This window comes from Geobacter sp. (assembly GCF_027327745.1).
Lineage (GTDB): Bacteria > Desulfobacterota > Desulfuromonadia > Geobacterales > Geobacteraceae > Geobacter.
The window spans coordinates 57,672-108,889 of sequence record NZ_DAHVYG010000079.1 but is presented as its reverse complement, the minus strand read 5'-3'; the positions used below and the strand labels follow the sequence as shown (position 1 = coordinate 108,889).

Sequence of the window (51,218 nt, the reverse complement as noted above, 5' to 3'; positions counted from 1 at the left end):
ATCGTAGCGAGAGAATGGCAGATCGAGGACAGATTTTCGGGAATTTGCAGGCGAATAGTGGTTCTATTCGTCAAGAATTCCCGGAAATATGGACCGATTTGCCGTTCTCGCAGCAGATTCATTCCTAAGTCCGACAGGCTCCTGGGTACCGCTCGCAGGAGCGAGCAAAGGAGAAGAGACCATGTGGAAAAGAGTCACGGCAGTAACATCGGTTTTGACCGTCGGAATCATTGCCGGGTGCGGCGGCGGGGGGGGGACTGCCCCGACCGCCACGGTGAGCGGAGTCGTCGCCGACGGGTACCTGCGGGGCGCGGAGGTCTTCCTCGACAAAAACGGCACCTACCAGTGGGACGGGACGGAGCCGAGAACCTTTACCGGTCCCGGCGGGACCTATTCCCTCACCGTCCCGGCCGGCGACGTGGGGAAATACCCCGTGGTCGTCCGGGCCATGGCAGGGAGCACCGTGGACGAGGACACCAACCAGGCGGTGCAAAACGACTACGTCATGTCGGCCCCGGCGGGGGCCGGGAGCTTCGTGAGCCCCCTGTCGACCATGGTCCGGGAAAAGATGGAGGCCACCCCCGGGATGACCATGGCCCAAGCCATGACCCAGCTGCGAAACCAGCTCAACATGCCCGCCGGCATGGATCTGCTCGGGGACTACGTGGCGGGTAGCCAGGCGGGGCAGTACCAGAGCCAGTATCAGGCCATGCACCAGGCCGCCCGACAGATGGCGGGACTTATGGCAAGCCAGGCGGGTCTCGTCATGAACGGGAGCAGCGTGAACATGGGGCGTTACCGGCTCATGATGGGCGAGATCAACCAGAACCTGCCGCAGATCGCCGATAACGCCTATCAGGGGATGGGGATGGGGAGCAGCTTCATGACCGCCATGCAGACGCAGATGCAGACGAAGCTGGCAGCCATGCCCTCGACAGGCGGTTTCGGCAACTACTCCGGCATGTTCCGCAACATGACCACTCTCCACGCCTTCTGGAACTACTCCGGCAGCCGGTGGCAGCCGACCGGCGGGATGATGGGGGGAAGCGGGATGATGGGGAGCAGATAGTCCCTCATTGAGAAACGATGCGCCCATGGACGGCGGCATTACGATAAAGGGCCGGTCACAAAGACCGGCCCTTTATCGTAATGCGGGGCAAAGCGGAAGGGATATGTTCAATCCGGCGACAGGCTCCGCAAGCCCTCGGCTGTGGGTCTTGAATGTTCTCCGGAGGGAGCGATAATAAACAGGCAGCCACCGATCATCCCTCGTGCAAGAGGAGGATTTATGGGTACCAACCACCCGTTCGAAGGCGCCACCCCGGAGACGGTCGTATCCCACCTGACAGAGATGGCGCGGATCGACCCGCTCTTCCGCGATCTCTACCTGGAACGGGGGCGGGACCTCCTCTCCCCGCTTCTTCCGCATGATGCCTATCTGCACCTGAAAAAGGGCGCGGTCCTTCTGGAAGAATCACTGCGTCAGAGCCGCACAGCCGTCGAACACGGAGATTGGGAGACGCTTCGGCGACTAGCGGCGCAAATCGCCTTCATGAGGCGCGAACTGAACGAAAAGCACAGCCTGCTTGAACTGGGAAACCAGGTATACGATCCACCGCCGGTCGTACCCGATCTCTTTTCCCCGGGGATCTGGGGGATTCTCGGCTCCGGCGGCGAAAGCCGCGCCGACCTGCGCGACAAGGCGCTGGAACTGCTCGCGGCCCTGGCGGCGGAAGGGGACAACGAGAGGGAGTTTTACGGCGCACGGCGTTCCCATTTCCTCAGCCTCGTCGTGGACGGATCGGAGGGGGTGGGGGCGAAGGGGATCGGGCGGGACCCGAAAACGGTGAAGGAGGAGATGATCCGGGCCCTGGAAAACGGCGACGAGGCGCTGGTGGAGTCGCTTCTTCAGGCGATGGCGGAACCGGATGCCGCCACGGCGGAAAGGGCGGAGCGCCCGGCAACGGCGGCCAGAACCCCGGAAGATCGGTGGGGTAGCGAACTCGCCACGCCGTTTCCCGCCGATGCCGTAAAGCGGGCGCAGCGATTCGGCCTGGCGCCGGCGCGGCTCGCCCCCGCTCTGGAGGTATCCGAATGCCTGTACTGGGCGGCCCACTATCCCATGCACTTCGAGCCGTCCTCCCTCCGCGATGGCGGAGCCCGGATCCACGTCCCCCTCCCCCCTCCGGCGGAGTCGTTCTCGCAGGCCCTCCGCGAGAAGATCGAACTGTTCAGCCTCCATCCGTTCGTCACCTCCTCCGGCGGCCGCTATCTCCCTTACATGGTCGAGGAGGAGGTGCTGGTGGAGGAGTTTGCCGAAGGGGGCGAAGAAGACCCTCCGTCGTCACTTGTGGCGACGCTCGGTTTCGACCGGCGGCGTGCCCTCTCCCGTCTGGAGCTGGAGCTCTCCCTACTGGAACGGGGACCGTCGATGCTGCGCGACGAACTGGGACTCGATCCGCGCGAGTTCCGGCTCATCTGCATCCCCCACGATGTTTACTGTCGTCTCGGGCAGAGGTACGGCTGGGGGAAGCAGCAGCTCTGGACCCATTTTGACGGCTATCAGGTCCTCAAGGAGGGGAGGTTCCGCGCCCTGGTGGGAGGGGACGTACGCTTCGGCGGCCTCCAAGACCTCTGCGGCATAGGGATCGACGATGAGCGCGACGGGGTGCTCGCCCGCTTCACCGTCGTACGTCGCAGCCGCCTCGTCGCAGCACAGCGGGCGCCCTTCCTGGCCGCTTCACAGTCATGCCGGCTCGGGGAAACACAGGCCTCTACTTCAGACTGAAGTAAAATGTGGCCCCCTTCCCCACCTCCGCGTCCGCCCAGACCGTCCCACCATGGCGATGGATTATGCGCTGGACGGTTGCCAGGCCGATCCCTGACCCTTCGTACTCGGAGGGGGAGTGCAGACGCTGGAAGGCGCCGAACAGTTTGTCCCCGTAACGCATGTCAAAGCCGGCGCCATTGTCCCGGACAAAGTAGACCGTCTCTCCGTCCCGGCTGCTGCAGCCGACCTCGATGCGGGCGTCTTCCGTATTCCGGGTGTATTTCCAGGCATTGCCCAGCAGATTCTCCATCACGGCCCCCATGAGGGTGGGGTCGCCGTGGACCACCATCCTGTCGGTGACTGTGGTCTGGACATAACGGGAGGGCTCCCCTGCCTTGAGTTCCTCGATAATAAGCCGTGAAAGGGCGCTTAGGTCCACCGTCTCTTTCCGGAGTACCAGACGCGTAACCCTTGCAAGTACCAGGAGATCGTCGATCAGACCTGCCATCCGCTTGCAGCCTGCGACGATCCTCTTCAGGTAATCCTTCCCTTCCGCATCGAGACGCTCTCCGTAATCCTCCATGATAAGGGAGCTGAAACCGGCGATGTTGCGCAGCGGCGCCTGGAGATCGTGGGATACCGAGTAGCTGAAGGATTCCAGCTCCTTATTGACCGTTTCCAGGGCACCTTTCTGCCGGAACAGATCCGCATTGAGGCTGATGATCTCTTTTTGTGCCTGTTCTCTCTGCGCGATCTCCTGCTGAAGGGCCGTGTTGGCCTCCTCCAGTTGGGCGGTTCGTCTCCGGACCCGCTCCTCCAACTCCGCATTGAGCCTGCGTATCTCCTCCTCACTTTGCCTGCGGCGACTGATGGCGTTGCTCAGGGCGATGACGAACGTCGTAAGAACGGCGATGGCCGAGAGCCCTCCCCAGAATATCCCCTTATGCGTCTCGTAAAACGGCACCGGGCGGTTGATGAGCGTGGCTCCGGCTGGGAGGAAGGAGGGAGCGATGTCGAAGCGTTTCAGGAGCCGGTAATCGAACATGGGGCGCGACATGGCGGAGACGGTTACCGGGATCGTCCCGGCCGATTCACCCCGCAGTATCCGCACCGCCAGCCGGGCCGCCGCCTTCCCCTGGGCATCGCCCCCCATCATGAGTCCCCCGACCACGCCATGGCCGAGCTGTTCGGCGTGGACGCCGTAAACCGGCACGGGTGATGCCTCGCTGACCAGTCGGGCAGCCTCGGCCTGGGTGAAGGTCTTCCCCGTCTGGTCGACGGAATAGGACAGCATCACCACGAGCCGATCCGGAGGGAGGTGCCTGAGTTTCTCCAGCAGCGCCTCCATGGGCATTGCCTCGAAAAACCTCAGCGTTGCCGGGGCGAAGCGCTTCGCGTGCGCTGCCACCTCGTGGCGCATGGCAAGACCGGTATCGGTATGGTCATGGATGACGACAACCTCTTTTGTGCCCGGATGGAGCCCGAGGGCCATGGCGATGGTGCCGACCGAGTCGTGGAATTCGGCCACCCCCGTGATGTTTTGCTCTCCGGCGATCATCGCCGGCGTGAAATCGTTGATGCCGCAGAAGACGATGCTGCTTCGGGGGAATACGGCGCGGCGGTAGCGAAGGGCAAACTCCAGCGCGGCGTTGTCCATGGCAATGACCACGTCCAGCGGTATCCGGCGGTACTTTTCCGCAATGAGTTCGGCTTGGCGGGAAAAATGGGCCTTCTCGGGGAATTTCTTGGTGTCGAGGTGCTCTATGAAGAAATCTTCGCCGGAAAAGGATGCTTCAAACGTAGCACGCACGCCGTCGGTCTCCCGATCGGACCAGTCATACCCCACATCGTAGGAATTGAGGACCAGCACGGACGGCAGGCGCCTCACCTCCCCGAAAGAGGGGGCGGCGGAGAGAAGGAGGAGGCCAAGGAGGAATCCGGCGATGGTACACAGTCTTATCGTACTCAGATGCCGCATACGTCCCCTTGAGTGGCAAGATTAAAGTATGCAAACTGTAACGGTTTTCCGGCTCAATTACAAAAGGATTTTCGCCTTCGCGGCGTCGGGTGGAACGGGGAGTGGGGAAGCGGCGATTCGTCAAAAAAAAGGTGATGCAGAACAACATCAGGAGTACCGACCTGGTGGCGCGGCTAGGAGGCGACGAGTTCGTCGTCGCACTGCCTGAAACCGGCGCCGAGGAGGCTCCGGTTGTGGTAGCCAAACTGCGGGAGTCCCTTGGCGAAATCATGGCTGCCGAGGAGTGGCCCGTAACCTTTAGTGTCGGGGTGGTGACCTGTGTCTGGCCAAACTGTTCGTGGCACGAGATCCTTGGCAGGGCCGACGCAATCATGTACAAGGTCAAGGCAGAAACGAAAGACGGCATCCTGTACGAGACGGTGGGAGGAATACCCCAGGAGGGGTAGGTCCCGGCTCATGCAGAGAATCTGCGGCAGGAGAGCCTTCCCTGCAAATATTTCCATCAAGCAAGGGCCTCGATCGCCCGTCTTCCTTCCCAGGGCGTTCCTCAAATCAACTCGTACACAATGAATACGCAAATGATTGCCATAAAGGCAAGGCCGGTGAAGAAGACCTCTTCCGAAATCCTCTCGATCCTGTGCTGCCGCCCCCTTTTTCGGGCACGCAATGCGATGTACGACAGAATGCACGAGGCAAGAAACAGCAGGGCGTCCAAGGCAAGCATTTTCTCTCCGAAGCTTTTCACATGGGAGAGTCGCCGGCTTATAAAGAACAGGCCGATGACCGTAAGGCAGACGCCGACCATGGTCGCCGACACGGAAAAGACGTGGATGGTGATGTCGACCTCGACAAATTCCCTGGACGGTTCCTGTTGAGACATGCTGAACTCAACTCCTGTTGATTCGTGCCGGCTTATCAGACATAGTTTATCACAACTCCGCTACAACCAATCTCGCCTGCTTCATATCTGCAACAAATGAAAAAGGCCGGTCACAAGAACTGTGAACCGGCCCCTCTCATAAATATGGCGGAGAGATAGGGATTCGAACCCTAGGTACCCGGAGGGTACACTTGATTTCGAGTCAAGCGCCTTCGACCACTCGGCCATCTCTCCAATAACGTTTGTTCAGCTGTTCGCTTTCTTCCGTGCCTTGTTCCGCGCCCTCAACCCGGCAAAGAAATCCTTCAGGATCGTCGAGCACTCGCCTTCGCGAACCCGCGAGACAATCTCGACCCGGTGATTGAGCCTTGCATCGTCCGAAAGGTCGTACAGGGAACCGGCGGCGCCCCCTTTCGGGTCGTGGCAGCCGAAAACCACCCGGTCGATCCGCGACAGCAGGATCGCCCCCATGCACATGATGCACGGCTCCAGGGTAACGTACAGCGTGGTCCCGGTGAGCCGCCAGTTGCCGAGTTTTCGGGCCGCCTGCCGGATGGCGATCATCTCGGCGTGGGCCGAGGGGTCCCGCCGCGCCTCCCGGCGGTTGAAGCCGCGACCGACGATTGAGCCGTCACGGACGATCACCGCCCCGATGGGGACCTCGCCCTGCGTGGCGGCCTTCCGCGCTTCCCGGAGCGCAAACCCCATCCAGCGCCGGTCCTCCCGTTCGTCAGGCTCACCATGCCGGCTCAGGGATTCGTTTCCCCGGTTGTGCGTCACTGATACGTTGGTCGCTGAGTTCGACAAGGCACTGATATATATCCTGTTTCAGACATCGTGTCAATAACGGTTTTCCCCGTGAGGCGCCATGGACGATCTCCCTTCGGGGATATCGACCAGCCGCCGTTGACCCAGCCAATAGTGCGGGTATCATTTCACTGTTACCGTGAGGCACACCCCGACCGAAATCCGCTCCTCCCCCTTTACCGGCACGCCAGCGAGAAGGATCCGCCATGCCGACAACGATCACGATACCTCCCGACACTCCCGAGAACCGCACCCTGATTGCCAACGTCCATCCGGACGGCTGGATAAACCCCGAGCCGGCCGGGCGCTACAACCTGGTGGTGATCGGCGCCGGCACCGCCGGCCTCGTGACGGCAGCGGGCGCCGCCGGCCTCGGGGCCAGGGTGGCACTCATCGAGCGCCACCTCATGGGGGGAGATTGCCTGAACGTCGGCTGCGTCCCCTCCAAGGGGATGCTCCGGGCATCGCGGGCGCTCCACGACGTCCGCTCCGCCGGGGAGTTCGGCATTGCCGGGGGCGAAGGGCTCGCCATCGACTTCTCTGCCGCCATGGAGCGGATGCGGCGCATCCGGGCCGGAATCAGCGTCCACGATTCGGCGCTTCGGTTCCGGGACGAACTGGGGGTGGACGTCTTCATCGGCCAGGGGCGCTTCGCCGGTTCCGACTGCATCGAGGTGGACGGGGCGCGGCTCTTCTTCGAACGGGCCGCCATCTGCACCGGAGCCCGGGCCGCCTCCCTCCCGGTTCCCGGCCTCGCCGAGGCGGGGTACCTCACCAACGAGACGGTCTTCTCCCTCACCGAACTCCCGGCCCGCCTCGCCGTCATCGGCGCCGGCCCCATCGGCTGCGAGCTGGCCCAGGCCTTCGCCCGTTTCGGCAGCCGGGTCACCCTCCTGGATGCGGCACCGCAACTTCTCGGACGCGAGGACCGGGACGCCGCCGGGGTCGTGGCGCGGACCTTTATCCGCGAAGGGATCGATCTCCGGCTCGGGGTGAGGATCGCCGACGCCGGCACCAGGGGCGGCGACAAGGTGATCAGCATCGAGGGAAACGGGAGAACGGCCGAGGTGGCCGTCGACGAGATCCTGGTCGGCGTGGGGCGCGCTCCCAACTGGGAAGAGCTCAACCTGGAGGCGGCAGGGATCGGTTACGATCCGAAACAGGGGGTGACGGTGGACGAGCGGCTCCGCACCTCGAACCCCCGCATTTACGCCGCCGGCGACATCTGCTCCCCCTACAGGTTCACCCACACCGCCGACGCCCAGGCCCGGATCCTGATCGCCAACGCACTCTTCCTGGGGCGCCGGAGGAGATCGGCCCTCACCATCCCCTGGTGCACATACACCGATCCGGAGGTGGCCCACGTCGGGATGTACGAGACAGAGGCCCGCGAGAAGGGGATGGAGGTGACTACCCTGACCGTGCCGCTCTCCGATGTGGACCGGGCACTTCTGGACGGCGAGACGGAAGGGTTCGCCCGGGTACACCTGAAGAAAGGGAGCGATCGGATCCTCGGTGCCACCATCGTCGCGCGCCATGCAGGGGAGATGATCGGCGAGCTGTCGCTCGCCATGACCAACGGTCTCGGACTTTCGGCCATCGGCGCAACGATCCATCCCTATCCGACCCAGGCGGAAGCGATACGAAAGCTCGCCGACGCCTACAACCGGACCCGGCTCACGCCGTTCGTGACGAAGATGCTAGGGCTCTGGCTTGCGTGGCGGCGGGGATAGGCCGTCGCACCTACCACTTGACCGGCTCGGGTTCCTTTTTGACGAGAAGGACCGAACATGGCATCTTCCGGACGATCTCCTCGTTGCTGCGGCCGAACAGGAAGTGCTCAAGCCGCCACTCCTCATGGGCGAGCATGACAAGGAGATCGATCTTCAGTTCTTCCACTGCCTTCAGAATCTCCCTGGTCGGCTCTCCCTTCTTGATCAGCTCGGTCACCGCGAGCCCTTCGCTTCGCTCCTTCCTCAGAATCCGGTCCAGATCCTCCTTCGCCTGCCGCATCATCTCCTGGTACTCCTTCTCCAGGGAGACGGTCGGAAGGTTCCACCCCTCGAGCCCGAACGGATTGTGAATAACGTGGATGATGGAGAGCTCCGCACCGTACTTGCGGGCAAGGGAAACACCGCAGTGAACCGCCTCCTGGCAGTTGGTGGTCATTCTGCTCACCACAAGAATTCGCTTGAAATCTTCCATGATCTGCACCCCCCTCAGTAGACTGGTCCAGCCGCACCAGTGGGTATCACAACTCTCTGCTATGAGTGTAGCACTCTTTGATCACGATGGAAGCGGGAGCCCGGCGGAACGAAGGGGGACCGGTCACTGCCAGTTACACAACTCAGGCCCCAACCTTATGGATGACGGCCTTCGTTCGATTTGGCTCCCCAGCGCGGACGAAGCTGGGCACTGGGATGAACGGCTAACTCATGACGCTCTGCAGAACCTGTGAAAGGTTGATACGTTTCTATTACCGCTTCAGTCCCAATCGCTCCCAGAGAAATGTAACGTCAAACGGTTCTCCACCGGTCTGATCGATTCTACGCGCCTCAAGCTGGTCAATGGATTTGAGCAGTTCGATCACTGCCGGGCGCAACCGTTTGTCTGCTGCCGCCTCAAGAGGGGATTTCCCTCCCAGGGCGGGCAGGGGAATTTCCAGCCAGGTTTCGTAGTGCTTGGCAAGGTGCTGGTGGATGATCTGGCGCTGCATATCCTTTGGAATATCGGGCTCCGGCAGGGGTTTCGCGGCGTCCCTCGCTTTTTCTTACCTTCCCCGGCAATGGTGGGCATCCTGGTGGCAAAGCCATGTCACGCTCCATCATCAAGCCCCGCAACACTTCTTGAACTTCTTGCCGCTCGCGCAGGGGCAGGGATCATTTCGCCCTATTTTGACTTTTCCGCCGAAGGGTTGGGATGAAGCGGACTCTACCGATTGTTGCCGACCGTAAGCTTCTGCGTAACGCTGCAAAGCCTCCGTCGTCTCCTTGAGACGGCCAACGCAGTACAGGCTGAACAAATCAATGAGCTCATCATCCCAGGTTTCTCTTTGCATATCCTCAGTCCAGCCGGGAACTCGCTTGAGCAGGCTCCGCTGGAAAGGTACCGGATCAGGCACTATTTCCGGAATCGCATGAGGTTCGGCCAGCGCCCAAAGAAAGGGAATCGCAGCGTGTGCTTCCTCTAGCAGTTTTGCAGGTACGTGACGGGTCTCGTGCTTTTCTGCACCCCATATATCGGGGCGGAGAGTCAGGGCGCCATGAAAACCGATGGCCCATTCAACTATCTGTTCCCGGGCATCAAATGCTTCGGCGGTTTTGTCCACATCAAAGGGGCAGAGGTTTTCGCCATTGACTCCGACCAGATTGGAACGATTGTACAACGGCATCAATGCGCCCATAAACCGGTTTGCGTCGTCAATATCATCAAATACGATACCGTTCAGATCGAGCAGCGGCTGCAGCCAGTCGGACGGCATGATCCGCCCCGGCGTGATCACAACGCCGGCCAGAAAACCGAGTACCCGCTCGTAGGTTGCCCTTTGTCCTTCCTTGACAGTGCTTCGTCGCAGAAAGTCTTCGATGGCAGCCCGCTCCGGTGTCTCAAGGAGGTTATCCGTCATAAGGTGACCTTTCTTTTCAATATGTCAATTCCAACCAAGAAGTCTTACCTGCCGGTCAGTATCGATTGGCAAACCAGACGGCATATTCGCGAACCGGCCAATAGCTGGAATCGTTTTTCTCCACAACCTCTACATCACACAAAGGGACATGCCCTCTTCTCCGTCCCTCGGAAACCTTAACGATAACGCCACACAGATCGTCATCAAACTCAGCCTTCAAGACTTTGAAGATGTGCCCGAGCCGGAACGGTTCCTTGTCGGCAATATCTGTGAAATAAGCATCGTCTTCATCATCTACCCGCCTGACTTCGAAAGGGAATGAGAGATTATCATTGAGCCATGCAACCCAGTCCCGCTGTTTCCATTCTTCGCATTTCTCGTCGAATGCCTCGTTGTCATGCTCCCATGACGGCTCTTGTTTCTTGGGCATATACTCGCTCACCATTATTTGTTCTGAGAGAGTCTGTGATCCTCGATCACAGACTGCTCGCCTGATACCAGTACCAAAAAGCCTCGGGATTGACCGACATGAGCCGGTTGAGGCGTTCCCACTCTCCCTCAATCTTCAACTGTCGAAGCTCTTCCGGCGGGGAAATTGTCCTGAAAGCTTCCAGCGATGCACCTGCGCCCTCGTTCTTGATCAGCCGGGTTATCAGAGCTGCCTTTGCCGCTGCCAACTTGGCCATGTCGAGGTTGAAGCGGTGGTTGACGAGATGTGACGTCAGCTTTCTCGCTCCGTCTTCGAGCATGAGCGCTTCCGGAGAATCTTTCACGCCCTTGAGGCGGTGCAGACTGAGGCTCAGAGATGCTTCCAGCGTGTCTTCCAGGCTGTCTTCCGCTGTTAGTCCACCACCGCGATAGACGTTTTCCAGATCGAAAACCCGCTGGTACACCTGGCGTACCGCCGGCAGGTCCTCAGCCAGATTGAACAGCTCTCCCACGTCGAACAGTTGCTTGACGATCTGCATGGTGTCGGGAGGATTGCCATTTGTCGGCACAAACGGCACGCCGGTCGTTCTGGGGGCAAATGCTGTCAGCTTGTCCGCCAGCAGACTTTCCACAGTGGGAATGGTGACCGGGATCTCCCGTCTGATCTCCAGAATCTCCGGTGTTATCGGTTTTACTATCACCTCATGGGGACATGGGGTTCTTCCACGACATCCAGAAAGACGTAGGGCGCCGGGTTGCCGGCAACGAGGGGAGTATAGAAGAACTTGAAATGGCGCCTCTCCGGCAGGCCACGGGAGCCACGTTCATCTTCTTCATAGCGGATGAATGGCGGCACCTTCGCCACTTCGTCGAGAGTCCGATCCAGTTCCGCAGCCGGGGCCGAGCAGAGGATGTCGATGTCGATGGACAGCCGGCGTATCACCGGAACATGGAGCAGGAGGCTTGTGCCACCCTTGAACACGAACTTCAGGTCACTCTCTGCCAGGTGCCCCAGGAGGGCGAAGGCATGGAGCGCCCGTTCAAGAAGGGATGGATCAACCCCCTTGAGTTCTTTCCTCTTTTTGTCCAGCCAGTCGGCGGTGAAGCAGATTTCAGCGATCATATGCATGATCCACTAATTCCGCAAAACTTTAAAAGTGCGGAGTTAGTAGACAATCTCCTTGCTTTCAATATGGACCCGTTTTGTCTCTGCGTAGCCAAACAGAACCGGAAGTTTCAATAATCCCGAGCCTAGTGCGCTGTCGAGAATCCGCTGCACTTCTGCTTGATCCATCAGTTGGAGTTTGTTCGCCTCGATGGTCAGATCGACCAGCGCCTTTTCAATGGGCGCTACATGAGCATTGCAGGTCGGCTGCTTGGCGATTGACGGTCGCAACACGACGGTCATTGCCCCAGGACGGACAAAACGCTCCGCATCGCTTTTACCGGGATTCACCCATGCGTCCCACCCTGCTTCACGCAGAGCAACACCCACTGACTCAAGGGTGTCTTCTTCAGCGTAAAGAAAGTTCGTAGGTTGGGCGATCAGGTGCAAGGCAAACGGATTGCACTGGGTGGTGGACCAACAGCAGAAATCGAGCAGCGGGAATGCCTTGCTTACTGCCTTGATCAGCTTGGCAACCGGCTCGCGTGCGAGGGTAACCGGCTTGCTATGGCGGCTGTACCACCCCCGCCCGGCATCCGATACAAGGCCGGTGCTCATGGCTTGACTAAGGTACTTGCGGAGGGAGTTGTCGGCCAGCTCGATTCCATCGGCAGAGAGAGAGCGCTTGACGGCATCAATGGAAAAATACGCACTCTGTTCCTTGAGGACAGGAATCGTGCGGGTAAAGAGATGAGCTTTATGCGACAAGGTTGATTTCATTGCGGACAACTCATTTTTCCGACCAAATACTCTATCATCACCCTTGAACATGGAATGCAGGACACGGCGTATTGCCTGTAGTGAAGCTCAATGCCTTATCTTAAAAGAGCTACATTTGGATGATGATGTCCTTGAAAGCGTTAAGCCTGCTGTGGTCCCAATCCCATGCTCCGGCTTTCGAAGCCTCACCAATCTTCAAGCCGACAAAATCATTATTCCCGGAAAGGTATGAGTGAAGTTTGGTTTTATGCAATCGCGTAATTTCCTGCCCCTTGGACTGCAGGCATTGGATATACATATCGACGCATTCAAAAGTTGAGCCGTCTTTGACAATTTCTAGGCAGAGGTCTTCGAGAGTGCCGGGCAACAGATTGTTCTGATTGTCTGATTGGGCCGCAAGACCGGGGAATATCATGAAAGCTACGCGGGGAGTATTGCCGACGAATTCAAAGGAATTGCCGGGAACCGGCAAAGCTGCCTGTTGCAGTGATTTCCTCACATTATTGACAGCTGTAAGCGGGTTGGTTTCCGCATCGCGGGCTATTACTATGGTTGTAACCTTTTCATAGCCGGGGAGCATGTGCAATGCCTTTAGATACGCTGTAAGATCTGTTATCCCGCCAAAATCCATAACTTGGACATCATCAACACCAAAAGCAGCCAAGGCGCTGATAAAGAAATAGAGAGCATCAGCACCTTCAACCAGTAATAGTTTGGGCATTATGATTTGATTACGAGGAGCCATTTCAACGCACCTCCATGTTCGTCTCAATCGCTACCTTTAATAGTTCGTAGTCAAAACATTTAGCCGTTGTCTTATTGTCGGTCCTATCTACACGTACATAACTGAAGTCGTTTCTCAAATCCTCAGGAATCCCTTTATAAGCTGCCTCAAGACATTCATAACTATGAGTTGTGCCTATCACTTGGCAATCGTATTCACGTGCAGCTATTGAGACCGCCTCCCAAATCTTCGACATTGCAGAATAATGGATGCCGTTTTCAAATTCGTCTACGATCACAATACCTTTGTTCGCCGTGGCTATAGCGAGGATGATGGAGAGCAGCCTGGAAACCCCATCCCCCATATAGGACACCGGGATTTTTCTTGATAATCCGATGTCACCGTGGATTAGAGAGCTGTCTCCCATCGCAACAGAGGAAAGAGATTTCAGGTTTGGCTCGATGATTCTCAGAAAATCAACTATCTTGTCTTGCTTGCCCAAGATATCCAATTGTCCGAATTTTTGTGCATCTTCCGAAGGATTTGTTGCCACTCGTGCACCCAAAAAGGCAGCAGGACGTGATTCCATGCTGGCTTTATCAATATGAATCCCGATTCCACCAACTCCCATTAACAAATGGGCTGTTTGGTTTTTCATCTTCTTGCTGTCATAGACAAGATCCAAAGCGAACGAAGGTTCTGGCTTCTGATCGGTTCTAATTTGCGTAGGCTTTACTCCAGGTCTCATAGCTGTTGCCGGAATTGAAGGCAGCACATAATGCGGATTAAATTTAATGGTCATTTTCTCTTCATCGCTATTAACAGCGGCAACAATCGAAATTTTCTTGTTCAGATCATAATTATAGAAGACAGGCGCCCACATTGATTCAGGATCGAATGAAATAGCACCGACGCCTCTCAAGGCAAATTGGCGCAAAATCATCTGGGGGTTCAATCTGTCGTGAAACATGAAGAGTGCTTCAAGGATTGAGGTTTTCCCGACATTATTGCGACCACCCAGAAGGGAAATCCTGGATAATCTTGAAACTTCAAGTTCTTCAAATCCCTTAAACCCTTCAATTTTAAGTTTAGTGATCATTTTAATGCCTCCGCACAACAGTCAGTGTTTTATGAATATAGCCACTTAAGCTGTCATCTTGATTCCGCCGCCTAAAAGCCGGTTTGCTTCAATCGTGGTATATGCTCGAAAACTTCCGTCACTTCGTACCTTGTGTTTATGAAGATTCCAGTATCAGGATTCTGCTCCTGAAAAACCCGCAATGTCACCTTCAGCGCATCGCCAGGGGCGATCATTATTTCATGGGCGAAGAATCGATCATAGAAACGAGAATCAAGAACGGGAGCGGAGATTTTGAATCCACGCCAGTAGAACTCCCACTTGCGGTTTCCCCGTTCGAGGATGGCTCGTGAAATAACGAGGGTTGCCGCTTCTACGATCTCCCGCGAAGTTTCCTCGGTGAATGGATTTTGTTCGATAAGGGCGAATTTTTCTCTCGGCACATAGACCGGCGGGGGTGCGTCTATCATAGTGGGGCTTAAGCCAATACCTTCCACGGAAGGGTCAAAGGCAGCACTCTCAAAGACCTTGCCTATTGAGGAGGTAAATTTCGGAGACTTTTCCGCTGCTTTTTTCGCCTCGTAGACTTCTTTGGGAACGATGATCTTGTCATTGCCGGACTCAACAATGACGACATCCTGCGAGACGATTATTTTGGGCGGCGTCTCCGTCTTGATGACGGTTTCATAAATGTGGGTCGAGATTATTCCGTAAATGATCGCCTTTGCAGCCTCATGGGAAAAGATGTTCTTCGCCGTTTCAAATACGGTTCTGACCGTCGCTTTGAAACTGCCGCCAGAAAGACCCTCCACCACGACTTCGACCCGATAGCCGGGATTAACGGCAGCGTTTGCTGCTTGGATTGCATCCGAAAGATTTACAAGCGTCGAGGCCAAGGCATATGCGTTAATCTCTGGCCGTGGCGTCTTGAAGTAAAGCACGAAACGGTCAACTTCTCTCGCGATCTCTACAACTGACACTTGTTTCTCCTTTGGAAATTTCACGCTCGCAAAACACAATCAGATAGAACACATTCTAAGGTGCTTATCCAGCTTCAGATTTTCATGATAACCATTTGGATATGCCAATTTCAGAGCTTGTCGGTCAAAAATAGGATTTGTTTTGTGGATCACTGTATGGTGATTTGGACAAATTACCATTAGGTTGTCGTAATCATTGTTCATTGACCGAACAAACTGGATTACGTGATGTACCTCAACAATCCTTTGCTCATAGGGCTCCCCAAAATTATCACCACAAATTTGACACCGGTAGTCATAGAGAATTTTTAGATCCTCTCCGATCGAACGATCAAGCTTACGCACCTTTGCCAGCTGTGGACGCGTTAGTATTGAAGCAGAATCATCACGGCGTGCGAAGTCTCCAAATCTTTCAAACTCTTCCTCGGACAAGCCAGCTAACAATGTGTTGGCTTCGTAAAGTTCAGATTTGGTTATCACCTCCACTGTAAAAACATCTGGGCGTTGTGTCGTATAGAGTACAAAATATTCCCTACTGCCCTCTGGAAGGCGAACAAAAGTCTTTTTTCCTTTCAGTAGTTCCCGCTCTTGTTTCAGATATGCATAGCTGGACGGAAAAATCTGCCGAAGTCTTTGTGGTAGTCCACTCTTGGCAGTAAATCGAATCTGAACAACGTCAGAGTGACGGGCGTATTTCTCCCTATCGAAAGCTTGATTGATAAGCATTGCATCAAATGGCTGACCTTCGACAAGCAGGGTAATTCTTCTGCCAACGCCCCTTTCGTAGCCATTGAGCAGGGTTCTAAATGAAACCTGGAGGTGAACTGGAATCGTCAAGCCTTCGTGGAGTAGAGACCAGTCTACTTCTTTGCGATGTATGTATGATTGATCGAATGTCATAAGTCGATTCAGCAATACAGCCCGATAGAATATCAGCCGTTATTGATCCCGCGCCGCGTTCCGCCCAGAGACTCAATCTTTGTCCGAATGTCCCTCATTAATCCTGTAGCACTGATGCGGTTTGTCGGCAGCGGCACGACTTCTGTGTACTTTTGAATTGAAAACGCCACTAGGCCGGAGACAGCCTCAAGGGGCAGATCATATTCACGCGTTACCTGCAGAAGCGCATTGAGAACAAACGACAGCGGCTCCCTTTTTACTTCCTTGCCGGTACCCCGCCGCATCTCCAATGAGCGGCACATCCCCTCGACATCAAACTTCCAGCCTTTATGCCCCGAATGTTTTGCCTGAAGATCAATATCCCTGGCGGAGAAAGTCGCGACGGTGATTTCAGCATGCTCCAGCAGTTCCTCCACGGGAACAATGCTCTTTATCTTCTCCAGGGCTGAGCCAGCGAGATCGGCAACCGCAAGCAGCAGACATGTGTAGTCGTTATTCCGCCCAAGGAAGAATAGCCGGCCTCCATCTCCCAACGGCCGGGAGATTCCGCAGTCAAACCGGTTCTCGGCAATGAAATCCGGCAACAGTCTCAGGATGTCCTCGATCGTTTCCCTCTTCCGTCTGGCATTCACCGGGATAGCAGGCAGCCATGTCTGTGAGGTTACAACCGGTGAGCCGTACCTGAGATATCCCGGTTCGACGCCGAAAATCGCCGCCAGCCGCTCCAGGCTCTTGTCACGGGGAACGTAGGTTCCCTGTTCGTAGTTCCCCAGTGACGGCCTGGGCACTTCCGCCCTGAAAGCCAGCTCTTCCTGGGTCATTCCGCACAGCAATCTCAATAGTTTTATTCGGGTATGAATGTCCATGTTCGGCTTATTTAGCACAAATTATTATGGATTGCAAGAAAAGCCTTGCAAAACGAGTGCTCGTTATGCGAAGCGTATGTTACGCCAAAGGAGGATGATCTATGGACTGGGAAAAGTGGCGAAAGGAAGAGAACGAACGGCAACGAGAACTGGCGCTGGCTACCCCTCGTCGGCACCCTGCAGGAGAGGGTCCACAAGTATCAGGCCAGACAGCAGGAAATCCTGACGGAGGTGGCGGGGCTGCGGAGACAGAGGGAATTCCCCCTTGCCCAGCTCGGGAAAAAGCAGGTCATCACCTTCTGCTCGGCGCTCAAGGAAAAGTTGCAGGATCAGGATTCGAACTTTGGGAAGGAATACTTGAAATTGCTGGTGGAGGAAATCAGGGTGGACAAAAAAGAAGTGCGCCTGTCGGGCAGCTATGCTGCTCTGGCAGGCGCACTTTCTATGTCAACAAAACCGAGGCAACTTCCAAGAGCGCCCAGTTTTGTCCCTGTTTGGCTCCCCAACCCGGACTCGAACCAGGGACAAGGTGGTTAACAGCCACCTGCTCTACCGACTGAGCTATTGGGGAATGAGGAGACATTATTTACCATGCATTCGCCCGGGCGTCAAGGGGGAAAATGCATCCTCACCGTCGCTCCTTCCGAGCCTCGCGTTCACTCCTGTTTTACCCGGGGAATGAAGATCTGGTCCGGGTCGAGCACTTCGTGGATGAGATGGAGCTCTTCCTGCGTCGGCGGCTCGGTTTCTCCCGCGACCCGCGAGATGTCAAGGTCGAACTGGCAGAGCTCCCGAATCTCCCGGGGGGTCTTACCCGGGTGGCAGGTATCGAGGTACATCCGACCGCTTTCCCTGTCGAAGCGAAAGACGCCGGCGGTGCTGATGACCGCCGAGGGGCCGCCCCGGTAGGCGGCGCCGTAGAGCGACCGGCGGGGGACGAAGTCCCCTTCGGGCCACCTCTTCACCCGCCAGCCGGGGCTCGTGATGTAGCTCACGTTCTTCACGAAGCGCCGCTTTTCGTGGACCATGATGAAGACGGTCCGCCGGGCAAAGGAGTTGATGTCGGGGTTGCCGCCGCTGCCGGTGAGGCGCAGCTCGGGGTTCAGGTAGTCGCCGATGCAGGTGGTGTTCACGTTGCCGTACTGGTCCACCTCGGCGCCGCCGAGGAAGCCGAGGTCGACATACCCCCGCTGGGCGATGCTGAAGGCGTCATAGAGCCCCGAGGCCCGGGAGGCCCCCATCTCGCAGCGGGCGTCCCCCACGGAGGTGGGGATCTCGGGGGGGCGACCGTCGAGGGTGCCGGCTTCGAAGATCAGCTTCAGGCTCGGGGCGTGGGTCTTCTGGGCCAGCATGATCGCCACCATGGGGAGGCCGGTGCCGGCGAAGACCACCTCGTTGTCCCCCACCTCGCGGGAGGCGGCGCAGCAGAGCAGGTCGGCGAGTCCGTATTCTCCGGGTGCTGCGTACTCTTTTCCCATGTCACTCCCCCTTCTTTTCCCGGGCGCTGTAGTTGAGCGCCGTGTTCGCCTTGAGCTTGAGCATCCGCGGCCAGCCGAGCTTTTCGAGATAGCCCAGGTGATCGAGGCCGTGGATCCACTCCTTCGCGAAGTCGTCGAACCCCTCCTGGGTGCGGGTACGGCCATAGAAATCCTTGAGGAAGGCGCCGTCCACGTCGTAGCGGCCGAACATTCCGGTGGGGTGGGCACCGAAAGGGCACTCCACGACGTAATCCACCTCGAAGGAAGGGATGGTGTTGCGGTCGGCCTCCCGCCGCAGGTACTCCTCGGGGACGATCTCCTCAGCCATGACGATGGTGATGTCGGCGGTGCGGGCCGCCTCCGGGTCGGAGTAGTACTGGCCCGAAACCCGCACCGTCCCCTCCTCCCCCACCTGCTGGACGCACATGACCGCCACGTCCACCTTGGCCGCCGGCACCAGGACCTGCTGGCCGGCGCCGTAGAACGGGTCGTCCACGAACCGGTACTTGTGGCGGGGGATCCGGGAGTTGTTCCCGTCCCGCAGCCCGGCCCGGCCGAGCATGTCATAGGCGGGATTGTGGATATCGGTTCCGAGCGAGGTCTGGGTGGCGGCAAAGGGAGCGCCGGCGGCGCCGGCGGCGAAGCGGAACATCATCTCGGCGTGGCTGTAGTCTTCGACAATGATCTCCCCGTTCCCCACCCGGCGGGAGAGGTTGGCGCCGTACTTGCCGTAGAGTTCATGCCCCACCCAGCACGACTCCCAGATGTCGACACAGCCGGCGCCGACGAGGAACTCCGTCTGGGGACCGCCGTTCACCTCGATGAGATGGAGCCCCCTGCGACGCTGGCGGATCAGCTCGAAGACGATCGCCATGGGCCGGCGCCAGATGGTGAAGCCGGAGAAGGTGAGGCTCGCGCCGTCCGTGATGATCTCGGCGGCCTGCTGCAGGGTGATGCGCTTGCTGCTCATACCAACCTCCTTGCAGGATCAGATTACGCGCTGAAATTCTTCAGAATCTCCCTTGCGATGACCACCCGCTGGATCTCGTTGGTCCCTTCGTAGATGGAGGTGATCCGGGCATCCCGGGCGTAGCGCTCCACGGGGAAATCGCGGGTGTAGCCGTAGCCGCCCAGCATCTGGAGCGCCTTGTAGCAGGCGCGGTTGGCCGCTTCGGTGGCGTACATCTTGGCCATGGAGGCCTCCTTGGCGAAGGAACGCCCCTGGTCCTTGCGAAACGCCGCATTCATGAGGAGGAGCCGCGCCGCCTCCAGCTCGGTGTAGGCATCGGCCACCATCCACTGGATCGCCTGGAAGGAGCTGATCTTCTGGCCGAACTGGGTCCGCTCGGTAGCGTAGCGGGTGGCGTGGTCCATGGCCGCCAGCCCGACGCCGAGCGCCAGCGACCCGATCCCGATCCGCCCCCCCGCCAGTTCCGCCACGGCGATCCGGAAGCCGTCGTTGAGTTTCCCCATCATGGCGCTCTTGGGGATGCGGCAGTCGGCGAAGATCACCTCGGTGGTGGCCGAGGCGTGCTGCCCCATCTTCTCCTCTTCCTTGCCGATCACGAGCCCCGGCGTTCCGGCCTCCACCAGGAAGCAGCTGATCCCCTTCCCCTTCGGCGCCTCCCGGTCGGTCACCGCCCAGACCACGAAGACCCCGGCATAGGGGGCGCTGGTGATGAAGATCTTGGAGCCGTTCAGCACCCAGGAGTCGCCGTCGTCAACGGCCTGGGTGGCCATCCCCGCCGGGTCGGAGCCGGCGCAGGTCTCGGTGAGGGCAAAGCTCCCGGCGGCGTATTCGCCGGAGCAGATCCGGGGGATGTAGCGCCGCTTCTGCTCCTCGGAGCCGACCGCCTGGATCACCTCGGCCACCATGTTGTTGACCGAGACGGTGACCGCGGTGGAGGCACAGGCCCGGGCGATCTCGGTCATGGCCACGCTGAAGGAGACGGCCCCCGCCTCGGCGCCGCCGAACTCCTCCCGGACATTGAGCCCCATGAACCCCAGCTCCGCCAGCTTCTTCAGGTTGGCGAGGAGGGGACCCCGCTCGCTTCCCCGGTCGAGCTCCACCGCCACCGGCTCCAGCTCGGCCCGGGCGAACTCCCGGGCGGTCTCCTGGATCAGCTTCTGTTCTTCGGTCAGATCGAGATGCATCGGTGCCTCCCGTTGCCCCTACACCGCCCTCATTGCGCCAGCTTGGCCGTCAGGGCCGGCACGAACTGCATCACGTCGGCCACCACCAGGACGTCGGCCACCTCGCCGATGGGGGCGTCCCTGTCCTTGTTGATGGCGACGATGAAGTCGGATTTTTTCATCCCGGACAGGTGCTGGATGGCGCCGCTGATGCCGCAGGCGACGTAGAGCCTGGGACTCACGCTCTGGCCGGTGGTCCCCACCTGGTGGCTGTGCTCCACCCAGCCGGCGTCCACCACCGGACGGCTCGCGCCGAGCTCGCCCCCCAGGGCCTTGGCCAGGGCCTCGATGACCGGGACGTTCTCCTTCTTCCCCACCCCGCGGCCGGCACTGACGATCACCTCGGCCCGGGTGAGGTCCACATCTTTCTTCTCGGCGGGCTCGTAACCCACGAACTCCACCACCGACGCCCCATCGGCCACGTCGATCCGCTCCAGCCGCGGCGCCCCCACGGGGGTGCCGGCGAAGCCGAAGGCCCCCGCCTGGATGGTGAGGACCGCCTTGCCGCTCTTGGGGGTGACGGTGCGGCGCATCTTGGCGTTGCAGCACCCCACCTCGAAGCCCCCCTCCACAATGCCGACGATCTCCGAGACCTGGCCGGCCCGCAGGGCCGCGGCCACCCGGGGGGCCAGGTCCCAGCCGTAGGAGGAGTGGACGAAGACAACGCAGTCGGCGTTTTCACGCGCCACCGCCTCCAAGACGATCCGCTTGTGGACGTCGGGGTTGTACTCGCCGTATTTGGCGACGTCGGCCAGGTAGACCGTGCCGTCAAAGGCGGGAAGGGCGCTGTCGCTTCCGATGAGGACCATCGCCCGCTCCGCGCCGAGGCGTTCGGCAAAGGCGAGGAGTTCGCAGGTTGAATCGAGAAGCTTTCCTTCCCGGTATTCGCAGACAAGCAGTGCTTTCATATAAGGTCTCCCGTCGTAGGGGCGATCCTTGTGATCGCCCGTTTGCGCGGTCTGGGCGATCACAAGGATCGCCCCTACTCCCTCACCTCAGTACCGTGGTTTTTTCCTTCAGGATCCCGCAGAGCTGCTCCACGAGGTTCCCCACCTCCCCTTCCAGCACGACCCCGCCCCCCTTTTTCTCCGGCGGGTAGAAGCGCGCCGTGGCGGCCACGGCCTCTTCCTGCAGCAGCTCGGCGACCGGGACGGCAAGGATCTCCTTCTTCTTCGCCTTCATGATGTTGGGGAGGGTCGGATAGCGGGGAATGTTCAGCCCGAGCTGGCAGGTGACAACGGCCGGCAGTCGCAGCTTCGCCACCCCCTTGACCCCTCCCTCCAGCTCGCGCCTGGCGGTCACCACCCCGTCGGCGAAGGCGAACCCCACGAGGGTCGTGGCGCAGGCAAAGCCGAGGAGCTCCGCCACCAGCACCCCCACCTGGGCCGAACCCCGGTCCTGGGACTGCATGCCCGTGAAGATGAGATCGAACCCTTCCCCCTTGGCAAATGAGGCGATGACCTAGGCGATCTGCCACGGGTCCTTCCCCTGGGGGGTCGGGTCCTGGACGTGGACCCCCCGGTCGCACCCCATGGCGAGGGCCTTCTTGATCGCCTCGTTCACCCGGTCGGGGCCGATGGAGAGAACCGTCACCTCCGGCTCGCCCCCCAGCTGCTCCTTGAGCTGCACCGCCTGTTCCACGGCGTATTCGTCGTACTCGTTCATCCGGAAGGCCAGGTCCTTTTCCTCGAACCAGGTGCCGGCAGCGTCGGGTTTGAAGCGGGACTCCAGGTCGGGAACCTGTTTGACACAGACGAGAATTTTCATTTGAACCTCCGATCCGTAGGGGCGATCCTTGTGATCGCCCTTCAAATGGGCGAATACAAGATTCGCCCCTACAAAACCACCAACCTTTCGACAATAATCTCCGCCAGGTCCCGCACCCGCATCCTCCCCTCGAAGCCGCCGGTCTTGATCCCGTCCTCGAACATGGTGAGGCAGAAGGGGCAGTTGGCCACCAGAAGCGGCGCACCGGTCTCTTCGGCCATCCGGACCCGGGCCTCGCTGATCTTCGTCCCGAGCTTCTCCTCCGCCAGGATCCGCCCGCCGCCGGCGCCGCAGCAGAAGCTGTCGCAGCCGGATTTGTCCATCTCCCGCAGATCCCCGCCGGCGGCGGCGAGGACGGCCCGGGGCTCGGCGAAGATATCCTTGTAGCGCCCCAGGTAGCAGGAGTCGTGGTAGGTGAAGGGGAAGCGCTCCGCCGGGGAGAGGGCAAGGCCCCCTTTCCGGATGAGGCCGTGGATGAAGGTGGCGTAGTGCTCGGTCTCCAGCTCGAACCCCAGGTCCCGGTAGTCGCGGGAGAGGGTGTTGAAGCAGTGGGGGCAGGTGGTGACGACCTTCCGCGCCCCGCTTCCCTTCATCGCCTCGATGTTCTCGGCGGCCGTCATCTGGTAGAGGTACTCGTTGCCGAGCTTGCGCACCGGCTCGCCGCAGCACTTCTCCTCCTTGCCGAGGATCCCGACCCGGATGCCGGCTGCGGCGCAGATCCGCACGAAGCTTCTCGCCACCTCCCGGTTTCGCTTGTCGAAGGAGGCGTAGCAGCCGGCGAAGTAGAGGATGTCGGCCTCTTCGCCCTCTGAAACCCTGGCCACGGGAAGCCCCTCGGCCCAGTCGCCCCGGCCGGCGTAGGCGAGGCCGAAGGGGTTGCCGTTCACCTCCACGTTGCTGACCGCCGTGCGGACCTCGTCGCCGGGGAATTCCCCCGCCATGAGGGAGAGGCTGCGGCGCATCTCCAGGATCTTGTTCACGTGCTCGATCTCCGCCGGGCAGATATCCTGGCAGGCGCGGCAGGTGGTGCAGCTCCAGAGGGCATCGGCGGTGACGGTCTCCACCAGGTAGGAGTCGGGGGCGGTGCAGGCCGCCTCCCCCACCTGCTTCACCACCTTCATGGGGGAGAGGGGCTTCTCCGTTGCGTGGGCCGGGCAGCGGTCCTGGCAGCGCTTGCAGCTCGTGCAGGCGTCGGCGTCGAAGATATCCTTCCAGGTGAGGTCGGTCACCTTGGTGGCGCCGAACTGCTCCAGCGCCTCGTCCTCCAGGTTGAGGGTGGCGATGGTCCCCTTCTCCTCCAGGGGGGCGAAGAAGGCGTTGACGCTGGTGGTCAGGATGTGGCGGAGCTTGGTGTAGGGGAGCGCGGCGAAGAGGCCGAGGACGAGGGCGAAGTGGGTCCACCAGAGGACCTGGTGCGTGGTGCGGATGGAGTCGTCGGTTAACCCCGTGAAGAGGTGGGCGAAGACGTATCCCACGGGGGAGAAGCGGGCCAGGGCGGGATTCTGCGGCAGCTCGGTGGCGGCCATCCGCGCCCCCTCCACGCAGAAGCCGGTGACGAGGATGGCGAAGAGGAGCTGGTGGACGATGTAGTCGTCGTTGACGGTCTCCAGCCCCGCCGGCTTCACCATGAAACGGCGGATGAAGAGGGCGGCCAGCATCAGGATCGCCACGAGGCCGGCCAGGTCGAGCACCAGGGAGAAGGCCTCGTAGAACTCCCCCGAGAGGATGTTCACGCGCATCAGCGGGGTGAAGAAATCGGCCTGGAGCATCACCACCATCGTCCCCCCAAAGAGGGTGAGGAACCCCCAGAAGAAAAAGGCGTGGGGGATGCCGCCGTCCTTCACCCTGGCCACCTTCTCCTGGCTGAGCACATGGGAGACGAGGCGCCTGGCCCGCTCGTCATAGCGGTCGAACCGGTCGAGGGGCTTTCCCTGGCGCCAGACGGGAAGCCGCTGCCAGAACCCCCAGGCGGCGATCCCGAGGGCGGCCAGGGCGAGGAGATACATGGGGATCACGACCCCGTGGCCGATGTTCCAGTAGATTTCGCGGGTGGCTTCCATTGGATCAGTTCCTCGTAGGGGCGATCCTTGTGATCGCCCTTCAATCGGGCGAATACAAGATTCGCCCCTACAACACCATTTCTGGCCTACGACAACAGCAGCTTCGAGATAACCACCCGCTGGACCTCGTTGGTCCCCTCGTAGATCTCGGTGATCTTGGCGTCGCGGTACATCCGCTCCACCTCGTAGTCGCAGATGAAGCCGTAGCCGCCGTGGATCTGGATCGCCTCTTTGGTGACGTAGGTGGCGGCCTCGGAGGCGAGCATCTTGCACAGGGCCGACTCCATGGTGTAGCTCTTCTTGCTGTCCTTGAGGCAGGCGGCCTTGTAAGTCATGAGCTTGCTCGTCTCGATCCTTGCCCACATGTCGGCCAGCTTGAACTGGATCGCCTGGAGGTCGCAGATGGGGGCGCCGAACTGCTTCCGCTCCTTAGAGTAGGCGAGGGCCCGCTCGAAGGCCCCCTCGGCGATCCCGAGGGCCTGGGAGGCGATGCCGATGCGGCCGCCGTTCAGGGTATCCATGGCGATCTTGAACCCCTGCCCCTCGGCGCCCAGGAGGTTTTCCGCCGGGATCCGGACGTTGTCCAGGGCGAAGGCGGTGGTGTAGCTGCCGCGGATCCCGAGCTTCTTCTCGTTCTTGAGGATGGTGACGCCGGGGCTCTTCAGGTCGATGATGAAGGCCGACACCCCCTTGTGCTTCAGGCTCCGGTCGTGGGTGGCGAAGACGACGCCGGTCCCCAGGTAGCCGCCGTTGGTGATGAAGATCTTGGAGCCGTTGAGGACGAATTCGTCCCCTTCGCGGCGGTAGGTGGTGGAGAGGGCACCGGCGTCGGAACCCGCGTCGGGCTCGGTCAGGAGGAAGCAGCCGATCACCTCGCCCGAGTTCAGGGCCGGGAGCCACTTCTTCTTCTGCTCCTCGGTGCCGAAGGTATGGATGGGGCCGCAGGCAAGCGAGGTGTGGGCCGAGATGAGGACGCCGCTGGAGCCGCACGCCTTGGAGACCTCTTCCACCACGATGGCGTAGGAGAGCATGTCGAGGCCGGCACCGCCGTACTCCTCGGGGAGGTAGCTCCCCATGAACCCCATCTCCCCCATCTTCCGCACCAGCTCGTCGGGGATCGCGTGCTCCTCGTCGATTTTGGCGGCAATGGGTTTTACTTCCTTCTCCACGAAGTCCCGCACGGCGTCCTGCAATACCTTGTGGTCCTGGCTCAGCTCGAAGTTCATGGGTTGCCTCCATTAATGGCTGATGTAGGGGCGATCCTTGTGATCGCCCTTCGAATGGGCGAATACAAGATTCGCCCCTACACAACGTGTTACCGTCCCGTGAAAACCACCTTCCGCTTCTCCGCGAAGGCCCCCATCCCCTCCTTCTGGTCAGAGGTCGAAAAGAGCACCCCGAAGAGGGAGGCCTCGTAGCGGAAGCCGTCTTCCTTCACCATGTTGAGCCCGTTGGCGATGGCGTTCTTGGCGTAGGAAACGCCGAGGGTGCCCACCCCGGCGATGGCTGCGGCGGTCTCCCGGGCCTTCGGCAGCAACTCCTCCGGGGCGAAGACCTCGTTCACGATCCCCCAGGCCAGGGCCTTGTCGGCAGTGACCATCCGGCCGGTGAAGATCAGCTCGTTGGCCCGGTTCTTCCCGATGAGCCTTGCCAGGTTCTGGGTGCCACCGAAGCCGGGCATGATCCCGAGGGTCACCTCGGGGAAACCGAGCTTCGCCTTCTCCGAGGCGTAGATGAAGTCGCACCCCAGGGCCAGCTCCAGCCCGCCCCCCAGGGCGAAGCCGTTCACCGCGGCGATGACCGGCGTTTTCATCTTCTCCATGGCCATCATGACGTGCTGCCCCTTCAGGGCGAACTGGTGCCCCTCGTAGGAGTTCATCTCCGCCATCTCCTTGATGTCGGCCCCGGCCACGAAGGCCTTCTCGCCGGCACCGGTCAGGACGATCGCCTTCACTGCCGGGTCGTACTCCAGCTGGTAGAGGGCGGAGGCGAGCTCCGTCAGCACCTCCCCGTTCAGGGCGTTGAGGGCCTGGGGGCGGTTCACGGTGAGGGTGGCGACGCCGGCGGCGGTCTCGATGAGCAGGTTCTTGAATTCCATGGGTTGTCTCCTGTAGGGGCGATCCTTGTGATCGCCCTTGAATCGGGCGAATACAAGATTCGCCTCTACAAAATCCCGGTTCTAATAGGTGTAGAATCCCCGTCCCGACTTGCGCCCGAGATGCCCAGCGTTCACCATCTTCACCAGGAGCGGGCAGGGGCGGTACTTGGGGTCCTTGAAGCCGTCGTAGAGGACGTTCATGATCGCCAGGCAGGTGTCGAGGCCGATGAAGTCCGCCAGGGACAGGGGCCCCATGGGCTGGTTGGTGCCGAGCTTCATCCCCTTGTCGATGTCCTCGGCGGTGGCGATCCCCTCGTAGAGGGCGAAGACCGCCTCGTTGATCATCGGCATGAGAATCCGGTTGACGATGAAGCCGGGGTAGTCCTGGGAAACCGCCATCTCCTTGTCGAGCTTCGCCACCAGGGCGGCGGTCGTGGCGAAGGTCTCGTCGCTGGTGGCGTGGCCGCGGATCACCTCCACGAGCTTCATGACCGGCACCGGGTTCATGAAGTGCATGCCGATCACCTTCTCGGGACGCCGGGTGACGGCGGCGATCTTGGTGATGGGGATGGAGGAGGTGTTGGAGGCGAGGATGGCGCCGCTCTTCACCGTCTCGTCGAGCTTGCGGAAGATCTCCAGCTTCAGCGGCTCGTTTTCGGTCACCGCCTCCACGGCGAAGTCGACGGCGGCGAGGTCGGCCAAGGCCTGGGTCGTCCGGATCCGCCCTACGGTTTCCCCAACCAGCGCCTCGGGGATCGCCCCCTTCTTCGCCTGGCGCTCCAGGTTCTGCCTGATGGTGACGAGCGCCTTCTCCAGCTGTGACGCCGCGATGTCGAAGAGCACCACCTGGTGGCCAAACTGGGCGAAGACGTGGGCGATGCCGTTACCCATCTGCCCTGCGCCGAGAACACCGACTTGTTTAATCATAGAAATCCTCCCCGTAAAAGGTTAATACATGCCATGAGGATTTGCCACAGAGGCTCAGAGAAAATCCTCTGGAAACTGGTTTGCCTTTCTGATTCGAATGTCACACCCGCTCGAAGATCACCGCCACCGCCTCCCCTCCACCGATGCACAGCGTCGCCAGACCGTAGCGGGCCTTTCTCCGGTGAAGCTCCCGGATGACGGTGGCGGCAAGCCGCCCGCCGCTGGCGCCGATGGGGTGGCCGAGGGCGCAGGCGCCGCCGTTGACGTTCACCTTCCCGGGATCGAGGGAAAGCCCCTTGATGGCGATGAGGGGGACCGAGGCGAAGGCCTCGTTGATCTCGAAGAGGTCGATGTCGGCGAGCGCAATCCCCGCCTTCTCGCAGACCTTCCGGATGGCGCCGACGGGGGCCTCGGGGAAGTGGTCCGGGTGACGGCTCTCGGTGGCGGCCGCCACGATGCGCGCCTTCGGCGTCAGGTTGAAGTGCTTTAGCCCCGCCTCGTCGGTGAGAAGGGCCAGGGCGGCACCGTCGTTGATGCTGGAGGCGTTGCCGGCGGTGATGGTGCCCTCTTTTTTGAAGACCGGCCGAAGCTGCGTAAGTTTCGCAATGTCGACCTTGAACGGCTCCTCGTCGTCCGTGAGGGTCACGTCCACCTTTTTCCCCTGCTTCACGAAGGGAACGATCTCGTCCCGGAAGACCCCTTCCTTCACCGCCGCCTGGGCCCGCTGGTAGGAGCGGAGCGCGAAGGCGTCCTGCTCCTCTCGGGTGAGGCTGTTCCGGGCGGCGCTATCCTCGCCGATCTCCCCCATGTGGCGGCCGGTGTAAGGGTCCTGGAGGCCGTCGTAGATCATGAGGTCGATCAGCTCTCCGTGCCCCATCCGGTAGCCGCAGCGGGCCTTCTTGAGGAGGTAGGGGGCGCACGACATGCTCTCCATCCCGCCGGCTATGACGAGCCTGGCGTCGCCGAGCCGGATGGTGTCGGCACCGAGCATGATCGCCTTCAGGCCGCTGCCGCAGACCTTGTTGATGGTCATGGCATGGGTCGAGTCGGGGATCCCCGCCCCGCGCATCGCCTGTCGCGCCGGTGCCTGGCCGCAGCCGCCGGAAAGGACCTGCCCGACGATCACCTCGTCCACCGACGCCGGATCGAGGCCGGCCTTTGCCAGGAGCCCCTTCATGACGACGGCGGCCAGCTTCGATGCCTCCACGTCGGCGAACATCCCGCAGAATGAACCGAACGGCGTTCTTAGCGCATCCACCACGAATATCTCGTTCATCGATTCCTCCCCATCTGTATGTCACGTTTGTAGACAATATAAATACAGTTTACGTACATGTCAAGCATATCCAAAACGCTTTTATATAATTATTACCTCTGCGCCTGCGCTCCTCCCTTTATTTATGTTATTTCGTAGCTCATACAATACAACCGCACCCGTGCATTTTTTCACCGACAAGGGCGGCTACTCCGTATTTTACGTCAAGGTAATTACTACGGGAGCTGGAACGAGTCGAGGCGGTAAAGCTCCGCCCCCTGAACGGGGGCGGGGACGGATCAGAAGAAGTAGAAAGCGGCAAACCGGGCGACGTTGGCGGTACCGCTCCCCGCCAGCCCAGCCAGGTTGCCGGTGCCGTTGGTGACGTTGCCGTACCGGGTGTTGAGGTTCTGGTATTCCACCGCCAGCCGCACCGCGGCGTTCAGGTCGTAGGCGATGTTGGCGTAGAGGTTGGAGTTGGATTTCTCGAAGTTGCTGATGCCGCTGTAGTTCCCGTAGTTATAGGCGGTCCTCCGCCCGTAGCCGGCGGTTATCCCCAGGTCCTGGGTGGGGTAGAAGATGAGCTGGCCGTAGAAGCCGTACCCCTTGGCGGCGGTCTTGCTTCCCGCGGGGCCGACCACGGTCGCCGCAGTGGCGCCGTTCACGCTCTGGTTGGCCGCCATGTAGAGCTGTCCCTCGAAGGAGGCGGTCATCGCCCGGCTCTTGCCGTCCCTGGAGGGGAGGAGCGGCACGAAAGTGTAGAAGCCGTACCCCCAGGTGTCGACGCTCTTGTTGTTCCCTCCCAGGTCCTGCTTGCCGTAGAGGCCGAAGAGGCCGGCGGTGAGGGAGTTCATGGAGAGACCGAAGTAGCCGGGGGCGACTCCGAGGCTTTTGCTGATGAGCATCGCCTGCCCCGCCACGTTCACGTTCCCCCCCCACGAATCGCTGCTCGCCCCGCTCTGGGCGTTGGCATCCTGCACCGGGTTCTGCACCCCGAGGACCAGCCGCAGGGCGTTGTCGGGAGTCAAATCCACCCGCTGCGACACCCGCACCTGGGGGACCCGGGGGTTGTTGGGGGCGCCGGTCTTGTTGCCGGAGCCGAAATCGACGGTGGAGGAGATGGCCGGCCCGAAGATGTCGTAGGCCTGCCCCACCAGCAGCTGGGTTTTGGCCCAGTCGAGGGTGGCGTTGGCAAGCCGCAGCCGCAGGTTGGGGCTCTCGTTGGAGGCGCCGTTGGCGCCGTAGAAATCCGCCTCGATGATGGCGTTGGTCTTGGCGCCGAGGAAGTTCGGCCCGGCGACCTTCAGCCAGAAGCGGGACTGGCGGGCGGTGAAGATGGACTGGTCCTGCTGGCCGGCGGCGGAACTGCTCTTGGGGATGCCGTTCTGGAGCGTCCCCAGGGCGCCGTTGGCCCCCAGGTTCACCGAGTTGTAGGCGTAGTCGAGCTTGACGAACCCGCCGATGGAGAGATTGAACTTGCTGGTGACCGGCGACGCCATCTTGCCGTAGATGCCGGGGGCCACCTCGCAGGAAGGCTGGAAATCGCAGTTGTAGGCCGGCGCCGTGGCCTGGGGCACCTCCTGGGCCAGGGCGGGCGAAGCCAACATCAGTGCTGCTGCAACCGATACGGATGCTCTCTTGATCATTCATTCCTCCTTCATGGTCATTGGAAAATGTCGCCAACTACTCTCCTGCCACGCTCACCCGCAGCCCGCGCCACACCTCCTCTTCCCCGCCACTCCTGCCGCTCCGGGGCAGCCGGCGGATCTGGTCAAAGCCGAAAAATCGCCTCATTCCACCCTCACCAGGTCGTTCACCCGGGCCTCGCCGCCCCGGTCGAGGGTCCCGCAGGCTGCCCCGGGGCCGCCCGGCTCGGTGATCGTCACCGTCCCCACCAGGGGGCCCGGGACAAAGCCGATCCCTTCAACCACACTGCCGCCGCGATGCACCGGCAGCTTCACCCCGGGCTTGAGGCCGACGCCCCGCTCGGCGGTGAAGCAGACCCGCCCCTTGTCCACCGAGACCACCCGGTAGTAGCGGGGATAGGAATGGGCCTCCTCCCCCGTTGCCGGGGGCGAAGGGGCCTCGCCGGCACCCCGGGTCGCCGCTTCGTACCCTTTCTTCACCAGCTCCCCCCCGCGGGGGATGCCGCTCTCCACATAGCGTCGCGGGACCCAGATGGTCGCCGGGGCGGCAGGGGACATGGTGGCAGCCGGGTTGTCGACCTCCACGTACTCTTCGGAGGGACCGGGGACCGGGCGGGTTCCCGCGCACCCCGCAAGGGCGAAGAGCACGATGCAAGCAAGCAGGGGGTAACGTTTCATTTAGTTGCTCCTTTCCATGACCGGCCGTTCCGGTTGATAGATGCCGCCAGGGGGCTCCGAGTAGCCGACGCAGGTGCCGCGAAGCTCGCGGTGGATGGTGTCGAGCATCTCCCACACGTTTTCGACCCCTTCGCCCACCCGGGCATTGATCGCCAGGGGGAGGGAGCCGAGGAGGAGCATCCGGAGGTTGCCGCACCCTGCGCCCCCTCCGAGCACCTCAAAGATCTTGCGGGTCAGCCCCTTGCCCACCGGAACCCCCACCAAGAGGTCGAGCCGCTCCTGGATCTTCCGGCAGTTGTCAGTGGGGGAGCGGGAAAAGTTCGCGCGGATGGCCCGGATGGCAAGGGATTCGGGCTCCACGGTGGCTTCCACCACCAGGTCGTGGAACCGGTCCACCATGGTGGCGGTCAGCACGATGGCGTGATCCGCCGCTCTCCTGATGCTGAAGGTGATGTTCCTCTGAAAACCGTTCATCGGCGTCACTCCTCTCTCCCTCGGGGGCGCTCCCCGGCTAGAGCGCCATCGTTCCCACGCCGCGAGGGACGGCCAGGGGGGCGTCCGTCGCCCGGACAACTTCGTCGGGAGTCACCCCCGGCGCCAGCTCCCGGAGCACCAGCCCGTCGGAGGTGACGTCCATCACCGCCAGATCGGTGATGATCCGGTTCACTACCCCCTTGCCGGTGAGGGGGAGGGTGCACCGCCTCAGGATTTTGGGCTGGCCGCTCTTGCTGCCGTGCTCCATCACCACCACGATCTTCTTCGCCCCGTGGACCAGGTCCATGGCCCCTCCCATCCCCTTCACCATCTTGCCGGGGATCATCCAGTTGGCCAGGTCGCCGGCGGCCGACACCTCCATCCCCCCGAGGATGGCGAGGTCGATGTGCCCCCCCCGGATCATGGCGAACGACTCGGCGCTGCTGAAGATGCAGGCCCCCGGGATCATGGTGATGGTCTCCTTCCCGGCGTTGATCAGCTCCGGGTCCACCTCGCTCTCCCGCGGATAGGGGCCGATCCCGAGGAGTCCGTTCTCCGACTGGAGGACCACCTGCCGGTCGGGGGGGATGTAGTTCGCCACCATGGTCGGGATACCGATCCCCAGGTTCACGTAAAAGCCGTCCTCAACCTCCTGCGCCGCCCGCCGGGCCAGCTGTTCCCGTGTCAATGCCATTGCCTCTCTCCTCTCCACGTGAATCCGTAAGCCCGGGAATCCCGCCTACGCTCAGAGCACCCTGTTTCTGCCTCTCCAGGGCTCATTCCGCTACGGCCGATCAACTCACCCTGACGGGTTCGGACACGATCGGCCGCTCTCGCTCCATTCGCCCGGATCGGCGACGAAACAGGGCACATTCGCTCCGTCGGGCTCCCCGGGCTTACGGATTCGGGTTCCAATCATGCCCGCACCGTGCGCCGCTCGATCCGCTTCTCGTAGTTGTCGCACCGGACGATCCGCTGCACGTAGACGCCGGGGGTGTGGATGAAGGCCGGGTCCAGCTCCCCCGGCTCCAGGAGTTCCTCCACCTCGGCGATGGTCACCTTTGCCGCCGTGGCCATCATCGGGTTGAAGTTGCGGGAGGTCTTGTTGTAGACCAGGTTTCCCATCCGGTCCCCCCGCCACGCCTTCACCAGGGCAAAGTCGGCCACAAGTGCCGTCTCCAGGAGGTACTCCCGGCCGCCAAAGCTTCGCACCTCCCGCCCCTCGGCCAGGGGGGTGCCGACGGCGGCGGGGGTGTAGAAGGCCGGAATCCCCGCCCCGCCGGCCCGAATCCGCTCCGCCAGGGTCCCCTGGGGGAGGAGCTCCACCTCCAGCTCGCCGGAGAGAAACTGGCGCTCGAACTCCTTGTTCTCCCCCACGTAGGAGGAGACCATCTTCCTGATCTGCCGGTTCTGGAGGAGGATGCCGAGGCCGCAGTCGTCCACCCCGCAGTTGTTGGAGATGACGGTCAGCTCCCTCACCCCCTTGTCCCGCAGGCCGAGGATCAGCTTTTCGGGGATCCCCACCAGGCCGAAGCCGCCGACCATGAGGGTCGCCCCGTCCCGGATCCCTTCCAGGGCCCTGTCGATCGTTGATTGCACTTTCATGGCTTCCTCCCTTTCCCGCTTCCCCATCGCTCATGCATCCCGCAGGGTGAATTCCCAGGCGCACCAGAAATAATCCGGGTGCGGATCGGGGGGACAGGCGACGCAGCGGGTCTCGATTCGGGGGTCGACGGTGCGGGCGAACTCCGCGTACTCCACGACCCCCACCGACTTGCAGGGGAAGTCGGGGAGCCCTTTGCGCTTGCGGGCCGCCTGGACCCGGCACTCCACCATCTGGAAGAGCGCCCGGGTGGCGGAGACCTCCACCGCCTGTTGGAGGTTCAGGCGGGCGTAGAGGCGGTGCTTGAGGCACTCCACCAGGGCGGGGATCCCCCCTCCGGGCTCCATGCCGAGCCGCGCCATGATCCGCTGGGCCTCGATGACGGTGAACCGGCGCCACGCCTCGCGGTCGGCATCCATGGCCGCTTCCATGCCGTGGGTGGTCTCGATGGCCTGGAACCAGAGGCCGTCGTGGGCGAGCCAGTTCTTGGCGCTGTCGACGATGATGTCGACCAGCTGGTCCTTGCTCAGGTCGTAGAGGAGGCGGACCCCCTCGTCGAGGTGGATGTTCCGGGGCGGCATGGTGCTTGGTGCACAACAGGTATCGGACATGTCTCTCTCCTTTGGTGAAGGTGGATTTAAATCCGGTTCATCCGCCGGGCCTCCGCCATCAGCTCCTCCCGGAAGTCGGGATGGGCGATGTTGATCAGGTTGACCGCCCGCTGCCGGGCGGTCTGCCCCCGGAGCTTCGCCACCCCGAACTCGGTCACCACGTAATCGACGTCGTTCTTGTTGGTGGTGACCACCGCCCCCGGCTTGAGGGTCGGGACGATGCTGGAGACCGTGCCGTTCTTGGCGGTGGCGGCAGTGGTGATGAAGCTCTTCCCCCCCCGGGAGATGTTGGCCCCCCGGACGAAGTCCGCCTGGCCGCCGGTGCCGCTCCACTGGACGTGGCCCAGGGACTCCGAGCAGCACTGCCCCAGCAGATCCACCTCGATGGTGGCGTTGATGGCCACCACCTTGTCGTTCGCTCCGATGTTGTACGGGTTGTTGGTGAAATCCACCGGGTGCATCTCGATCATCGGGTTCTCGTTCATGAACTCGTAGAGCCGCCTGGTCCCCAGGGCGAAGGTGCCGAGGGTCTTCCCCGGGAGGAGGTTCTTTCTGGAGTTGTTCACCGCCCCGCTGAGCATGAGGTCCACCATCCCGTCGGTGATCATCTCGGTGTGGATGCCGAGATCCCGCTTTTTCAGGAGCGCCTTGCAGACCGCGTTGGGTATGCCGCCGATGCCGAGCTGAAGGGTGGAGCCGTCCTCGATCAGCTCGGCGATATAACCGCCGATCGCCTCCTCCACCGCGGTGATCGGGGGAATGGCCAGTTCCACGATGGGGTCGGCGCACTCGATGATGAAATCCACCTCGGAGATGTGGATGTGGCAGTTGCCGTGGGTGCGGGGGGCGTGGGGGTTCACCTGCACCACCACCCGTTTCGCCTTCTTGATCGCCTCCATGGTGTAGGCCACCGAGAGGCTGCAGGTGAAGAAGCCGTGCTCGTCCATGGGGGAGACCACCGTCCCCGCCAGGTCGATGGGCCAGTATTCCCGCAGCAGCTTCGGCACCTCGTGGAAGTAGTTGGGGACGAAATCGGCCCAGCCGTTCTGGACCGCCTTGCGGGAGACGTGGCTCGTGAACCAGGAGTTCACCCGGATGTGGGGGGGGGCGTCCTCGGTGAGATAGTCGGGACAGAGGTGGTGCTGCTGGTTGACCACCACCCCTTCGAGCTCGTGCCTGCGGGCGGCCAGGGCCTTGACGAAGAGGGTCGGCTCCCCGGCGCAGATCGGGAAGCAGAGGTGGTCCCCCGACTGGACGGTTGCGGCCACCTCGTGGGGGGTGGAGAGTTTCTGCTGGTATTCCTGCTCATAGCGGGAGAGGGCAATGGCTGCGTTATTCATGGGTCAATCCTCCTTATCTTGGTTAGGCGTCTGCCGCCGTTGCTGACTGCGGGGGGAGCATCCCGTCGCCCGGGCCACCCGGGAGCCCGACGGGCGCCCCAGCTGCCCGGAGATGTAGTTGCCGGCGGCCACGAGCTTCGTCAGGTCGACCCCGGTCTCGATGCCGAGGCCGTTCAGCATGTAGAGGAGGTCCTCGCTCGCCACGTTCCCCGCGGCGCCGGCGGCGTAGGGGCAGCCGCCAAGGCCGGCCACGGAGCTGTCGACGGTGGCGATGCCGCGCTCCAGGACCGCCAGGATGTTGGCCAGGGCCTGGCCGTAGGTGTCGTGAAAGTGGACCGCCAGCCGGTGCCGCGGCACCAGTTTCGCCACCGCATCCACCATCGCCTCGGCCCGGCCGGGGGTGCCGACGCCGATGGTGTCGCCGAGGGAGATCTCGTAGCAGCCGAGCTCCTGAAGCCGCCCCGCCACCTCGGCCACCGCCCGGAAATCGACCTCCCCCTCGTGGGGACAGCCGAGGACGCAGGAGACGTAGCCGCGCACCCGGACCCCCCGGTTCCGCGCCGCGGCGATCACGCCGGCGAAGCGCTCCAGGCTCTCGGCGATGGAGCAGTTGATGTTCTTCCGGGAGAAGGTTTCGGAGGCAGCGGCGAAGACGGCCACCTCCCCGGCGCCGGCGGCCAGGGCCCCCTCCAGTCCCTTCAGGTTCGGGACGAGGACCGGGTAGCTGGTCTCCGGCCGACGGGTGATCCCCGCCATGACCTGGGCGTTGTCGGCCATCTGGGGGACCCAGGCGGGGGAGACGAAGCTCGTCGCCTCGATGACCGGGAGCCCCGCCTCCGTGAGCCGGTCGATGAGGGCGATCTTCACCTCGGCCGGGATGAGCGTCTTCTCGTTCTGGAGCCCGTCCCGGGGCCCCACTTCCACCATCTTCACCCGCTTCGGCAGCCGCATCTCAGGCCTCCTGCCCGTCGGAGAGGGCCAGGAGCTCCACCCCTTCGCTCACCAGGCAGCCGACGGCGAAGTTGAGCCGGGCCACCAGCCCATCCCGGGGGGCGGTGATGGTGTGCTCCATCTTCATCGCCTCCAGGATCATGAGGGGACGCCCCTTTGCCACCCGCTCCCCCGGCGCCACCATGACCGCCACCACCCTCCCCGGCATGGGGGCGGTGAGCTTCCCCCCCACCCCATCCTCCTCGCCGGTGAGGGCGTAGGGGTCGTGGATGGTGAGGGTGTGGCTCCGCCCCCCCTTCATGATGGTGAGGGTGGCGCCGTGGCGGACCACGGTGGCCTTCACCCGCGCCCCCCCCAGGTCGGTCAGAAGGTCGCCGGCGGCGTCGCGCTCACCCCGCACCAGCAGCTCTCCCCCCGGGAGATCGAGGAGGTACCCCGCGGGGCGGTAGTGGACCCTCACCGTCACGACCCTCTCCCCGTCCAGGAAGTGGAGGTCGTGGTGGTTGTCGAAGTTGAGGCGCCAGCCGCTGGTCTGGTGCCAGGGGGAGTGGGGATCGGCGGAGGCGGCGGCCGCCCGCTTCGCCTCGTCGGCGCGCCGCAGGAGCACGTCGAGGGAGGCGAGGGCCAGGGTCCGGTCCGAGGCGGGCCTCTGGTCCGGGAAGAGATCGGCCCGCTGCCGCTCGATGAAGCCGGTGTCCAGGTCCCCGGCGGCAAAGGCGGGGTGGGCCGCCACGCTCCCGAGGAAGGCGATGTTGGTGGCGACCCCCACCACCTGGCAGTCGGCCAGGGCCTGCCGGAGGCGGCGCAGGGCGCCGGCCCGGTCCGTGTCCCAGACGATCAGCTTGGCGATCATCGGGTCGTAGTAGATGCTCACCTCCCCCCCCTGCCCCACGCCGGTGTCGATCCGGACGTGGGCGCTTTCGGCGGGGGTGCGCAGGTGGGCCAGCCGGCCGATGGAAGGGAGGAAATCCCTGGCGGGATCCTCGGCGTAGATGCGGGCCTCGATGGCATGACCGCCGATGGCGAGCTCCTTCTGCCCGCAGGGGAGCGGAGCGCCGGCCGCCACCCGAAGCTGCCACTCCACCAGGTCCTGGCCGGTGATCATCTCGGTCACCGGGTGCTCCACCTGGAGCCGGGTGTTCATCTCCATGAAGTAGAAGGAGCCGTCCTCGTCCAGGAGGAACTCCACCGTTCCCGCCCCCACGTAGCCGATGGCCCGGGCCGCGGCCACCGCCGCCGCTCCCATCTTTTCCCGCAGGGCCGGCTTCATGCCGGGGGCGGGGGCCTCCTCCAGCACCTTCTGGTGGCGGCGCTGGATGGAGCAGTCCCGCTCGAAGAGGTGGACCGCGTTGCCGTGGTCGTCTGCAAAGACCTGGATCTCCACGTGCCGCGGCTTGGTGAGGTACTTTTCCAGGAGCACCCGGTCGTCGCCGAAGGAGGCCCGGGCCTCCCGCTTGGCCGCGGCGAGGGCATCGGGGAACTCCACCGCCTCCCGCACGGCCCGCATCCCCTTCCCGCCGCCGCCGGCGCTCGCCTTGATGAGGACCGGGAAGCCGATCCGCTCCGCCTCCTGCCGCAGGAACTCCGGCTCCTGGTTCTCGCTGTGGTAGCCGGGGACCAGGGGGACGCCGGCCTTCTCCATGATCTCCTTGGCGGCGCTCTTGGAGCCCATGGCGCGGATGGCGCCGGTGGGGGGGCCGATGAAGACGACCCCGGCGCTGGTGCATGCCTCCGCGAATTCGGCGTTTTCTGACAGGAAACCGTAGCCGGGGTGGATGGCCCGGGCGCCGCTTCGGGCCGCCACCTCCAGGATCACCTCTCCCTTCAGGTAGCTCTCCCGGGCCGGGGCCGGGCCGATGTGGTACGCCTCGTCGGCCATGGCCACGTGGAGGGCGGCGGCGTCGGCGTCGGAGTAGACGGCCACGGTGCGGATGCCGAGGCGGCGGGCGGTGCGGATGACGCGGCAGGCGATCTCGCCCCGGTTGGCAATGAGTATGGTGTCGAACATGGTCTCTATCCTTTCACCCAGCGAGGTTTTCTTTTTTCCAGGAAGGCGGAGAGCCCCTCCTTCCCCTCGGCGGAGGCGCGGGCAGCGGCGATCCGCTCGGCGGTGTCACGGATCATGGCCCCGTCGATGGGGCCCGAGGCGACCCTCGCCACCAGTGCCTTGGCGGCGGTCATGGCGTGGGGACCGTTGGCGAGAAGTGCTGCGGCGAGGCGTTCCACGGCGGCGGGAAGTTCTTCCTCCGCCGTCACCTCGTGGACGAGACCGAGACGGTGGGCCTCGGCGGCATCGAAGACCTCGGCGCTCTGGAAGTAGCGCCGCGCCGCCCTTGGCCCCATGGCCTCCACCACGTAGGGGGAGATGACCGCCGGGATAAGCCCCAGCTTCACCTCCGAGAGGCAGAAGGTGGCGCGCCGGCTGGCGATGGCCACGTCGCAGCAGGCGACGAGCCCCACTCCCCCCCCGTAGGCGGCCCCCTGGACGGCGGCGATGGTTGGCTTCCCGAGGCCGCTCAGGGTCCGCATCAGCTCGGCGAGTCCCAGGGCGTCGGCCAGGTTCTCCTCCCGGGTGTAGTCGGCCATGCGGCGCATCCAGGAGAGATCGGCCCCGGCGGAGAAGCTCCGGCCCGAGGCGGCAAGGATCACCACCCGGACGCTGTCGTCCGCCTCCAGCCGCCGCAGTTCTGTGGTCAGGGCGGCGATGAAGAGATCGTCGAAGGCGTTGTGGAGCTCGGACCGGTTCATGGTGAGGGTGGCGAGGCCCCGCTCGTCAATCTGTGTCAGGATGGTTTCAGTGGTCATGGTTCCGTGTCCTTTTTGTCTCCCGGTGAACGTGGATTTTTCGCAAGGTCAAGGCGATCAAGGAATTGCGCGGAGGCGTAGCAGCGCTACGTCGCACAAGCAAATTCCGAAGATCAACGCAGAGATTGCGGAAAAGCCGCGTTCACCTACATCCTGAAGACGCCGAAGTCGGTCTTCTCCGCCGGTGCGTTGAGGGCCGCCGAGATCCCCAACCCCAGCGCCATCCGGGTGTCGGCGGGATCGATGATCCCGTCGTCCCAGAGCCGGGCGCTGGCGTAGTAGGGATGCCCCTGGTGCTCGTACTGCTCCCGGACCGGCCGCTTGAAGGCATCTTCCTCCTCGGCGCTCCACGTCTCCCCCCGGGCCTCCATGCCGTCGCGCTTCACCTGGGCCAGGACGCTGGCCGCCTGCTCCCCCCCCATGACCGAGATCCGGGCGTTGGGCCACATCCAGAGAAAGCGCGGCGAGTAGGCCCGGCCGCACATGCCGTAGTTGCCGGCCCCGAAGCTTCCGCCGATGAGGACCGTGAACTTGGGGACCCTGGCGCAGGCCACGGCGGTCACCATCTTCGCCCCGTCCTTGGCGATCCCCCCCGACTCGTACTTGCTCCCGACCATGAAGCCGGTGATGTTCTGGAGGAAGATGAGGGGGATCCCCCGCTGGCCGCAGAGCTCGATGAAGTGGGCACCCTTGAGGGCCGACTCGGAGAAGAGGATCCCGTTGTTGGCCACGATCCCCACCGGGTAGCCGAAGATGTGGGCGAAGCCGCAGACGAGCGTGGTGCCGTAGAGCTGCTTGAACTCGTCGAACTCCGAGCCGTCCACGATGCGGGCGATCACCTCCCGCACGTCGTAGGGCTTGCGGGTGTCGGTGGGGATGATGCCGTAGAGCTCGGCCGGGTCGTAGAGGGGCTCCGCCGGCTCCCGCAGGGCAAGCTCCGGGCGCTTGACCCGGTTCAGGTTCGCCACGATGCGCCGGGCCAGCTCCAGGGCGTGGCCGTCGTTGGCGGCGTAGTGGTCGGTGACCCCGGAGGTGCGGCAGTGGACGTCGGCCCCCCCGAGGTCCTCGGCGCTCACCACCTCGCCGGTGGCAGCCTTCACCAGGGGCGGGCCGCCGAGGAAGATGGTCCCCTGGCGCCGGACGATGACGCTCTCGTCGGACATGGCCGGGACATAGGCCCCGCCGGCGGTGCAGGAGCCCATCACCACGGCGATCTGGGGAATCCCCCTCCCCGACATGTTCGCCTGGTTGTAGAAGATCCGGCCGAAGTGGTCCCGGTCGGGAAAGACCTCGTCCTGCCGGGGGAGGTTGGCGCCGCCGGAGTCCACCAGGTAGATGCAGGGGAGGTGGTTCGCCTCGGCGATCTCCTGGGCCCGCAGGTGCTTCTTCACGGTGATGGGGAAGTAGGTCCCCCCCTTCACCGTGGCGTCGTTGGTGACGATCATGCACTCCCGCCCGGAGACCCGGCCGATGCCGGTAATGATCCCGCCGGCGGGGACGTCGCCGCCGTACATCTCCCAGGCCGCCAGCTGCGACAGCTCCAGGAAGGGGGAGCCGACATCGAGGAGGTGGCGAATCCGCTCCCGGGGGAGGAGCTTTCCCCTCTCCACGTGCTTGGCGCGGGCCTTCTCCCCTCCGCCGAGCTTGATCCGGGCCACCTTCTCCCGGAGGTCGGCCACCAGCCCCTTCATGACGTCGGCATTGGCGCGGAATTCGTCGGTTACGGTGTTGATGGAACTCTTCAGTACGCTCATGGCGAGTTGGTCTCCTCGGCTTCTTGTTGCCCCGGTGATTAAACACCCGAGGTAGGGGCAAACCTTGTGTTTGCCCAAACTGGGGCGATCACAAGGATCGTCCCTACATCAGGGTTTTCATGTTTAATCGCAGGAGCAATATTTTCAGTGGGCCGTCTCATTGAAGAGCTCGCGGCCGATGAGCATCCGGCGGATCTCGCTGGTGCCGGCGCCGATCTCGTAGAGCTTGGCGTCGCGCAGGAAGCGGCCGGTGGGGTACTCGTTGATGTAGCCGTTCCCGCCGAGGCTCTGGATCGCCTCAAGCGACATCCAGGTCGCCTTCTCCGCGGCGTAGAGGATGGCGCCGGCGCAGTCCTTGCGGCTCGTCTCCCCCCGGCTGCAGGCGTTGGCCACGGCGTAGACGTAGGCGCGGGAGGCGTTCAGGGTGGTGTACATGTCGGCGACCTTCCCCTGCATCAGCTGGAACTGGCCGATGGGCTGGCCGAACTGCTTCCGCTCGTGGAGGTAGGGGACCACCACGTCCATGCAGGCCTGCATGATCCCGAGGGGGCCGGCGGCCAGCACCGCCCGCTCGTAGTCGAGGCCGCTCATTAGCACGTTGACCCCCCTCCCGACACCGCCGAGGACGTTCGTCCCGGGGACCTCGCAGTTCTCGAAGACCAGCTCGCAGGTGTCGGAGCCCCGCATCCCGAGCTTGTCGAGCTTCTGGGCCGTGGAGAATCCCTTGAACCCCTTCTCGATGAGGAAAGCGGTGATGCCGCGGGGGCCGGCGTCGACGTCGGTCTTGGCGTAGACCACGAGGGTGTCGGCGTGGGGACCGTTGGTGATCCACATCTTGTTGCCGTTGAGGATGAAGCGGTCTCCCTTCCTGTCGGCCCGCAGCCGCATGCTCACCACGTCGGAGCCGGCCCCCGGTTCGCTCATGGCCAGGGCCCCCACGTGCTCGCCGCTGATCAGCTTCGGGAGGTACGCGCGCTTCTGCTCTTCGGTGCCGTTGCGGAAGATCTGGTTCACGCAGAGGTTGGAGTGGGCGCCGTAGGCCAGCGCCACCGAGGCGGAGGCCCGGGAGAGCTCCTCCATGGCGATGGCGTGTTCCAGGTACCCCATCCCGGCGCCGCCGTACTCCTCAGAGACGGTGATCCCCAGCAGCCCCAGTCCTCCCATTTTGGGCCAGAGGTCCATGGGGAAGTGGTTGTCCCGGTCGATGTCTCCCGCCCGTGGCGTGATCTCCGCCGCGGCAAAGTCCTTCACCGTCTCCCGCAGGATGTTGGTGGTCTCGCCAAGATCGAATTTGAGCGTCGGATAAGCTTTCATCGTCATCTCCCCCTTGCGTGGTGTAATGTGAAAACGCCCCCTGGCGGGGGTGGAGCCGGAGCGGCCCCGGTTTCCGCGATCTGCTCTTGACGAAAAGGTAAAGCAACCGAAATGCCAAACACTGTTTCAAAGCGGCAAATACATCCTCACACGGCAGAAATTTATTGTATTTACAACGCATTACAAGATCATGTTCCGGACATTATGCCGAATCGGGTGGGATACTGCGCTGTCTACTTATGGATACACCGCAATGCATATAAAATTTAGTGTCGGAAAAATATGTTACATATCCGGCGGTTTGCTAAGGTTGTTACTGCTGTTTACACCGTATCCAAACGTTAACACCGATCATAAAACCTCGATCCGAGTTGCAAATATTTTATGACAAAATAAAAGCGCATTTGGCAACAAGCCAAATGCGCTTTGTAATTAATAAAATAGTCTTTAACAATTAGATTACGTATCAGTACAGAACATTACCCTTCGGATACCAGTTTTTAAACTGACTGTGACTTAATGCTCGATCGCTTTGGCAATACCGATTCCGGTATTCTGCCTGACGTAGATCTCGTCGAACATATCCTCAGCCCGCCGATCCCGGAAGGCGAGACAGCCGATGACCGCAGCCAGGAACCCGAGGGGAACCGAGACGATGCCGGGGTTCTTCAGCGGGAAGAGCGGCGCATCGAGCCCCATGATCGACGTCCCATCCTTGTTTTTCGCATAGTCGCTGCGGGCCTTCTCCAGGGCCTTCAGATCCTTCTCCGCCAGCACCTCTCCGGCCGCCTGCTTTTTCTCCAGCGTCTCGACGACTTTTTTCGCATCGGCAGCAATCTTCTTCGGATAGGTCATGTTGGGCGAGACCAGCACCAGACCGATGGCGGCGACGGTGCCGACCACGATCCCCGCGACGATCCCCGCGGTGTTGAACTTGCGCCAGAAGAGGGAGAGCATGATGACCGGGAAATTCCCCGACGCCGCCACGGCGAAGGCCAGGGCCACCAGGGCGACGATGTTCTCCTTCTCGGCGGCGATCCCCATCCCGATGGCGAGGGCCCCCACCACCAGCGAGGTGATCCGGGCGGTGACGACCTGCTCCTTCTGATTGGCCTTGCCATCCTTGATGATGTTGACGTAGATGTCGTGGGCGATGGCGGCCGAGGCGGCGAGCACCAGCCCCGAGACCACCGCCAGGATGGTGGCGAAGGCCACCGCGCAGACAAAGGCGAGGAAGAGGTCGCCGCCGATGGATCCCTCACCTCCCCCCAGGTACTGGGCCAGGAGGAGGGTCGCCATGTTCCCCCCCTTGTCCATGGCCGCGATCTTCTGGGGGGTGATGTGGATGGCGGCCCCGAAGCCGAGGAAGGTGGTCAGGATGAAGAAGGCCCCCATGAGGAAGACCGCGATCCGGATCGACTTGCGGGCCTCTTTGGCGTTGGGGACCGTGAAGAAGCGCATCATGATGTGGGGAAGGCCGGCGGCCCCCAGGACCCACGCCAGGCCGAGGGAGACCTGGTCCAGGGGATTCTTCAGGAAGAGCCCCGGCTGCAGGAACCGCTTGCCGTAGTCGAATCCCGGCTCGGGGAGCGGATGCTTCAGGACCCCCATCCGCACGTGGTCCTGGATGGCGGCGTTGTTCACCACGTCGGCAAAGAAACGCAGCGGGTTCAGCCCCGCCTTGAGGGCCACCAGCAACGACAGGAGCACCGCCGCAGTCAGCAGCAGCGCCGCCTTGATGATCTGCACCCAGGTGGTCGCCTTCATGCCGCCGAAGACGACGTAGATGATGAGCAGGGTCCCGACGCCAATGACCGACACCTTGTAGGGGATGTCGAGGAGGAGCTGCATCAGCTTCCCTGCCCCCACCATCTGGGCCAGGAGGTAGAAGGTGGAGACCGCCACGGTGGAGATGGCCGCCGCGGCCCGCACCGGCTTCGGCGACGCCCGGAAGCAGAGGATGTCTCCCATGGTGTACTTGCCGGCGTTGCGCAGGGGTTCCGCCATGAGGAGGAGGATCGTCACGAAGCCGAGGATCGGCCCGGTGGAGTACATGAAGCCGTCGATCCCGTAGAGGGAGATGAGCCCCGACATCCCGAGGAACGAGGCGGCCGAGACCACGTCGCCGGTGATGGCCCAGCCGTTCTGTATCCCGCTGATTCCTCCCCCCGCCGTGTAGTAGTCGGCGACGGTCTGGGTCTTCTTCGCCGCCCGGACCACGATCCCCAGGGTAGCGAGGATGATGAGGGCGAACATGCTGAGGGTGATCGCCTTGTTGGTCTTGACCTTTGCCGGCGCGGCATCCTTCACGGCCCCACGGACGGCGGGGGGGGCGACAGCGGTTGCGGAAGGCGCCGGTGCGCCAGCACCCGCGGGGGTGGCCACGGCGGATACCGGTTTTGCCGGCTCGGCCCCTGCGGCACCCCCTCCCAACAGTACTGCGGCAAGCGCACAGATAACCAATCGTTTCATTGCCCCCTCCCTATCCGATCTGTTTGACCAGCTCTTTGGTGAGCCGGTCGAAGTCCCGGTCGGCGACCCTGCCATAGTGGATGGCGATGCCGAAGGTGATGACGAACTGGGCGAGGGCAAAGAGATACCCGACATTGATATTGCCGATCACCTCGACGCCGAAGAGTCCCGGGGTGTATCCCGCACCGAGGAGGAGCAGGAAATAGCACCCGGCTGATAACGCCCACCAGCCATAGAGAAATACGATCTTCTTCCGGTGCAGTTCCACAAACCGTGGATTGCGGGCAATCTCTGCCCAATCGTGCTTAGTTTCCGCCATGGTCACCGCTCCTTTTCATCATGGTTTTCGCTCCTCGCTCACTTCTCTGTAGCCGCTTCCCCTCTTCGACCCTCCCCTCCTTTCGCCATACGCCGACCGCAGTTCTTCCCTTAACGTACAGGTAAAGCAAACCCGATACCAAACGCTGTTTAATTTCTTCAAGACAGCATCACTCGCGCCCATTGTACTGAAATTACGCAACAATTCATCACTGACCAAAGCCCGCACGCAGCACACCACTTCGCGGCCTCGTGTCTCCAACGGTTGACACGCCATCCCGCCCACGGTGACGCCGCAACCGTACAATGCAGTGATTTCGAAGCGTTACCGCGTGATTCCGTTTTTATACACGTGATACATTCGTTTACACCCAGAGGTCCCCGGCGGAAAAAGCTGGCGCACGGGGGGTGCATCGGTCGGGATCAAACAGAACGAGGGTTTACATTTTCGGGGGAACGGAAGATAGCGGGGGAAGGAACCGTGTCAAGAGGGGATCCCATCGCCCGGAGACTGCTTCTGGAGCTTCTTGTACAGGCCGGGACGGGAGATGCCGAGGAGCTGGGCGGCCTGGAGCTTGTTTCCGCCGCAGAGTTCCAGGGCTTTTTCGATGAGGAGCCGCTCCAGATCGTCCATGATCTCGCCGATGTTCTTCCTGCCGAGGCAGGAGCGGAGATAGCTGTCGAGATCCTGGTCCGGCCGGCATTCCGGCGGAGACGGGGGAGCCGGCGAGGGGCGGGAAAGCTGGAGGGGGAGGTCTTCCCTCCTGATCAGGGGGCCGCTGGTCACGTTGAAGGCGCTTTCGATCACATTGCGGAGCTCGCGGATGTTCCCCGGCCAGTGGTAATGCCGGAGGATCTCCCAGGCAGGGCCGTCGAACCCCTGGATCTGAAGGCCGAATTCGGCATTGAACTGGGCCACGAAGCTTTTCGCAATGGCGAAGACATCCTCCATCCGTTCCCGGAGGGAGGGGATGGTGAGGGCGACCACGTTCAGGCGGTAGTAGAGGTCTTCCCGGAACCGCCCCTCCCTGACCAGCTGTTCGAGGTTGCTGTTGGTTGCCGCCACCACCCGCACGTCCACCACCTTCGGAGTAATGCTTCCCAGCGGCACCAGTTCCCGCTCCTGGAGGATCCGGAGGAGCTTGGCCTGCATGGCGAGGGGCATGTCGCCGATCTCGTCGAGGAAGATGGTGCCGGTGTGGGCCAGTTCGAACTTGCCGACCTGCCCCCCCTTCTTCGCCCCCGTGAACGCCCCCTCCGCATAGCCGAAGAGTTCCGACTCCAGCAGGTGCTCCGGGATGGCGGCGCAGTTCACCTTGACGAAGGGGGAATAGCGGCGCGTGCTGGCGGCATGGATGGCATGGGCGAAGAGCTCCTTGCCGGTGCCGCTCTCCCCCCGCAGCAGGACGTTGGAGTTCTTGGGGGCCACCCGCAGGATGGTCTCCTTCAGTTCGGCAATCCTGACGCTCTGGCCCACGATGCTGTTGATGTCATACTTGAAGAGCGAACCTTTCCCCGCCACCGTCCGCGCGGGGGTTTTCCCTTCCGGTCTGCTCTGGAGCCGGCTGGCAAGGAGCGTGATCTCGCGCACATCCTTGAAGAGGATCTTTCCCACGCAGCCGATGACCTTCCCCCCCCTGACCAGGGGAAAACGGCTGGCGTAGACCTCCTTGCCGTTCATGTAGTGGGTGCTGATCTCCGGCTTGCCGGTCTCCATCACGTGGGGCATGCGGGACGGCTGCGAGTTGGGATAGGCCTGGTGGACATGCTTGCCGATCATTGCCTGTGGGGTGGTGTCGAGCACATCGGCGAAGGCCTGGTTCACCATCACCACCACGCCTGCCCGATTGAGGATGATGATGCCGTCATAGTCCATGAAGGCGCCGGCCGAGCGGAGGAGCTCGCTCAGTTCGTCGGCCATGGAGGCGGCCTCTTCGGAGAAGCCGCTGACGAGCGTCAGCACCCCGCCGGCAATGCCGCCTCCTTCGATCCGCGGTACGTAGTCGCAAGCCAGACGCCGGTCGCCAAGCCGGATGATCTGGTTGCTGAAACTTATGCCGCTGTATATCAGGCTGGCCAGGCTCGACAGGCCGGGCACCTCGCTGACCCTGCGTCCCAGGAGGGTGACGAGATCCACACCGAGCAGCGCGCCGGCATTTCCCCCCAGGGAGACGATCATCAGCATTTCGTCCACCTGAATTATCCCCGTCTCTCTCGTCTCCGCCGGCGCCTCGCCCCCTGCGCCACTTACCTCCATCATCTCCGCATGCAGCATGGAACACTCTCCTCTCACCTTGCATACAATAGAGCAGCAATTTTTACATAATCTTTACGTTAAAGTCAACATGATTTAAAACAGTTGTTTATGAAAACAGACCTTCAAGCTTGACGGCAGCAAACTCCAAGAAGTTAATCGAAGCTAATCGGCATACTGCAAGGGGGGGAAAGACCTTGGTGGCGGAAGATCAGAGGGCATCAGCATAAACAAAAAGACGGCGCCAAAGGTGCCGTCTTTTTGTTTATGCCTTTAGTTCGGTTTGATATTTCGTTGCCGTGAAACAGCCAGCGCAACGAGCTGCACAACAATCTACTTGGAGGCTTTAGGCTCAGTCACCGGAGTGATAACCGGAACTTCAGCAATGACCTTCTTTGCCAACTCAAAATTCTTGGTCACATAAGCCTGGAAGAATTCAAAACCACTGTTGAAGGACTCGGTCCAGAAGTCAACAAGGGGTTTCGCTTCCTTGGGAAGCTGCTTGGTAGCCTTTTCAACCAACGCCTTCGTCTCTTTTCTGATCTCGACGGCTTGGCTGAAAACGTCCTTGCAGAAGCTTTCCATCGCCTCCAGGTTCTTCACCGGTGCATCCTTAGCCGTCCAATCGAATTCCAGACCGCTTTCCACGTGCTTCTTCAGGGTGGCCAGACCTTTTTGGCTTTCCTTGAAGTAGATGCTGACGGCTTTCTTCCCCTCTTCGGGAACGGAGGGAGTTGCCCCCAGAAGGGAGTCGGTTGCTACCGCGGCCTGTCCGGAAAAAGCGCTCAGCGCGTCGAAGCTCATCTTGATTGCGCTTTTGTTGAAGGCCAGGATCTCTTTGTTGAAATTCGTGGTTTCCATTTTTTCATCTCCTTTTCTGATAATTTTTGGCTAATATTCGACCCCGCTGCAGCCAATTTAAACACAGGTTAAACAAGTGTCAAGGACAAATATTTATATTTTGTTTAAGTATTGCGTTTTGGGTTAATTATGGATATGATTTATTTTAAATCGATGACTTGCCCGGCCATGCTGCCCAACCTCCCCTCGCAGACAAAAACACAAAGAAAGTAATCAGTTAAAAATGATCACCAAAGAACAGAAAGACCTCTTTCGAAAAGCAATAGGCAAAACCCTGGAGAAACGCCGCCTGGAGAAAGGGATGAGCCGCAAGGAACTTGGCGTTGCATTGGGATACGAAGGCAACAGCGCGGTGCAGGTGGTGGCCCGCTTCGAGTCGGGCCGTGCCGGCGTGCCGAAGGCGAAGATCGAGAAACTGCTGGAGATTTTGAATATTACCAACAAGGACTTCGGCCTTGTCGGCTCCAAGTCGCTGAAGAATTTCATCGCCGCCAGCGGCTTCCTCGGTTCGCCGGTTGCCCCCTGGGGCAATGCCATGGTCGATTTCATGGAGGCCACCGAGGCCAACCTGATGAAAGAGGCTCTCGCGGAGGAAGAAACTGCCGATGAATCGCCTGCCGACTCCCAAGCCGACATGTACCAGGATGTCATCCGGATCATGAGACTTTACCGGGTCCAGAAAACGGAAACGCAGCTCTCCCTTTTTGAACGACTGGATATGCTGGACAGCCTGAGCGAAGGAGATGAAGACAGGCTTGCCGAAATGCTTCTCACCCTGAAAATCGACCCGACTGAGGCTTATCGGGAAATCGAGGAGCACTTGATGGAACGGTTGAAAAAGGTAAAAATTTGAGGTCGCCGTTTCGTCCCTGACTTATCCATTCCGTTTTGACACCTGGACATTTACCCGCCAACCCTTCCCAAAAACTGCTCCACCGATTGATCCCATATTCGGCAGCAGCCGTAAGCCCTGCTCCGTTCAGACGGCCTATTTCTGCTGCTCCAAGGCTCTCCCGCTCCAGCCGATCGACTCACCCTGCGGGTTCGGCTGGTTACGCTGCGCTTCGCCACGAGCAGCAGCGAAATACGCCGAATTCACTCCTCAGCTCTTCCGACAACTGCCGTTTTCAGGTTGATATATTAGTACCTTCCGAGCCACTTAGGTTGCTTCCTTCACTTTTTCGCTTGTATAAGGCAACGCCACCATTTATAATTTGTTTAATTTTTGTTTATCAGTCTTATCCGTTCGGGGTGGATATAAATCCATAGGGAGTCAAGAAGCGATGAGAGGGGACAATATGCAGGATTTTTTCAAACAACAGACAGGCTGGCTGAAGACCTGGCAAGAGAACCAGGAAACGCTGACGAAGCAGTACGTCGAATTGAGCAAGGAATGGATGGAAAACATACTCGGCAGCAAAAAAGAAGAACCCGACTTTTTTGATGGGTGGTTCAAGTCCCAAAGCGATTTGACGGAGCAGTTCAGGGAATTCAGCAAGCGGCTGAACGAAATGATCCAGAGCGTTTGGAGTGACAAGGTTCCCCCGGATGTCCTGAAGTTTATGAACATCTCATTCTTCGAGGAGTTTTACAAAAACTGGCTCTCCAGCCTCGAGTTGCCCGGAGGGGTGAAAAACCCTCTGGGAACGGATGGCGGCTGGCAGCAGGCCACCAAGTTTCTCCGTTCTTTCCTGGAAAGAGATCATCCCTTTTTCTCCACTTTCAGTAATACCAGTATTGCCGGCCAGATGAGCCGGGTCTTCGGGATGCTGCAAGGCGCTTTGGGGCAGGAAGAAGGCGCTTTCGGGGAGCTCGTGAGCGGTTATCTGGATTCATTCAACAAATTGTTCGAGTCCACCACGGCCCAAGCCACAGAGAAGCTGGCCGAGGGTTTCGACGCATGGGCCAAGGAGATGGAAAAGCATCTTTTGGCTCCGAAACTGGGGATCAACAGAGAACTGGCCCATGACATCTCCCAGGCACTGGTGATGTCACAGAAGTTCGTTCAAACGTACATCAAAATGGCACGGCTGGTTGAAGCAACCTCCCGTAAGGCGGGAATCCGCTTTCAGACCAAATTGAGCGAATTGGCCCTCAACAAGAAACCGGTAGCCAAGTTCACCGACCTTTGCGCCCTTTGGGCTGTTGAAAACGAAACCGTCTTTCTTGAGGTTATGGGCAGCGAGGAGTTTGCCAGACTTCAGGGGGACTTTGTCGACGCCGGGCATCGGCTGAAGATCCAGTGGAATAAACTGGCAGAAAAGGCGCTGGATCCGACCCCGATTGCCCTTAAGCGGGACCTTGACCTGGCCATCGCAGAGATCCATCAACTGAAACGAGACATGAGAACCTTTCAGCGCGTGCTGAAAGAAATGGAAAAAGAGGCGCGGGCGGCACGCGAGGCGCAAGTCGCGGCGGAAGATGAAACGAAAAAAGCGAAAGCCGCCGAAACGGCTGCACAGGATGAGGCGAAAAAGACGAAGGCCGCCGAAGCTGCGGCACGGGAAGAGGCGAAAAAAGCGAAGGCTGCAGAAGCTGCCGCACAGGATGAAGCGAAAAAGGCGAAGGCCGCCGTGAAAACCGCCGAAGCAGCGGCAAAAGATGAGGCAAAAAAAGCTAAGACAGCAGAAGCCGCCGTGGAGAAGTTGGCTAAACAGGTTAAGGCCGACAAAGCTGCATCTGTGGCTACCACCAAAAGCAAATCCAAGAATGCTTAGGAGAGGATACGATGATTACTTTCCCGCATAAATTCAAGGAATCTCTGGAAGATTTCAACAAGTTCGCCGAAAACCTCAGAAAAGGGGTGGAGAACCTCGTATCGCTCAATGAAATGACAGTCGCTCACGCAGAGCACCATAAAAGCTGCGGAGGCTGCCGGCACTGCCGGAGGTGCTGCACGAAAAAGGAGCTGGTTTACCAGGATGGCAAGCGCAAACTCTACCGCTACACGCAACGTGCGGAAAAGGTTTGCCCCGTCCCCATGCTGATCGTGTACGCCATGGTCAACCGCTACACCATGCTCGACCTCCAGCCCAATCGCTCCCTGATTCGCAACCTGCTCGATCAGGGACAGGATGTGTACCTGATCGACTGGGGTTATGCCGACCGCATGGATCGTTTCATGACCATGGAGGATTACATCGATGGGTTCATCAACGACTGTGTTGATTTTATCCGCGAACAACACCAGCTCGAGGCAATAAATCTTATGGGGGTTTGCCAGGGGGGGACTTTCTCGGCGGTTTATGCCGCCCTCTATCCGGAGAAGGTGAAAAATTTCATCCCGATGGTGGCACCCGTCGATTTCGACACGAAAGACAGCCTGCTGAACGTGTGGGCCACCTCCTTCGACGCCGATCTGTTGGTGGACGCCTACGGCAATGTTCCCGGTGACATGATGAACGGCGCTTACATGATGATTCAGCCCTTCAGCCTCA

General features: G+C 61.3%; 47 protein-coding genes, 2 tRNA genes and 1 pseudogene (1 of these 50 only partly in view). 7 read left to right on the top strand and 43 right to left on the bottom strand.

Going from position 1 to position 51,218, the window contains the following annotated elements; translation table 11 throughout:
- The first annotated feature begins 181 nt into the window (after positions 1-181).
- Entirely contained in the window at positions 182-1,069 is an 888-nt protein-coding gene (locus tag M6689_RS14950) for a hypothetical protein (RefSeq protein WP_298273254.1), read from the top strand.
- 219 nt (positions 1,070-1,288) lie between these two features.
- Positions 1,289-2,788 (top strand): hypothetical protein, encoded by a 1,500-nt coding sequence (locus M6689_RS14945; RefSeq protein WP_298273252.1) that lies wholly within the window; start codon positions 1,289-1,291, stop codon positions 2,786-2,788.
- On the opposite strand, the gene M6689_RS14940 is transcribed toward M6689_RS14945, so the two are convergent.
- Positions 2,775-4,748: an ATP-binding protein gene (locus M6689_RS14940; protein WP_298273251.1), complete on the bottom strand. Its 1,974-nt coding sequence runs from the start codon at positions 4,746-4,748 to the stop codon at positions 2,775-2,777. The two genes, M6689_RS14945 and M6689_RS14940, sit on opposite strands and share 14 nt — an antisense overlap.
- Positions 4,749-4,849: 101 nt before the next feature.
- Here M6689_RS14940 and M6689_RS14935 point away from each other — a divergent pair, with 101 nt between their 5' ends.
- On the top strand, positions 4,850-5,194 hold the full coding sequence (locus M6689_RS14935) for a GGDEF domain-containing protein (RefSeq protein ID WP_298273250.1): 345 nt from the start codon (positions 4,850-4,852) through the stop codon (positions 5,192-5,194).
- Positions 5,195-5,295: 101 nt separating this feature from the next.
- Here the strand turns inward: M6689_RS14935 and M6689_RS14930 are convergent, their stop codons facing one another.
- The 3 genes from M6689_RS14930 to tadA all read right to left on the bottom strand — a co-directional run bounded on the left by M6689_RS14930 (position 5,296) and on the right by tadA (position 6,381).
- Entirely contained in the window at positions 5,296-5,628 is a 333-nt protein-coding gene (locus M6689_RS14930; RefSeq protein WP_298273248.1) for a hypothetical protein, read from the bottom strand.
- A gap of 145 nt (positions 5,629-5,773) precedes the next feature.
- Positions 5,774-5,862: transfer RNA gene (locus M6689_RS14925), tRNA-Ser, on the bottom strand.
- A gap of 12 nt (positions 5,863-5,874) precedes the next feature.
- Complete coding sequence (gene tadA, locus M6689_RS14920) at positions 5,875-6,381, bottom strand: tRNA adenosine(34) deaminase TadA (protein WP_298273261.1); 507 nt, start codon at positions 6,379-6,381, stop codon at positions 5,875-5,877.
- A 260-nt stretch (positions 6,382-6,641) separates the two neighbouring features.
- On the opposite strand from tadA, the gene M6689_RS14915 reads away from it, so the two are divergent.
- Positions 6,642-8,168: a mercuric reductase gene (locus M6689_RS14915; protein WP_298273246.1), complete on the top strand. Its 1,527-nt coding sequence runs from the start codon at positions 6,642-6,644 to the stop codon at positions 8,166-8,168.
- 10 nt (positions 8,169-8,178) lie between these two features.
- On the opposite strand, the gene M6689_RS14910 is transcribed toward M6689_RS14915, so the two are convergent.
- From M6689_RS14910 to M6689_RS14725, 39 genes and pseudogenes are all read right to left on the bottom strand, one after another.
- Positions 8,179-8,640: a universal stress protein gene (locus tag M6689_RS14910; protein WP_298273244.1), complete on the bottom strand. Its 462-nt coding sequence runs from the start codon at positions 8,638-8,640 to the stop codon at positions 8,179-8,181.
- Positions 8,641-8,911: 271 nt separating this feature from the next.
- On the bottom strand, positions 8,912-9,151 hold the full coding sequence (locus M6689_RS14905) for a hypothetical protein (protein ID WP_298273242.1): 240 nt from the start codon (positions 9,149-9,151) through the stop codon (positions 8,912-8,914).
- A gap of 111 nt (positions 9,152-9,262) precedes the next feature.
- Positions 9,263-10,060, bottom strand: coding sequence for a UPF0149 family protein (locus M6689_RS14900; protein ID WP_298273241.1), 798 nt, complete (start codon positions 10,058-10,060; stop codon positions 9,263-9,265).
- A 55-nt stretch (positions 10,061-10,115) separates the two neighbouring features.
- Complete coding sequence (locus M6689_RS14895; protein WP_298273240.1) at positions 10,116-10,490, bottom strand: calcium-binding protein; 375 nt, start codon at positions 10,488-10,490, stop codon at positions 10,116-10,118.
- Positions 10,491-10,536: 46 nt separating this feature from the next.
- Entirely contained in the window at positions 10,537-11,190 is a 654-nt protein-coding gene (locus M6689_RS16335; protein ID WP_366949752.1) for a nucleotidyl transferase AbiEii/AbiGii toxin family protein, read from the bottom strand.
- Positions 11,187-11,612, bottom strand: coding sequence for a nucleotidyl transferase AbiEii/AbiGii toxin family protein (locus M6689_RS16330; protein WP_366949751.1), 426 nt, complete (start codon positions 11,610-11,612; stop codon positions 11,187-11,189). The genes M6689_RS16335 and M6689_RS16330 overlap by 4 nt, the downstream gene beginning before the upstream one ends.
- A gap of 42 nt (positions 11,613-11,654) precedes the next feature.
- Positions 11,655-12,374: a DUF6577 family protein gene (locus tag M6689_RS14885; RefSeq protein WP_298273238.1), complete on the bottom strand. Its 720-nt coding sequence runs from the start codon at positions 12,372-12,374 to the stop codon at positions 11,655-11,657.
- A 109-nt stretch (positions 12,375-12,483) separates the two neighbouring features.
- A complete protein-coding gene (locus M6689_RS14880) occupies positions 12,484-13,119 on the bottom strand; it encodes a DUF3226 domain-containing protein (RefSeq protein ID WP_298273236.1) in 636 nt (211 codons plus the stop codon).
- A 1-nt stretch (position 13,120) separates the two neighbouring features.
- Entirely contained in the window at positions 13,121-14,197 is a 1,077-nt protein-coding gene (locus M6689_RS14875; protein ID WP_298273235.1) for an ATP-binding protein, read from the bottom strand.
- A gap of 71 nt (positions 14,198-14,268) precedes the next feature.
- Complete coding sequence (locus M6689_RS14870; RefSeq protein WP_298273234.1) at positions 14,269-15,156, bottom strand: hypothetical protein; 888 nt, start codon at positions 15,154-15,156, stop codon at positions 14,269-14,271.
- Positions 15,157-15,195: 39 nt separating this feature from the next.
- Positions 15,196-16,056, bottom strand: coding sequence for an HNH endonuclease signature motif containing protein (locus M6689_RS14865; RefSeq protein ID WP_298273233.1), 861 nt, complete (start codon positions 16,054-16,056; stop codon positions 15,196-15,198).
- A 32-nt stretch (positions 16,057-16,088) separates the two neighbouring features.
- Positions 16,089-16,922, bottom strand: a complete 834-nt coding sequence (locus tag M6689_RS14860; protein WP_298273232.1) for a helix-turn-helix transcriptional regulator — start codon at positions 16,920-16,922, stop codon at positions 16,089-16,091.
- A 495-nt stretch (positions 16,923-17,417) separates the two neighbouring features.
- A tRNA-Asn gene (locus tag M6689_RS14855) sits at positions 17,418-17,493 on the bottom strand.
- 85 nt (positions 17,494-17,578) lie between these two features.
- On the bottom strand, positions 17,579-18,400 hold the full coding sequence (locus M6689_RS14850; protein ID WP_298273231.1) for a CoA-transferase subunit beta: 822 nt from the start codon (positions 18,398-18,400) through the stop codon (positions 17,579-17,581).
- A 1-nt stretch (position 18,401) separates the two neighbouring features.
- Complete coding sequence (locus M6689_RS14845; RefSeq protein WP_298273230.1) at positions 18,402-19,370, bottom strand: CoA transferase; 969 nt, start codon at positions 19,368-19,370, stop codon at positions 18,402-18,404.
- A 23-nt stretch (positions 19,371-19,393) separates the two neighbouring features.
- On the bottom strand, positions 19,394-20,554 hold the full coding sequence (locus tag M6689_RS14840; RefSeq protein ID WP_298273228.1) for an acyl-CoA dehydrogenase family protein: 1,161 nt from the start codon (positions 20,552-20,554) through the stop codon (positions 19,394-19,396).
- A 29-nt stretch (positions 20,555-20,583) separates the two neighbouring features.
- On the bottom strand, positions 20,584-21,501 hold the full coding sequence (locus M6689_RS14835) for an electron transfer flavoprotein subunit alpha/FixB family protein (protein WP_298273226.1): 918 nt from the start codon (positions 21,499-21,501) through the stop codon (positions 20,584-20,586).
- An 82-nt stretch (positions 21,502-21,583) separates the two neighbouring features.
- Positions 21,584-22,360, bottom strand: a pseudogene (locus M6689_RS14830) (electron transfer flavoprotein subunit beta/FixA family protein).
- A gap of 68 nt (positions 22,361-22,428) precedes the next feature.
- On the bottom strand, positions 22,429-24,420 hold the full coding sequence (locus M6689_RS14825; protein WP_298273225.1) for a heterodisulfide reductase-related iron-sulfur binding cluster: 1,992 nt from the start codon (positions 24,418-24,420) through the stop codon (positions 22,429-22,431).
- An 86-nt stretch (positions 24,421-24,506) separates the two neighbouring features.
- Positions 24,507-25,646, bottom strand: coding sequence for an acyl-CoA dehydrogenase (locus M6689_RS14820; RefSeq protein WP_298273223.1), 1,140 nt, complete (start codon positions 25,644-25,646; stop codon positions 24,507-24,509).
- 89 nt (positions 25,647-25,735) lie between these two features.
- Positions 25,736-26,518 (bottom strand): enoyl-CoA hydratase-related protein, encoded by a 783-nt coding sequence (locus M6689_RS14815; RefSeq protein WP_298273221.1) that lies wholly within the window; start codon positions 26,516-26,518, stop codon positions 25,736-25,738.
- Positions 26,519-26,599: 81 nt separating this feature from the next.
- Positions 26,600-27,445: a 3-hydroxybutyryl-CoA dehydrogenase gene (locus M6689_RS14810; RefSeq protein WP_298273219.1), complete on the bottom strand. Its 846-nt coding sequence runs from the start codon at positions 27,443-27,445 to the stop codon at positions 26,600-26,602.
- Between the two features lie 100 nt (positions 27,446-27,545).
- Complete coding sequence (locus tag M6689_RS14805) at positions 27,546-28,721, bottom strand: thiolase family protein (protein ID WP_298273218.1); 1,176 nt, start codon at positions 28,719-28,721, stop codon at positions 27,546-27,548.
- A 278-nt stretch (positions 28,722-28,999) separates the two neighbouring features.
- The gene (locus M6689_RS14800) at positions 29,000-30,346 is read right to left on the bottom strand and encodes a hypothetical protein (protein ID WP_298273217.1); all 1,347 of its coding nucleotides are present in this window, start codon (positions 30,344-30,346) and stop codon (positions 29,000-29,002) included.
- Positions 30,347-30,490: 144 nt separating this feature from the next.
- Positions 30,491-31,024: a hypothetical protein gene (locus M6689_RS14795; RefSeq protein ID WP_298273215.1), complete on the bottom strand. Its 534-nt coding sequence runs from the start codon at positions 31,022-31,024 to the stop codon at positions 30,491-30,493.
- Positions 31,025-31,498, bottom strand: coding sequence for a DUF2889 domain-containing protein (locus M6689_RS14790; RefSeq protein ID WP_298273214.1), 474 nt, complete (start codon positions 31,496-31,498; stop codon positions 31,025-31,027).
- Between the two features lie 37 nt (positions 31,499-31,535).
- Positions 31,536-32,192, bottom strand: coding sequence for a CoA transferase subunit B (locus M6689_RS14785; RefSeq protein WP_298273213.1), 657 nt, complete (start codon positions 32,190-32,192; stop codon positions 31,536-31,538).
- Positions 32,193-32,413: 221 nt separating this feature from the next.
- On the bottom strand, positions 32,414-33,103 hold the full coding sequence (locus tag M6689_RS14780; protein ID WP_298273212.1) for a CoA transferase subunit A: 690 nt from the start codon (positions 33,101-33,103) through the stop codon (positions 32,414-32,416).
- A gap of 30 nt (positions 33,104-33,133) precedes the next feature.
- On the bottom strand, positions 33,134-33,712 hold the full coding sequence (locus M6689_RS14775) for a DUF6125 family protein (RefSeq protein ID WP_298273210.1): 579 nt from the start codon (positions 33,710-33,712) through the stop codon (positions 33,134-33,136).
- A 26-nt stretch (positions 33,713-33,738) separates the two neighbouring features.
- The gene (locus tag M6689_RS14770) at positions 33,739-35,052 is read right to left on the bottom strand and encodes an acetyl-CoA hydrolase/transferase C-terminal domain-containing protein (protein ID WP_298273209.1); all 1,314 of its coding nucleotides are present in this window, start codon (positions 35,050-35,052) and stop codon (positions 33,739-33,741) included.
- A gap of 3 nt (positions 35,053-35,055) precedes the next feature.
- Complete coding sequence (locus M6689_RS14765) at positions 35,056-36,003, bottom strand: hydroxymethylglutaryl-CoA lyase (RefSeq protein ID WP_298273208.1); 948 nt, start codon at positions 36,001-36,003, stop codon at positions 35,056-35,058.
- A gap of 1 nt (position 36,004) precedes the next feature.
- A complete protein-coding gene (locus M6689_RS14760) occupies positions 36,005-38,011 on the bottom strand; it encodes an acetyl/propionyl/methylcrotonyl-CoA carboxylase subunit alpha (protein WP_298273207.1) in 2,007 nt (668 codons plus the stop codon).
- 5 nt (positions 38,012-38,016) lie between these two features.
- Entirely contained in the window at positions 38,017-38,808 is a 792-nt protein-coding gene (locus M6689_RS14755) for an enoyl-CoA hydratase/isomerase family protein (protein WP_298273205.1), read from the bottom strand.
- A gap of 146 nt (positions 38,809-38,954) precedes the next feature.
- Positions 38,955-40,562, bottom strand: a complete 1,608-nt coding sequence (locus tag M6689_RS14750) for a carboxyl transferase domain-containing protein (protein ID WP_298273204.1) — start codon at positions 40,560-40,562, stop codon at positions 38,955-38,957.
- A gap of 144 nt (positions 40,563-40,706) precedes the next feature.
- Positions 40,707-41,876 (bottom strand): isovaleryl-CoA dehydrogenase, encoded by a 1,170-nt coding sequence (locus tag M6689_RS14745; protein ID WP_298273203.1) that lies wholly within the window; start codon positions 41,874-41,876, stop codon positions 40,707-40,709.
- Positions 41,877-42,392: 516 nt separating this feature from the next.
- Positions 42,393-44,348 carry a cation acetate symporter gene (locus M6689_RS14740; protein WP_298273201.1) on the bottom strand — a complete coding sequence of 652 codons (1,956 nt, stop codon included), beginning with the start codon at positions 44,346-44,348 and terminating at the stop codon, positions 42,393-42,395.
- 10 nt (positions 44,349-44,358) lie between these two features.
- Positions 44,359-44,667 carry a DUF485 domain-containing protein gene (locus M6689_RS14735; RefSeq protein WP_298273200.1) on the bottom strand — a complete coding sequence of 103 codons (309 nt, stop codon included), beginning with the start codon at positions 44,665-44,667 and terminating at the stop codon, positions 44,359-44,361.
- 483 nt (positions 44,668-45,150) lie between these two features.
- Positions 45,151-46,941 (bottom strand): sigma 54-interacting transcriptional regulator, encoded by a 1,791-nt coding sequence (locus M6689_RS14730; protein WP_366949750.1) that lies wholly within the window; start codon positions 46,939-46,941, stop codon positions 45,151-45,153.
- Positions 46,942-47,253: 312 nt separating this feature from the next.
- Complete coding sequence (locus tag M6689_RS14725; protein WP_298273199.1) at positions 47,254-47,781, bottom strand: hypothetical protein; 528 nt, start codon at positions 47,779-47,781, stop codon at positions 47,254-47,256.
- A 223-nt stretch (positions 47,782-48,004) separates the two neighbouring features.
- On the opposite strand from M6689_RS14725, the gene M6689_RS14720 reads away from it, so the two are divergent.
- The 3 genes from M6689_RS14720 to phaC all read left to right on the top strand — a co-directional run.
- Positions 48,005-48,634, top strand: coding sequence for a helix-turn-helix transcriptional regulator (locus M6689_RS14720; RefSeq protein WP_298273198.1), 630 nt, complete (start codon positions 48,005-48,007; stop codon positions 48,632-48,634).
- A 445-nt stretch (positions 48,635-49,079) separates the two neighbouring features.
- Entirely contained in the window at positions 49,080-50,498 is a 1,419-nt protein-coding gene (locus tag M6689_RS14715) for a poly(R)-hydroxyalkanoic acid synthase subunit PhaE (protein WP_298273197.1), read from the top strand.
- An 11-nt stretch (positions 50,499-50,509) separates the two neighbouring features.
- Positions 50,510-51,218 carry the 5' portion of a class III poly(R)-hydroxyalkanoic acid synthase subunit PhaC gene (gene phaC / locus M6689_RS14710; protein WP_298273196.1) on the top strand. The gene runs 407 nt beyond the window's last position, so 709 of the gene's 1,116 nt are visible here — the first part of the coding sequence; it begins with the start codon at positions 50,510-50,512; its stop codon lies beyond the right edge, outside the window.

Coding starts and splice junctions, on each gene's coding strand:
- M6689_RS14950 (WP_298273254.1), top strand. CDS start 182: ATGTGGAAAAGAGTCACGGCAGTAACATCGGTTTTGACCGTCGGAATC.
- M6689_RS14945 (WP_298273252.1), top strand. CDS start 1,289: ATGGGTACCAACCACCCGTTCGAAGGCGCCACCCCGGAGACGGTCGTA.
- M6689_RS14940 (WP_298273251.1), bottom strand. CDS start 4,748: ATGCGGCATCTGAGTACGATAAGACTGTGTACCATCGCCGGATTCCTC.
- M6689_RS14930 (WP_298273248.1), bottom strand. CDS start 5,628: ATGTCTCAACAGGAACCGTCCAGGGAATTTGTCGAGGTCGACATCACC.
- M6689_RS14915 (WP_298273246.1), top strand. CDS start 6,642: ATGCCGACAACGATCACGATACCTCCCGACACTCCCGAGAACCGCACC.
- M6689_RS14910 (WP_298273244.1), bottom strand. CDS start 8,640: ATGGAAGATTTCAAGCGAATTCTTGTGGTGAGCAGAATGACCACCAAC.
- M6689_RS14905 (WP_298273242.1), bottom strand. CDS start 9,151: ATGCAGCGCCAGATCATCCACCAGCACCTTGCCAAGCACTACGAAACC.
- M6689_RS14900 (WP_298273241.1), bottom strand. CDS start 10,060: ATGACGGATAACCTCCTTGAGACACCGGAGCGGGCTGCCATCGAAGAC.
- M6689_RS14895 (WP_298273240.1), bottom strand. CDS start 10,490: ATGCCCAAGAAACAAGAGCCGTCATGGGAGCATGACAACGAGGCATTC.
- M6689_RS16330 (WP_366949751.1), bottom strand. CDS start 11,612: ATGATCGCTGAAATCTGCTTCACCGCCGACTGGCTGGACAAAAAGAGG.
- M6689_RS14885 (WP_298273238.1), bottom strand. CDS start 12,374: ATGAAATCAACCTTGTCGCATAAAGCTCATCTCTTTACCCGCACGATT.
- M6689_RS14880 (WP_298273236.1), bottom strand. CDS start 13,119: ATGGCTCCTCGTAATCAAATCATAATGCCCAAACTATTACTGGTTGAA.
- M6689_RS14875 (WP_298273235.1), bottom strand. CDS start 14,197: ATGATCACTAAACTTAAAATTGAAGGGTTTAAGGGATTTGAAGAACTT.
- M6689_RS14865 (WP_298273233.1), bottom strand. CDS start 16,056: ATGACATTCGATCAATCATACATACATCGCAAAGAAGTAGACTGGTCT.
- M6689_RS14860 (WP_298273232.1), bottom strand. CDS start 16,922: ATGGACATTCATACCCGAATAAAACTATTGAGATTGCTGTGCGGAATG.
- M6689_RS14850 (WP_298273231.1), bottom strand. CDS start 18,400: ATGGGAAAAGAGTACGCAGCACCCGGAGAATACGGACTCGCCGACCTG.
- M6689_RS14845 (WP_298273230.1), bottom strand. CDS start 19,370: ATGAGCAGCAAGCGCATCACCCTGCAGCAGGCCGCCGAGATCATCACG.
- M6689_RS14840 (WP_298273228.1), bottom strand. CDS start 20,554: ATGCATCTCGATCTGACCGAAGAACAGAAGCTGATCCAGGAGACCGCC.
- M6689_RS14835 (WP_298273226.1), bottom strand. CDS start 21,501: ATGAAAGCACTGCTTGTCTGCGAATACCGGGAAGGAAAGCTTCTCGAT.
- M6689_RS14825 (WP_298273225.1), bottom strand. CDS start 24,420: ATGGAAGCCACCCGCGAAATCTACTGGAACATCGGCCACGGGGTCGTG.
- M6689_RS14820 (WP_298273223.1), bottom strand. CDS start 25,646: ATGAACTTCGAGCTGAGCCAGGACCACAAGGTATTGCAGGACGCCGTG.
- M6689_RS14815 (WP_298273221.1), bottom strand. CDS start 26,518: ATGGAATTCAAGAACCTGCTCATCGAGACCGCCGCCGGCGTCGCCACC.
- M6689_RS14810 (WP_298273219.1), bottom strand. CDS start 27,445: ATGATTAAACAAGTCGGTGTTCTCGGCGCAGGGCAGATGGGTAACGGC.
- M6689_RS14805 (WP_298273218.1), bottom strand. CDS start 28,721: ATGAACGAGATATTCGTGGTGGATGCGCTAAGAACGCCGTTCGGTTCA.
- M6689_RS14800 (WP_298273217.1), bottom strand. CDS start 30,346: ATGATCAAGAGAGCATCCGTATCGGTTGCAGCAGCACTGATGTTGGCT.
- M6689_RS14795 (WP_298273215.1), bottom strand. CDS start 31,024: ATGAAACGTTACCCCCTGCTTGCTTGCATCGTGCTCTTCGCCCTTGCG.
- M6689_RS14790 (WP_298273214.1), bottom strand. CDS start 31,498: ATGAACGGTTTTCAGAGGAACATCACCTTCAGCATCAGGAGAGCGGCG.
- M6689_RS14785 (WP_298273213.1), bottom strand. CDS start 32,192: ATGGCATTGACACGGGAACAGCTGGCCCGGCGGGCGGCGCAGGAGGTT.
- M6689_RS14780 (WP_298273212.1), bottom strand. CDS start 33,103: ATGAAAGTGCAATCAACGATCGACAGGGCCCTGGAAGGGATCCGGGAC.
- M6689_RS14775 (WP_298273210.1), bottom strand. CDS start 33,712: ATGTCCGATACCTGTTGTGCACCAAGCACCATGCCGCCCCGGAACATC.
- M6689_RS14770 (WP_298273209.1), bottom strand. CDS start 35,052: ATGAATAACGCAGCCATTGCCCTCTCCCGCTATGAGCAGGAATACCAG.
- M6689_RS14765 (WP_298273208.1), bottom strand. CDS start 36,003: ATGCGGCTGCCGAAGCGGGTGAAGATGGTGGAAGTGGGGCCCCGGGAC.
- M6689_RS14760 (WP_298273207.1), bottom strand. CDS start 38,011: ATGTTCGACACCATACTCATTGCCAACCGGGGCGAGATCGCCTGCCGC.
- M6689_RS14755 (WP_298273205.1), bottom strand. CDS start 38,808: ATGACCACTGAAACCATCCTGACACAGATTGACGAGCGGGGCCTCGCC.
- M6689_RS14750 (WP_298273204.1), bottom strand. CDS start 40,562: ATGAGCGTACTGAAGAGTTCCATCAACACCGTAACCGACGAATTCCGC.
- M6689_RS14745 (WP_298273203.1), bottom strand. CDS start 41,876: ATGAAAGCTTATCCGACGCTCAAATTCGATCTTGGCGAGACCACCAAC.
- M6689_RS14740 (WP_298273201.1), bottom strand. CDS start 44,348: ATGAAACGATTGGTTATCTGTGCGCTTGCCGCAGTACTGTTGGGAGGG.
- M6689_RS14735 (WP_298273200.1), bottom strand. CDS start 44,667: ATGGCGGAAACTAAGCACGATTGGGCAGAGATTGCCCGCAATCCACGG.
- M6689_RS14730 (WP_366949750.1), bottom strand. CDS start 46,941: ATGCTGCATGCGGAGATGATGGAGGTAAGTGGCGCAGGGGGCGAGGCG.
- M6689_RS14725 (WP_298273199.1), bottom strand. CDS start 47,781: ATGGAAACCACGAATTTCAACAAAGAGATCCTGGCCTTCAACAAAAGC.
- M6689_RS14720 (WP_298273198.1), top strand. CDS start 48,005: ATGATCACCAAAGAACAGAAAGACCTCTTTCGAAAAGCAATAGGCAAA.
- M6689_RS14715 (WP_298273197.1), top strand. CDS start 49,080: ATGCAGGATTTTTTCAAACAACAGACAGGCTGGCTGAAGACCTGGCAA.